At 59.5% G+C, this 57671-nt stretch carries 32 protein-coding genes and 19 pseudogenes (1 of these 51 only partly in view); 19 read left to right on the forward strand and 32 right to left on the reverse strand.

Annotated features, from left to right (window positions below; genetic code table 11):
* Together istA (AC1RZR_RS35505) and istB are read left to right on the forward strand one after the other, a co-directional pair.
* Positions 1-14, forward strand: partial view of an IS21 family transposase gene (gene istA, locus AC1RZR_RS35505; RefSeq protein WP_481829304.1) — the final stretch only. The gene continues 1522 nt to the left of window position 1, outside the view; 14 of the gene's 1536 nt are visible here — the last part of the coding sequence; the start codon falls outside the window, past its left edge; the stop codon is at positions 12-14.
* 15 nt (positions 15-29) lie between these two features.
* A complete protein-coding gene (gene istB / locus AC1RZR_RS35510) occupies positions 30-785 on the forward strand; it encodes an IS21-like element helper ATPase IstB (RefSeq protein ID WP_481829305.1) in 756 nt (251 codons plus the stop codon).
* A gap of 46 nt (positions 786-831) precedes the next feature.
* Here the strand turns inward: istB and AC1RZR_RS35515 are convergent, their stop codons facing one another.
* The 15 genes and pseudogenes from AC1RZR_RS35515 to AC1RZR_RS35585 form a co-directional block, all read right to left on the reverse strand.
* Positions 832-1407 carry a hydantoinase/oxoprolinase N-terminal domain-containing protein gene (locus AC1RZR_RS35515; protein ID WP_481829306.1) on the reverse strand — a complete coding sequence of 192 codons (576 nt, stop codon included), beginning with the start codon at positions 1405-1407 and terminating at the stop codon, positions 832-834.
* Positions 1408-1644: 237 nt separating this feature from the next.
* A complete protein-coding gene (locus AC1RZR_RS35520; protein ID WP_481829307.1) occupies positions 1645-2661 on the reverse strand; it encodes an ABC transporter ATP-binding protein in 1017 nt (338 codons plus the stop codon).
* Positions 2662-2996: 335 nt separating this feature from the next.
* On the reverse strand, positions 2997-4691 hold the full coding sequence (locus tag AC1RZR_RS35525) for a hydantoinase B/oxoprolinase family protein (RefSeq protein ID WP_481829308.1): 1695 nt from the start codon (positions 4689-4691) through the stop codon (positions 2997-2999).
* A complete protein-coding gene (locus AC1RZR_RS35530) occupies positions 4688-6778 on the reverse strand; it encodes a hydantoinase/oxoprolinase family protein (protein WP_481829309.1) in 2091 nt (696 codons plus the stop codon). Before AC1RZR_RS35530 ends, AC1RZR_RS35525 begins: the two co-directional genes overlap by 4 nt.
* A gap of 318 nt (positions 6779-7096) precedes the next feature.
* Complete coding sequence (locus tag AC1RZR_RS35535; protein ID WP_481829310.1) at positions 7097-8125, reverse strand: ABC transporter ATP-binding protein; 1029 nt, start codon at positions 8123-8125, stop codon at positions 7097-7099.
* Complete coding sequence (locus AC1RZR_RS35540; protein WP_481829311.1) at positions 8122-9144, reverse strand: ABC transporter ATP-binding protein; 1023 nt, start codon at positions 9142-9144, stop codon at positions 8122-8124. Before AC1RZR_RS35540 ends, AC1RZR_RS35535 begins: the two co-directional genes overlap by 4 nt.
* Position 9145: 1 nt before the next feature.
* Complete coding sequence (locus AC1RZR_RS35545; RefSeq protein ID WP_481829312.1) at positions 9146-10027, reverse strand: ABC transporter permease; 882 nt, start codon at positions 10025-10027, stop codon at positions 9146-9148.
* Between the two features lies 1 nt (position 10028).
* The gene (locus tag AC1RZR_RS35550) at positions 10029-10970 is read right to left on the reverse strand and encodes an ABC transporter permease (protein ID WP_481829313.1); all 942 of its coding nucleotides are present in this window, start codon (positions 10968-10970) and stop codon (positions 10029-10031) included.
* Positions 10970-12583 (reverse strand): ABC transporter substrate-binding protein, encoded by a 1614-nt coding sequence (locus tag AC1RZR_RS35555; protein WP_481829604.1) that lies wholly within the window; start codon positions 12581-12583, stop codon positions 10970-10972. The genes AC1RZR_RS35550 and AC1RZR_RS35555 overlap by 1 nt, the downstream gene beginning before the upstream one ends.
* Before the next feature lie 71 nt (positions 12584-12654).
* Positions 12655-14037 carry an amidohydrolase family protein gene (locus AC1RZR_RS35560; protein ID WP_481829314.1) on the reverse strand — a complete coding sequence of 461 codons (1383 nt, stop codon included), beginning with the start codon at positions 14035-14037 and terminating at the stop codon, positions 12655-12657.
* A complete protein-coding gene (locus AC1RZR_RS35565; RefSeq protein ID WP_481829315.1) occupies positions 14034-15557 on the reverse strand; it encodes a M81 family metallopeptidase in 1524 nt (507 codons plus the stop codon). Before AC1RZR_RS35565 ends, AC1RZR_RS35560 begins: the two co-directional genes overlap by 4 nt.
* Before the next feature lie 410 nt (positions 15558-15967).
* A pseudogene (locus AC1RZR_RS35570) lies at positions 15968-16698 on the reverse strand (IS6 family transposase).
* Between the two features lie 88 nt (positions 16699-16786).
* Positions 16787-18528: pseudogene (locus AC1RZR_RS35575) on the reverse strand (acetolactate synthase catalytic subunit).
* Positions 18528-19898, reverse strand: a complete 1371-nt coding sequence (locus tag AC1RZR_RS35580; RefSeq protein ID WP_481829316.1) for an aspartate aminotransferase family protein — start codon at positions 19896-19898, stop codon at positions 18528-18530. The pseudogene AC1RZR_RS35575 and the gene AC1RZR_RS35580 overlap by 1 nt, the downstream one beginning before the upstream one ends.
* A 339-nt stretch (positions 19899-20237) precedes the next feature.
* Positions 20238-21461, reverse strand: coding sequence for an ATP-grasp domain-containing protein (locus AC1RZR_RS35585; RefSeq protein ID WP_481829317.1), 1224 nt, complete (start codon positions 21459-21461; stop codon positions 20238-20240).
* Positions 21462-21712: 251 nt separating this feature from the next.
* Here AC1RZR_RS35585 and AC1RZR_RS35590 point away from each other — a divergent pair.
* Positions 21713-22449 (forward strand): annotated as a pseudogene (locus AC1RZR_RS35590) (IS6 family transposase).
* Between the two features lie 311 nt (positions 22450-22760).
* Here AC1RZR_RS35590 and AC1RZR_RS35595 read toward each other — a convergent pair.
* Together AC1RZR_RS35595 and AC1RZR_RS35600 are read right to left on the reverse strand one after the other, a co-directional pair.
* A pseudogene (locus tag AC1RZR_RS35595) lies at positions 22761-23788 on the reverse strand (IS110 family RNA-guided transposase).
* A 129-nt stretch (positions 23789-23917) separates the two neighbouring features.
* Positions 23918-25397: pseudogene (locus AC1RZR_RS35600) on the reverse strand (transposase).
* Positions 25398-25563: 166 nt separating this feature from the next.
* Between AC1RZR_RS35600 and AC1RZR_RS35605 the strand changes: the two are divergent.
* Together AC1RZR_RS35605 and AC1RZR_RS35610 are read left to right on the forward strand one after the other, a co-directional pair.
* Positions 25564-26591 (forward strand): annotated as a pseudogene (locus tag AC1RZR_RS35605) (IS110 family RNA-guided transposase).
* 292 nt (positions 26592-26883) lie between these two features.
* A pseudogene (locus AC1RZR_RS35610) lies at positions 26884-27495 on the forward strand (IS630 family transposase); the annotation flags it as partial.
* Positions 27496-27778: 283 nt separating this feature from the next.
* On the opposite strand, the gene AC1RZR_RS35615 reads toward AC1RZR_RS35610, so the two are convergent.
* Positions 27779-28822: an IS110 family RNA-guided transposase gene (locus AC1RZR_RS35615; protein ID WP_481829318.1), complete on the reverse strand. Its 1044-nt coding sequence runs from the start codon at positions 28820-28822 to the stop codon at positions 27779-27781.
* 77 nt (positions 28823-28899) lie between these two features.
* Between AC1RZR_RS35615 and AC1RZR_RS35620 the strand changes: the two are divergent.
* From AC1RZR_RS35620 to AC1RZR_RS35630, 3 genes and pseudogenes are all read left to right on the forward strand, one after another.
* Positions 28900-29363 (forward strand): annotated as a pseudogene (locus AC1RZR_RS35620) (IS630 family transposase); the annotation flags it as partial.
* Positions 29364-29481: 118 nt separating this feature from the next.
* On the forward strand, positions 29482-30828 hold the full coding sequence (locus AC1RZR_RS35625) for an aminotransferase family protein (RefSeq protein WP_481829605.1): 1347 nt from the start codon (positions 29482-29484) through the stop codon (positions 30826-30828).
* A 913-nt stretch (positions 30829-31741) separates the two neighbouring features.
* Positions 31742-33860 (forward strand): annotated as a pseudogene (locus AC1RZR_RS35630) (recombinase family protein).
* Between the two features lie 26 nt (positions 33861-33886).
* Here the strand turns inward: AC1RZR_RS35630 and AC1RZR_RS35635 are convergent.
* Positions 33887-34096, reverse strand: a pseudogene (locus tag AC1RZR_RS35635) (integrase core domain-containing protein); the annotation flags it as partial.
* Between the two features lie 37 nt (positions 34097-34133).
* On the opposite strand from AC1RZR_RS35635, the pseudogene AC1RZR_RS35640 reads away from it, so the two are divergent.
* A pseudogene (locus tag AC1RZR_RS35640) lies at positions 34134-34289 on the forward strand (IS30 family transposase); the annotation flags it as partial.
* Between the two features lie 48 nt (positions 34290-34337).
* Here AC1RZR_RS35640 and AC1RZR_RS35645 read toward each other — a convergent pair.
* The 4 genes and pseudogenes from AC1RZR_RS35645 to AC1RZR_RS35660 all read right to left on the reverse strand — a co-directional run.
* Positions 34338-35039, reverse strand: a pseudogene (locus AC1RZR_RS35645) (ATP-binding protein); the annotation flags it as partial.
* Positions 35039-36211: pseudogene (gene istA / locus AC1RZR_RS35650) on the reverse strand (IS21 family transposase); the annotation flags it as partial. The pseudogenes istA (AC1RZR_RS35650) and AC1RZR_RS35645, both read right to left, overlap by 1 nt.
* Positions 36212-36218: 7 nt before the next feature.
* Positions 36219-36326 (reverse strand): annotated as a pseudogene (locus AC1RZR_RS35655) (IS6 family transposase); the annotation flags it as partial.
* A gap of 350 nt (positions 36327-36676) precedes the next feature.
* Complete coding sequence (locus tag AC1RZR_RS35660; protein WP_481829606.1) at positions 36677-37303, reverse strand: GntR family transcriptional regulator; 627 nt, start codon at positions 37301-37303, stop codon at positions 36677-36679.
* Positions 37304-37630: 327 nt separating this feature from the next.
* Here AC1RZR_RS35660 and AC1RZR_RS35665 point away from each other — a divergent pair.
* The 5 genes and pseudogenes from AC1RZR_RS35665 to AC1RZR_RS35685 all read left to right on the forward strand — a co-directional run.
* Positions 37631-37788, forward strand: a pseudogene (locus tag AC1RZR_RS35665) (transposase); the annotation flags it as partial.
* A gap of 18 nt (positions 37789-37806) precedes the next feature.
* Entirely contained in the window at positions 37807-38160 is a 354-nt protein-coding gene (locus tag AC1RZR_RS35670) for a transposase (protein WP_481829607.1), read from the forward strand.
* Positions 38161-38164: 4 nt separating this feature from the next.
* A complete protein-coding gene (tnpB, locus tag AC1RZR_RS35675; protein ID WP_481829319.1) occupies positions 38165-38515 on the forward strand; it encodes an IS66 family insertion sequence element accessory protein TnpB in 351 nt (116 codons plus the stop codon).
* Between the two features lie 72 nt (positions 38516-38587).
* Positions 38588-40171 carry an IS66 family transposase gene (tnpC, locus tag AC1RZR_RS35680; RefSeq protein ID WP_481829320.1) on the forward strand — a complete coding sequence of 528 codons (1584 nt, stop codon included), beginning with the start codon at positions 38588-38590 and terminating at the stop codon, positions 40169-40171.
* Positions 40168-40923, forward strand: coding sequence for a UPF0149 family protein (locus AC1RZR_RS35685; protein ID WP_481829321.1), 756 nt, complete (start codon positions 40168-40170; stop codon positions 40921-40923). The genes tnpC and AC1RZR_RS35685 overlap by 4 nt, the downstream gene beginning before the upstream one ends.
* 167 nt (positions 40924-41090) lie before the next feature.
* Here AC1RZR_RS35685 and AC1RZR_RS35690 read toward each other — a convergent pair whose 3' ends face one another.
* Both AC1RZR_RS35690 and AC1RZR_RS35695 read right to left on the reverse strand, forming a co-directional pair.
* Complete coding sequence (locus AC1RZR_RS35690; RefSeq protein ID WP_481829608.1) at positions 41091-41729, reverse strand: GntR family transcriptional regulator; 639 nt, start codon at positions 41727-41729, stop codon at positions 41091-41093.
* 996 nt (positions 41730-42725) lie between these two features.
* On the reverse strand, positions 42726-43520 hold the full coding sequence (locus tag AC1RZR_RS35695) for a hypothetical protein (protein WP_481829322.1): 795 nt from the start codon (positions 43518-43520) through the stop codon (positions 42726-42728).
* 283 nt (positions 43521-43803) lie between these two features.
* Here AC1RZR_RS35695 and AC1RZR_RS35700 point away from each other — a divergent pair.
* The 4 genes and pseudogenes from AC1RZR_RS35700 to AC1RZR_RS35715 all read left to right on the forward strand — a co-directional run bounded on the left by AC1RZR_RS35700 (position 43804) and on the right by AC1RZR_RS35715 (position 48241).
* Positions 43804-44510: pseudogene (locus AC1RZR_RS35700) on the forward strand (IS6 family transposase).
* A gap of 283 nt (positions 44511-44793) precedes the next feature.
* Positions 44794-45477 carry a PLP-dependent aminotransferase family protein gene (locus AC1RZR_RS35705; RefSeq protein WP_481829323.1) on the forward strand — a complete coding sequence of 228 codons (684 nt, stop codon included), beginning with the start codon at positions 44794-44796 and terminating at the stop codon, positions 45475-45477.
* Positions 45477-46496, forward strand: a complete 1020-nt coding sequence (locus AC1RZR_RS35710) for a phosphotriesterase family protein (RefSeq protein WP_481829324.1) — start codon at positions 45477-45479, stop codon at positions 46494-46496. Before AC1RZR_RS35705 ends, AC1RZR_RS35710 begins: the two co-directional genes overlap by 1 nt.
* 464 nt (positions 46497-46960) lie before the next feature.
* Positions 46961-48241 (forward strand): aminotransferase class I/II-fold pyridoxal phosphate-dependent enzyme, encoded by a 1281-nt coding sequence (locus AC1RZR_RS35715; RefSeq protein WP_481829325.1) that lies wholly within the window; start codon positions 46961-46963, stop codon positions 48239-48241.
* Between the two features lie 178 nt (positions 48242-48419).
* Here the strand turns inward: AC1RZR_RS35715 and AC1RZR_RS35720 are convergent, their stop codons facing one another.
* Positions 48420-48575, reverse strand: coding sequence for a hypothetical protein (locus AC1RZR_RS35720; protein WP_481829625.1), 156 nt, complete (start codon positions 48573-48575; stop codon positions 48420-48422).
* Between the two features lie 59 nt (positions 48576-48634).
* On the opposite strand from AC1RZR_RS35720, the pseudogene AC1RZR_RS35725 reads away from it, so the two are divergent.
* Positions 48635-49309, forward strand: a pseudogene (locus AC1RZR_RS35725) (IS6 family transposase).
* 346 nt (positions 49310-49655) lie between these two features.
* Here AC1RZR_RS35725 and AC1RZR_RS35730 read toward each other — a convergent pair.
* The 6 genes and pseudogenes from AC1RZR_RS35730 to AC1RZR_RS35755 form a co-directional block, all read right to left on the reverse strand.
* Positions 49656-51011 (reverse strand): annotated as a pseudogene (locus tag AC1RZR_RS35730) (Glu/Leu/Phe/Val family dehydrogenase).
* Positions 51012-51147: 136 nt separating this feature from the next.
* Positions 51148-52629 (reverse strand): NAD-dependent succinate-semialdehyde dehydrogenase, encoded by a 1482-nt coding sequence (locus tag AC1RZR_RS35735; protein WP_481829326.1) that lies wholly within the window; start codon positions 52627-52629, stop codon positions 51148-51150.
* Between the two features lie 238 nt (positions 52630-52867).
* Entirely contained in the window at positions 52868-53644 is a 777-nt protein-coding gene (locus AC1RZR_RS35740; protein ID WP_481829327.1) for an SDR family oxidoreductase, read from the reverse strand.
* Entirely contained in the window at positions 53641-55353 is a 1713-nt protein-coding gene (locus AC1RZR_RS35745) for an acetolactate synthase catalytic subunit (protein WP_481829328.1), read from the reverse strand. Before AC1RZR_RS35745 ends, AC1RZR_RS35740 begins: the two co-directional genes overlap by 4 nt.
* 29 nt (positions 55354-55382) lie before the next feature.
* Positions 55383-56735, reverse strand: coding sequence for an aspartate aminotransferase family protein (locus tag AC1RZR_RS35750; protein ID WP_481829329.1), 1353 nt, complete (start codon positions 56733-56735; stop codon positions 55383-55385).
* A 105-nt stretch (positions 56736-56840) separates the two neighbouring features.
* A pseudogene (locus AC1RZR_RS35755) lies at positions 56841-57549 on the reverse strand (GntR family transcriptional regulator).
* Positions 57550-57671: the final 122 nt, after the last annotated feature.

Raw genomic sequence — 57671 nt, forward strand, 5'->3', positions numbered from 1 at the left:
GCTACTTTCATTAAGGAGATAACCAAAAAATGCTGACCAACCCCACCATCGACATGCTGCGCGAACTCGGCCTTTCCGGCATGGCAAACGCGTTCCAGGAACTGGAGACGCAGCCGGAGGCAAGAGCCCTCCAGCATGGCGAATGGCTTGCCCTCCTACTCGAACGGGAGGCGACAACGCGCCGTCAGAAGCGCTTCGAGGCCAGAGCCCGTGCCGCCAGATTACGTCATGACGCCCAGATCGAGAACGCCGACTTCCGCGCAACTCGCGGTCTCGATCGCAATCTCTTCATGAGGTTGGCGACATGCGACGGGATCAGACAGCGCCATAGCTTGCTCCTAATCGGACCGGCCGGCGTCGGAAAGAGCTGGCTGGCCTGCGCGCTCGGCCACAAGGCATGCCGCGAGGATCTTTCGGTCGCATACCACCGTGTACCGCGCCTCTTCGCGACGCTCGCCCTTGCCCGCGGTGACGGCCGCTACGCGAAGCTGCTCAAGAGCCTGGCCAAAACGGACTTGCTTATTTTAGACGATTGGGGGCCGGAGAAGCTCAACGACGAACAACGCCGCGATCTCCTGGAAATCGTCGAGGATCGCTACGAGAAGCGTTCCACCATCCTCACAAGTCAAATTCCCGTGGATCACTGGTATGACATGATCGGCAATCCGACCATCGCCGATGCCGTCCTCGACCGCCTTGTTCATAACGCCTATCGCATCGAACTTTCCGGCGAAAGCATGCGCAAACACAAGGTCCTGCCAATCCCAGACGCAACTCCCGCTTGACCGAAAACGAGTTCGTCGACAAATATCGAAAAGACCCAGAGGCGCTCTAAGCCGTCCGGCTTCGCCTCGGAATCGCGTCCGGTATTCTATCGGAATAGGTGTCCGGTTTCGTCTCGGAATCACTGTCCGGAATCATTGGAATACGCAGATCGGACTGATGATTCATCCAGCCCGAGGACCACTTCGCCGGAAGAGGACATGCGTTCGATAACCGGGTACCGCAACTTGCGACGTACAAGTACATCTCCCCAGGCGTCCGGTGATCCCACATCATTTGGCGATACCCAAGCCTAATCTCCAGCGTGTCGCGGAAACCGCGCGTAGTCAGTAACCCAACCTTGGCACCTTTGCGTTCAAGCAGGATGTTAGTCGCTACCGTCGTTCCGTGAATAAAGTGAGAGCACTCACTGAGCAGGCGGGACACCGGCAGGTTGAGAAAACCTGCAGCACCTTCGATCGCGCAAATAACGCCAACCGCAGGATTGCTTGGCTCCGAAGGTGACTTGTACGGAATAACCGTGTCGTTCGCGTCGATGAGAACGAAATCCGTAAACGTTCCACCGACATCAATTCCGATCCTCCATGGCGCTAGAAGGCTGGGACGGGAAGTTTCTATATTCATAGTACCCCTTTAGCGTGGCGGCCCTTCGCAATGAGACTCCAAACCAGCGTTTAACTGCCTGCAACATTTGTGGCTATTGATCCGTCTACGTCATCTACGTCGTGGCCAACCCATTATTTGATCCGGCTTTTCAACGTCCTCGTTGGCGCGGATATCTATCTTTCTCTCATTCACCTCTCGACGCCCAAATCGGTATCGTCGCTGAGATGCGTTGCGGACCCTAAGTCGGATTGGCCTCTACCTTATGGCCGCTGAAGGATTGAGTAACTCACCCGACAGCGGCTGGGTATCTGCCGCCGGCGCCCGCACGTGACAGGCGACGACGCGCCCATCGGGCATCGGCACTAATGGCGGCACGTCGATGCGGCAACGTTCGACCGCGAGCGGGCAGCGCGGGTGGAAGGCGCAGCCTTTCGGCGGATTGATCGGACTCGGCACCTCTCCTTCGACGGGCGCCTCCAGCCGGGCCTGGGTGGGATCGGGTACCGGCGCGGCGGCAATCAGCGCCTCGGTGTAGGGATGGACCGGCCTGGCGAAGAGCGCCTCGCAGGTCGCGAGCTCCACGATCCGGCCGAGATACATGACGGCCACGCGATGGCCGATATGCTCCACGACCCCAAGGTCGTGCGAGATGAAGACGAAAGAAATCCCCAACTCCTCCTGGAGGTCCTTGAGCAGGTTGAGGATCTGCGCCTGCACCGAGACATCAAGGGCCGAGACCGCCTCGTCGGCGATCATGATCGCGGGATTTAGCGAGAGCGCCCGTGCGATCCCGAGCCGCTGGCGCTGGCCGCCGGACAGTTCGGACGGAAGCCGCTGCATCATCTCGGGCGCCATCCCGACCTTTTGCAGAAGCTCGGCGGCCAGCGCCTCGCGCTTCCTGCGGGTCAGGCGCTCGAAGTTCTCGACCGGTTCGGTGATGATCTGTCCGGCGGTGAGCCGCGGGTTGAGCGACGAATAGGGATCCTGGAACACCATCTGCATGCGACGACGCCCGTCCCGTAACGCGTGCTTCTTCAGGCTCGCGATATCGGTGCCCTCGAGCAGCACGCGGCCCTGCGTCGGCTCTGTGAGCCGCATGAGAAGCCGCGCGATGGTCGACTTGCCGCAGCCGGATTCGCCGACGATGCAGAGCGTCTCGCCCGCCTCGACGGGGAAGGAGACATCCTGAACCGCCCGTACGACCGGGACGTCCGTGGCCTCGTCTCTCCGACCATCAGCGCGGCTGTCAGCCGGATGGTCCCCGGGCGTCAAAGCGTGGCGCAGTGATGGGCGTGGCCGAGGGCGAACCAGAGACTTGAGTGTTGCGCGCCGGGCGACCGGCCTCGTGTCGGGGCGCGCCAAGCAATCCGCCCATCCACTGCGACAGGTCGAACCGCTCGCCGAACCTGATCCGCGACCGCGCGACCGGCTCCTTATCGCGCGTGTGTCCCCTCACCGTTGCCCACCGATCAAAGGGACCATGTACAAGTTGCTCAGCAAGCAGGCAGGCACCAGCGCGACAGCCGCCCGGCGAAGTCGCCCCATCCATCTAAGTCCTGAGGGGCAGTCCGATCTAGAGGACGAACTGCCCCTGGTTCCGATTCAGGTTAAATTGCGACGGACAAGGCTGGTTCCTCGGCGTATCCATAGACAGTCCGAGCATGGTCGAGCGTGATCACGCCGTCGTCTAGGTCTCTCTGCACCGCCGCACGTTCTCGCAGTCGAGGATCGCCCCAACCGCCGCCAGAGGATGACTCGATCGTCACGCGAACTGGCGGGAACTTTCGCACACCGTATTGCGGGGTATCGAGGACTTCACCGGAGGCCAGCTCAATTGTTAGCTCGCCTCGACTTCCATCACCGCCGCCGATTACTCCCAAGCCGCTTGGTGTTCGGACACCTTCTCCCATGAATTTGTAGGTTCCCGCCGCTTCAACGTCCGCGACGTACCTGACGCCCGTCCCACCTCGGAATTGTCCGGGTCCACCGCTGTCCGTTCGAAACTCATGAGTATAGACGTGGAGAGGATAGAGCTGCTCATAGTTTTCGACGTTGGGCAGCGCAAGGCCACCCATCGAAACAACCTGGCTGATGACGTTGAACCCGTCCCGTCCGAACACTGCGCCCGCCCCCGAAGATGCGTTCCAGTGAGCGAAAGAGAATGCCCCAAAAGCGGGGGCATTGATTGAAGTCGAACAGTAAGAGGCTTTGCCCCACGTACCGCTCGCTCTCTGGGGGTCCGCTTGTGCGAGTGCCTTCCAACACGCGTTGATTATGTCGGCTCCCGGGAACATCGTGTTCATCGTCATTGGTGCCGGTGGCAGGGCGTTGACTACAGTCCCCTCCGGAGCAATGATCTTGATGGCTCGCAAGGCGCCCTCGTTGCGCGGCAACGCTGCACTCCCTAGAAAGCTCATGACACCGACGAACACTGCTGACGTCGTGTTGGCAATAGAGCTATTCTTAAAGCCCTTGATTTGGGGATGGCTGCCAGTGAAATCCACAGTAATGCTATCGCCCTTGACTGTGAGTTTGACTTTGACCGGAACTCGACATTGTTCGAAACAGTCGGTATCGCTGACGTCCTCTGCTTCGTAGATACCATCCGGTAGCCGAGCAATTTCCTCGCGCATCATACGCTCAGCGTGCGCCAAAACCGCGTTCAAAGCCATCCTGCTTTGATCGAAGCCCAGTTCATCAAGGAGTTTCTGCAGCCGTTGGGCGCCGATACCTGTCGCGCCCAGCATTGCTCGCAGATCGCCTTCCATCATCTCCGGATAGCGGGAGTTTAGCAAAAGAAGCTCCCAAAGATCTCTCCGCGTTTTGCCACCTTCAACCAACTTCATAACTGGAAGTCGAATTCCCTCGTGAAAGATTTCGGTGGCGGACGGATTATATGTTCCAGCAGCGCCGCCACCGATGTCACACTGATGTGCGCGGTTGCATACGAAGGCCACAGGCGATCCGTCGCAAAATACGGGCTTGATGACGGTCCAGTCAGGTAGGTGATTTCCACCGGCGACATATGGATCGCTTAGGATGAACACGTCCCCAGGACCCATGTCATCGCCGAATTTACGAACTACAGCGCGCAATGCGAAACCCGCCCCTCCGGTGTGGATCGGCAATCCATCTGCTTGCGCGACAACTTCACCGTCTGCGCTGCCCACGAAACAAGAAAAGTCGTGCGACTGACTGAACCCAGGACTGCGCGCCGTTCTCGCCATGACGAAGCCCGTCTGTCGAGAGACGTGGTCGAGTTGCTTTTGAATCAGCGCTAGTTGAACGGCATCGAAACTCATGCTGCCACTCCCGATTGATGGTTGTTGAGGTGGATTATGAAATTGGATGCTCCGTCGACCTCCAGTCGGCACCCCTCTGGCACTACAACAGTTGTGGTCGAACCTTCCAACAGCGCCGGCCCCTCAACAGTGTCTCCATACTGGAGAGCATCGCTCTCAAAGATGGGCGTCTCCTTGAAATCATCAACGTCGTTCCAGTAGACACGGCGGATCTCTACCGCCCGGATTTCCCTTTTGACGCGCTCGCCCTTCTTTTGTTCGGAGAACCCCAAACGGACCGATCCCGTAGCACGTCCACCAGTGATAAAGATGTCGTCTTCCCCTTGATCATGCCCGTAGAGCCTTCGGAACTGCTCCATGAAAGCCGCACGGATCGCGTTCGACTCTGGCTGATCAATCCGCACGTCTACTGACGATTGCTGGCCCCGGTATTGTAGCTGTAGAGCTCGTTCGATAACAATGTCGTCCGCCGCAAAGCCCTCGTCCAGGAACCTGTTCCGGCATTCTCGCGCGAGCGTATCGAGGAATTCCACGATCCCATGTTCAGATGTCGCCCCCAACGGCTTTAGCCATGACCTGACGACGTCTTGCCGGGCATCCGCCGTGCACATACCGAATGCACAGAAGACACCCGCGACGCGGGGCACAAATACGGCGCGGCACCCCAAGGCGCGGGCGACGGAAGCGCCGTGCATCGGGCCGGCGCCACCTACGGCTACAAGGACAAAGCGAGAAGGATCGAAGCCTCTCTCTACGCTGACCTTTTCAACCGCATGCACCACCTCCTGCTCCATGAGGCGGACAATGCCAGCAGCGGCGCGAACTGTTGTAATCCCTGAAGGCGCAGCAATTCGACTGTCGATTGCCTGTTCGGCAAGCTTCTTATCAAGCGTTATTAAGCCACCACCGTAACGGCCGCTCTCTAGGCGACCTAAAACAAGCTGTGCATCGGTAACGGTAGGGTCTACACCACCTCGGCCGTAACAGACTGGCCCCGGAAACGCGCCAGCACCGTCCGGCCCAGTTCGAAGCATGCCCCCTTGATCACGGCGAGCGATTGTTCCCCCGCCGGCACTGACCGTATGAATGTCGACCGCCGGCAAAGCCAGGTGATAGCCGTTCACGTCAGTGCTGTTTGTCATTGCGACGCCAGCCTCATCGGTGAGGATTACATCGCAACTGGTGCCGCCGATTTCGATTGAAATGAGGTTCGGGGAGCCAAGGGCAGTGGCACAAACTACAAGGGCGCTCGCTGCAGCAGAAGGCCCAGACAGCAGAAGAGACGCAGGCCGGTGTTCGACCTGAGGCACTGAAACGACCCCTCCGTTGCTTTGCATCAGAAGAAGGGGGCGCTTCAGGCCGAATTCTTTGAGGCGCAACTCCAGACGTCGGAGATACGGAACAACACGCGGCGCTACATAGGCGTTGAGGACCACAGTTGATGTGCGTTCATACTCCCCTACCATTCGCACGATGTCGGAGGAGGCATATACCAAGACCTCCGGCCATAGCTCGCGGATGAGTGCCTTGCATTCGTGCTCGTGTTGACTGTTCAGGAAGCTGTTAATGAAGGCAATTGCAATTGCCTCCACCCCTTCCCTTTGCATCTCACCGACGGCTCGTTTGACGTCGTCGTGATCGAGAGGAATGGAGGGCTGTCCGACCTTATCAACCCGCTCCCGAACCGGCAGTCGGCGACTCCGAGGCACGAGCACAGGCGGGAACGGCGTACGATGGTCCCAAATATCCGGACGAATTCCACGACGGATCTCTAGAGAGTCGCGAAAGCCCTCCGTTACCAGCAGGCCGACTTTTGCCCCCTTGCCCTCAAGAAGGGTATTTGTCGCAATCGTTGATCCATGTACGAAATGAGAGCACCCACCCAGTATGGCTTCGATTGATACACCGGTAGCTTCGGTCGTCAGCCGGAGCACATCGATCACGCCTTCCGACGGATCAGCTGGCGTTGTGAAGGCCTTGTGTTGCCGGAGAAGGCCATCGGAGTCGATCAGCACCAAGTCCGTAAACGTCCCCCCTATGTCGATGCCAATGCGCCAGGGCGCAGTCAAATTCCTATGGTCGTGCATTTTTTCTTCCTGTTTGGGGCCATGCTGGTCGCTGCTTGATACCGCTCTGGCATTCTCGCTAGACGGGACCGCCGGCCCCTGCCGAATGATTAGGGCAGTGCATTTCTAGCCCGCGCTCGTTTCACATTTGTTGCAACAAGCACCACTATCGGCTCGGTGTCAAGGACGCCGCCGCTTCCCTTTGGGTATTTTGGCGCCCGACACCCGCGGAAATTGGTCCTCGTTGGCGCGGATATCCATCTTTCTCTCGTTCACCTCTCGACGCCCAAATCGGTATCATCGCTGAGATGCGTTGCGGACCCTAAGTCGGATTGGCCTCTACCTTATGGCCGCTGAAGGATTGAGTAACTCACCCGACAGCGGCTGGGTATCTGCCGCCGGCGCCCGCACGTGACAGGCGACGACGCGCCCATCGGGCATCGGCACTAATGGCGGCACGTCGATGCGGCAACGTTCGACCGCGAGCGGGCAGCGCGGGTGGAAGGCGCAGCCTTTCGGCGGATTGATCGGACTCGGCACCTCTCCTTCGACGGGCGCCTCCAGCCGGGCCTGGGTGGGATCGGGTACCGGCGCGGCGGCAATCAGCGCCTCGGTGTAGGGATGGACCGGCCTGGCGAAGAGCGCCTCGCAGGTCGCGAGCTCCACGATCCGGCCGAGATACATGACGGCCACGCGATGGCCGATATGCTCCACGACCCCAAGGTCGTGCGAGATGAAGACGAAAGAAATCCCCAACTCCTCCTGGAGGTCCTTGAGCAGGTTGAGGATCTGCGCCTGCACCGAGACATCAAGGGCCGAGACCGCCTCGTCGGCGATCATGATCGCGGGATTTAGCGAGAGCGCCCGTGCGATCCCGAGCCGCTGGCGCTGGCCGCCGGACAGTTCGGACGGAAGCCGCTGCATCATCTCGGGCGCCATCCCGACCTTTTGCAGAAGCTCGGCGGCCAGCGCCTCGCGCTTCCTGCGGGTCAGGCGCTCGAAGTTCTCGACCGGTTCGGTGATGATCTGTCCGGCGGTGAGCCGCGGGTTGAGCGACGAATAGGGATCCTGGAACACCATCTGCATGCGACGACGCCCGTCCCGTAACGCGTGCTTCTTCAGGCTCGCGATATCGGTGCCCTCGAGCAGCACGCGGCCCTGCGTCGGCTCTGTGAGCCGCATGAGAAGCCGCGCGATGGTCGACTTGCCGCAGCCGGATTCGCCGACGATGCAGAGCGTCTCGCCCGCCTCGACGGAGAAGGAGACATCCTGAACCGCCCGCACGACCGGGACGTCCTTCCGGAAGATCCCCGCACCAAGTGGATAGTGCTTGACCAGGTTCTCGACTTTCAACAGGGGACCCTTCATGCGCGCGCTACCTCCTCAGAATGCCAGCAGGCGGCGGCGTGATCGGTGCAGACATATTCCAGAACGGGCGTCTTCTCGCGGCAGATGTCGGTTGCGAAGGGGCAGCGCGCCGCAAAGCTGCATCCGACCATCGGCTCGCGCAGGCTCGGCACGATGCCGGGGATCTCCGGCAAGCGGCGCTCCTTGCCGCGCCGTCGATCCGGAACCGAACGCATGAGCGCCTTGGTGTAGGGATGCGAGGGCCGCGCGAAGAGATCGGTCACACTCGCCTGTTCGACGATCCGGCCGGCATACATCACGATCACCCGTTGGCAGGTCTCGGCGACGACGCCGAGGTCATGGGTGATGAACATCACTGCGGTTCCCGTGCGCTCCTTCAGATCTACGATCAGCCGCAGGATCTGCGCCTGGATGGTGACATCGAGCGCGGTGGTCGGCTCGTCGGCGATCAGGAGCTCCGGCGAGCAGGCCAGCGCCATGGCGATCATGGCGCGCTGGCGCATGCCGCCCGACATCTCGTGGGGGTAGTTATGCACCCGCCGCTCGGGATCGGCGATGCGGACGAGGCGCAGCATCTCCTCGGCCTTTGCCATCGCCTCGGAGCGCGAGGCGCCGGTATGGATCCGCACCGCCTCCGCGATCTGGCAGCCGACGGTGTAGACCGGGTTGAGGCTCGTCATCGGGTCTTGGAAGATCATCGCGATCTTGTCGCCGCGGATCTTGCGCATCTCGCGCTCTGACAGATCCAACAGGTTGCGGCCGTGAAAGCGGACCTCGCCGCCGACGGTTCTTGCGGTCAGCTTCGGCAACAGGCGCAGGATCGAAAGCGCCGTCACGCTCTTGCCGCATCCGGATTCGCCGACCACGCCGAGCGTCTCGCCTTTCTTCAGCCGGAAGCTGACCCCGCCCAAGGCGCGGGTGACGCTCTCTTCGCCGAAGAAATGGGTCTCGAGGTCCCGGACATCCAGAAGCACGTCAGTGTCGATGGACTTATCCTCCATGAGGTTTTGCATCAGCATCTCACCGCCTCCGCTTCGCGCGGGGATCGAAGAGATCGCGCAGACCGTCGCCGAGGAGATTGACCGCCAGGACCGTGAGCGCGAGAAAAATGCCGGGGGCGAAAAGGGTCAGTGGGGCGATGTTGAGATAGAGGCGCGCGTTCGAGATCATGTTGCCCCAGCTCGGAATCTCCGGGGGCACGCCGACGCCGAGGAAGCTCAGCCCGGCCTCGACCATAATTGCATCGGCGCAGACGATGGCGCTCTGGACCATGAGCGGTGGGATGGTGCTCGGAATAACATGGCGCCACAGGATCTTCGGCAGTCGGGCGCCCCCGCAGATCGCGGCCTCCACGTAGGGACGCTCACGCACGCTCAGCACGACCGAGCGCACAAGCCGGGTCACACTCGGCACCTGCGGCAGCGCCACGGCGACGATGAGGATGCCGATCCCGGGCCCGGTCAGGGCGATAAGCGCGATGGCCAGCAGGATCGTCGGGATCGACATCAGCGCATCCATCACCCGCATGATGACATTGTCGAAGTTGCGGACGTAGCCGGCGACGACACCGATCAGAAGCCCAACTGAGGTGGCCAGCAGCGCCGAAATCAGCCCGACCATGAGTGAGACCCGCGCGCCGTATATGGTGCGGGCAAAGACGTCCCGGCCGAGGTTGTCGGTGCCGAACCAGTGTTCGGTAGAGGGCGGCTGCAGGCGGATGAAGGGATCAATGTTTGACGGATCGCCGGCATAGAAGGGGGCCAGGAGCGCCAGCAGGATCATGAGCACAAGAAGGCCGCCGCCGATCAACACCAGCGGATGCCGCCGGGCATGCCGGACGAGGCCCGAGAAGCGTAACGGGCCCGCCGTTGCGACGGCGGCTGAAGTGGAAAGAAGCGTCATGTCAGTACCGGATGCGGGGATCGATCAGGGTATAGGCGAGATCGACCGCGAGATTGATGAGGACGTAGAGCCCCGAGGTGAGGATCAGCACGCTCTGGATGATCGGGTAGTCGCGGTTGTTGATCGCATCGACCACCAACCGCCCAATACCGGGAATGTTGAAGACGGTCTCAGTCAGCACCACTCCGCCGATCAGATAGGCGAAGCTGAGGCCGATCACGGTAAGGATCGGAACCCCGGCATTCTTCAGCGCATGGTGGAACAGCATCGCATAGGGTGAGGCACCCTTGGCGGCTGCGGTGCGCATGTAGTCTTCCGTCAGCACCTCGAGCATGCTGGCGCGTGCGATCCGCGCGATGAACGCGATATAGGGCACGCTCAAGGTCACGGTCGGCAGGATCAGATGTGTGAACCAGCGGCCGAGCCCCTCGCCGATCGGCACGTATCCCTGGACCGGCAGCCATCCAGCGCCAATAGCCAGCAGGTATACGAGGAAGTAGCCGATCACGAAGACCGGGACCGAATAGCCGACGGCCGAAAACACCAGGAGCAGCCGGTCGACAAGACCGCCGGAGCGCCAGGCCGAAAGGATGCCGAACGACACCCCCACCGTCACCGAGAGCGCCAGGGTCAGGAGCGACAAGGAGATCGTCGGCTCCAGCCGCTGCGCGAGGAGTTCGAGCACCGGCCGGCCGGAAAAGATCGAGATGCCGAAATCGCCGTGCAGCATGCCCGAAAGCCACTGGAGAAACTGGACCGGCAGCGGCTCGTTCAATCCCAGTTGTTCGCGGATGCCCGCGATGATCTCTCCCGTCGCGTTCCGCCCGGCCAAGACTGCCGCCGGATCCCCCGGCGCCAGCCGGATCAGAAGGAAGATAAAGATCCCGACCATCGCCATCACGGCGATGGCCGAACCCATCCGGCGAAGGATGTAGGAACCCATCAGGCAGAAGCCTTCCGCATGTTCCACATCGGGTACACGACCGTCGGGACTCTGACCAAATCGACCAAAGATTTACGGCGGGCAACGGGTTGGGTAATATTACCCAACATGACAATACCAACGAAATCCCAGTAAATGCTTTGCATCTCTCGGGCGAGCTTCTGCCGCTCCTCGTGGGTCTCGACTTTGTCCCATCTGGCGCGGAGCAACTCGTACTCGTCGTTCCTCGCCCAGCCCCACCACCCCTGCTCGCCATTTGCGGCCATGACCGGCATTCCGATCGGATCGCCCCACTTGGTGTCGCTCCAGTCTGAAATAAAGATGCTCCAGCCGCCTTCTTCAACTGGCCCCTTATTTTTTCGGCGCTCGGTGAATCCACCCCAATCACTCGTCGCAAGCTCAACGTTTAGGCCGATATTTCGCAATGTGACCGCCAGATATTGCGCGGCATTGCTGGCTTCCGGCCAATCCGTCGTCTGCAGAATGACAATCTTCTCGCCTGCATATCCGGCTTCTTGAAAAAGCTGTTTGGCCTTCGCAGGGTCGCCGCCCTTCTTATCCCACCCGGTGTTTTCGTCGTTGGTGTAAGGCGTGTTTACACCGAAAATCGATGTTACGGGTCGAATGTAATCCGGATCGTATCCCGCAGCCCGCATGATCGCCTCTTGATCGATCAGATGAAGCATCGCTTGACACGCCTTGACGTTGTTGAACGGCGGCTGGAGGAAATTCATACGCAAGAACATGTCAACGCCCGACGTATTTATGACTTCCAGCGCAAGATTGTCATCATTACGGATTGCCGAAAAAATGTCAGGCGCCGGACTTTGTACGAAATCAATCTCGCCCGCTTGCAACGCCGCGAAAGCTGTTTGCTGATCACTAATGATGTCCCAAATTACCCGATCGACATTGACGAGCTTCCCGCCAGCAAATCCGTCGGCCGCCTCCCGGCGTGGAACGTAGCTCTCGTTGCGATCATAGACAAAGCTGGCGCCGGGCTTGGCAAGGCCGTGGTTGAATTTGAACGGCCCCGAGCCAATGTTCGCGGTTACCTGTTCAGTTGGAGAAGTTTCTGCATCCTTTTGTCGCATGATCGCCAAGAAAAATCCCGTTCCGGAAGCGAGCGACGGTATTAGAAGTGGATAAGGTTCAGTAAGCTCAATGACAAATGCATTGTCATCAACCTCCGAGATGTCTTTCACTCTTTCGAAGATCAACTTCCCGCCCGCATCCGCCTGTCCCCAGCGACGGATTGACGCAATGCAGTCTGCCGCGGTGACAGAGCTGCCGTCATGGAAAGCAAGGCCATCGCGAAGCGTGAACGTGTAGGTTTTCTTGTCGTCAGAAAGGCTCCATTTATCCACCATCTGCGGGTGTGGGATGCCTTTCGAGTCGATCGCGAAGAGCGTGTCATAAATCGCAAATGCGTGCATGGACGTGGTGTCATCATTAGACAGGAGCGGATCGAACACACGAAGGTCGAGTTGCATTGCCCAGCGCACTGTTAGTTCGAGGGCCGAAGGCGTCTGAGCATACAGGGCCGAAGGAATAGTAAGCATCGTGCTGGCTGCTATCCCCTGCTTTAGCAGGTTACGTCTGGAAATGGTCATCATTTGTTTTTCCCTTGTTGATGCGCGAATTTCTGCTTATTTTGGCCAGCCTGACGCTGGTCGAATTCGTCTCAACCGGCGAGGCCTGACCTCTTCAACAGACCTTTCACAGATGCACGGGCCACCAGCGCCGCCGCCTCAGTATCAATCCCCACCGGCTGCCCGTGCCGCAGCACAATTTTGCCGTTAACTACCGTAAGGGCCGGCGGTCGCGTCAAACCAACCACGGCCGTTTCTGCGCACGGGTCAAGGCCGAGCGCCTCGGATGATGCAGTCTCGCGCACAACAATGTCCGCGCGCTTGCCAACTTCCAGAGTGCCTACCTCGTCACCGGCACCAACGCTTCGTGCTGCTCCAATCGTGCGCATGCGCAGCAATTCACCTGACTTCACCGGCACACCGAGCACTGCCGCATTGCAGACCGCAACACTTCCAAGAGCGTCGAAATTCAGGTTACGGGGTATGTCCGTTGCGATCGCTACCGACGCACCTGCTCTGAACAGTTCGACCATCCGCGGCTCTGCGCGGCCGTATCCCATCGCACGCATCTGCTGAAACGGGCACCAGACGATCCCAGTGCCAGTGTCTCCGAGCAGCGCTACATCATCGCGATGTATGACATTCATATGAATGAACGTGGACCCCGGACCGAGGGCGCCAGCATCGTGCAACCGGGCAATCCCCGAGCGTCCTGCCCTCTCTTCCTCATCGAGGTAGTCCGCTGGATCGTAACCCCGATGCTCCTGAAACTGGACGCCATTTTCACGCGCAGTTGAAAGAGCTGCCTGCCATAGAGGCTCGGTCGTCGTCTCGGGGCCATAGATACCAATGAACGCGCGGACGAGACCTTCAGCTTCACGGTTGCGGTAGAGCTGAGAACCCAAACGCTTCATCGCCTCTTCTGTGGATTGCGGCCAACGTGACAGGAAGTCTAGACTCGAAAGCTCTGGCGACTTGTCCATCATCGGTTGCGTGAGATCGGCGACGTACGGATCCGTCAGCCAGATCCGAATGCCTACTTCATCGGCAACCGCTGCTACCGCATCGGGTTCGAATATGGTGCCTGGATCGACGAACCCAGTATAGCCCGCACGAAGGTAGTCGACCGCGGCAAGGGCGGCACTCGCATGTTCGTCTTCGGGCCTCAGCACCGCTTTCCAGTGGCCCATGGTAATGGCCGTGGCCGCCATGAGCGGCTCGACCGAGCGTGACGAGTACTGCGAGACGTGGATATGCGCATCGATGAATCCGGGATGCACCATCCCGCCATTCGCGTCGAACATTTGCCTGGCAGTGAAGCGGTCTCTCACGGCCTTGGTCGGACCGACTGCTCTGATCCGGCCGCCAGAGACGGCTATGGCGCCATCATGCAGAATTGTGTTCTGGTCATCAACCGTGAGCACCATCGCACCATGGATGAGCAAGTCACATCGTTCGGATTTTTCGAAGCTCATGCTAAAGCCTTTTCCGCTGTCGTGTGGAGCGCGCCGACAGAATGCTGGCGCGCGATGATTGTAGGGGCTTGAATATCGTGCTCCGGCCAGAAGCGAGACTTCTCGTACTTGAACTGGCCCCTCCTGTAGTAGCCGACGCCCGGAGTGTTCACGAGAACCGGCGTGGCGCGGTCGCCGAAGTTCAGGGCAAAGTGATAGCCTGATTTCACGACCACGAAATCGAGAGCTTCGATTACCACGCTCTGGCTGGTAAAGGCGGCGGGATCGAGAAAGCAGGCAGGCTTAGTGGTGACGATTACCTGGATGCCGTCATTCACCCGTAGAACCGCCGTCGGCCCCATGGAAGCACGGTCACCCCGCCCGAGCGCCCCCTCCACAACGAACTCACCGTCGCTCACATGTTCGACCTGCGCAGTGATCGATCGCGACTCGAAGCCCGGCGTGAACCCCGCGCCAACGGGCAGCGTCACAGTTGCGCCGACACCGGCGCCAATCGCTTTGGCGGCGGCGACGGGATCGGTCACAGGCACTGCCCCGCGCAGTCCCGGATGACGGTCGAGCGCCGCAGATAGTAGAATCGTACTGTCGCCCGGCGCGCCCGCAGCGACCCTGTCGCCCATGTCGCCGATCGCGAATGGTCGTTTCCCCGGCGAATTCCGCACGAGATCGAAAGCCTGGTCAAACGTGAGGAGATCGTCCTTGAAGCGTTCGCGTTCGGACCAGAAACGCGCGGCAAGGTCCAACGCGTGAGAGGTCGCGTCCGAATCTGGGCCATCGCTCAGAACGGTGACCACTTGGCCTATCTCGTCGTCATCGACAAAGCGGAACACATTGTAGATCGATACGTCCCGTATGGATGGGTGCAAAGCGGTGTACTCACGTGCTTTTGCGTGAATTTCGGCCAGCGGCCCGAAAGCGGTTTCCTGAGCACCCGGCAAGACCATGGGCGTCAGCGCCGAGACGGTAATGGGCTTCAGCCGCCCACCCAGCTGTTCAATCAGAAGCTTAGCGACTTTCTCGCCGCACTCGACCGTGTCAGAATGGGGATTTTCCTTGTAGCCAATGCAGATATCGGTGTTGTCGAGCATGCGGGATGTAATGTGAGCGTGCAGATCGAGGCCGATGCCGATAGGTACATCGGGGCCGACTAGACGCCGAAGAGCCTCGAGCAGGTCACCTTCGGCATCCGGCATCTCCGTGGTGCCCATGGCGCCATGAAGATCCAGGCCAATGGCATCGGGCTTGATGCGCCGAACCGCATCAAGAAGCTCCTCGCGTCGCATCACATAGAAGTCGTGGTCGACCAGACCGCTCGGCGGAGCGTCGATCGAGAATACCGGTTCGATCGCGACGCTCGCTTCTGTAAGCTTCTCGATCAGCCCTTTCAGCACCCCTGACGGCGACCGGAGTATGTCTTCGCCCCGCTCCACCAGAAAGTATCTCTCGTCGGTGGGGTCCGGGTTCAGCCGATTGGATTCATGACAGAAGCGAGCGACGACAACGCGATGGATCTTTGACATTCTTCTTCTCGATCTTCTCTTCTTCTCGATCTTCCAGTTTTGTGTACGCAAATTGGATATTCAGGCTCGTGGGGTCCTAAACAGAGCTCTAGGGAAGCGAAGCTTTGGCGCTGTTCTCGCGCCGGTTTCTCAGGCCGTCGCCCCACTTAGAAGATCATGGCCAGAGCCGAAGCTTCGGCAACTCGGTGGCAGGTTTCAGGCAACGCCAAAAGCCCGCCCTATCAATTTTTCCTTTGGCCTAAGATCGTTCCTCTGTAGAGGGGCACTGTTGACATATGATGCAACAAAACGAGGTGTTGTCAATGCAGAAGTAACAAAGAACGGAGTGGCACGGAAATGGCGTGCCAAAAAGAGGTTCCGTCGCAAACTCTAGCTGAGGTCGCAAAGGCAGGTTGAACGTCACGCGGCGCTCATGCGGCGAGGATTTCGAACTGCCTGGCAATGGAGGGCGTCGGATCGTAGGCAAACCTCGCCTGTCGTTTGCGCATCATATGAACCATCTCGATGCCCGAGAGGATAATTTCGGCAGTTTTCGTTGACTTGAAGCCGAGCATGGACCGGACGCGGCGCTTGATGCGCCGATGATCCTGTTCGATGCGGTTGTTGAAATGTTGAAATACTGGCTCTTGCGGATTCTGATTGGCTTCAGTGCTCGTCGCGATCGATCTCGCAGGCGGTTTTCAAGATCGCAAGATCGGATGGCCTCGTGATTGGTCTGGCTGCCGTCGATGACGATCCGGTCCGGCCTGCCATGGCGCTGCAAGGCCTTCCGCAAGAAGCGTTTCGCCGCCGGCAGGTCACGGTTTTCGCTGAAGAAGAATTCGACCGTATCGCCAAGGCTGTCGATGGCGCGATAGAGATACATCCATTGGCCGCGAACCTTGATGTAGGTCTCGTCCATGTGCCACTTTCCAGTGACGCTCCTCTTGCGCCGGTTGAATCGGTCCAGCAGCTCAAGCGAGAAGCGCACGACCCAACGATGCACAGTTGAATGGTCGACGCTCAGGCCGCGTTCGGCCATCATCTCTTCCAGATCGCGCAGGCTGAGATTGTAGGCCAGATACCAGCGAACGCACAGCAAGATCACGGATCGATCAAAATGGCGGCCCTTAACATGACAAACTCCCGGAAAAAGGAGCAAGCGTTATGCAGCAAATGACCTTTCCAAAAAGTTTGCGACAGAACCAAACCGATTCCCGACGAGCCGCCTGGGACTACGGCAACCTTTCCTACAGCGGCGTCGTCATACCGGCTCCGATGAGTTCGAGGGTCCCGGGGCCAAGTGTACCCGTATACAATGAGATCGGCGGGTGCGCATCGGGATCGCTTATGACATCGATGAGCCTTGGCCTCTTCGAAGACAGAGCGCAGTCTAGGGCAGGCCCAATGTCGCCCGGATTTTTGACTGTGACCGCTTCGCAACCGCAGGCCTTGGCGAGAGCAGCGTGGTCGACGGAGGCGAAATGGCAGGCTGTCGTGTAGCGGCCGAATTTCACGGTCTCGGCGTCTTTTTGGTAGCCGAGCACACCGTTATTGAGAACGATGACGGTGAGGTTGATCTCGGACCGCACGAGCGTTTCCAGTTCCGCCCAGCTATGGGCGAACCCACCGTCTCCGACGAGTACGACAACAGGGCTGTCGGGCTTCGCCAACTTGGCGCCTATTCCGAGTGGCAAGCCCCATCCCAAACCGGCCAAGCCGCGCGGGGTGATGAACCGCTGACCCGCGCGAAGTGAACGGAGCTGGCCGACGATCCACATTGAAGAGTAACTGGCGTCTGCTACGACGATGGTTTCCGGCGTCATACGCGATTGCAGATCGCGCATAACGCGTTCCGGCCTCAAGGGGGTCTGGTTGCTTCGGGTGAAAATGCTGCGATCCTGCTCGAATTGCTCCCAGGCGTCGGCGATACGACGAACAAGCGACGCCTTCTTGGCTGAGCGGCTGGAGAGATTCTCCGACCGAAGGGCGGCAGTCAGGGCTTGAGTTGTCGTGGCAATGTCTCCGACAAGGCGGACAACTCGTAGTTTCTGCCGATCTCACAAGGATCGATGTCGAGGTGAACGACCGTCGCCGTGGAAGGAATGGAACGCCAGCTATCGGTTCCGTTCTGGTTAGTCCTCGTGCCAACGAGAAAGACGAGATCTGCCTCATCCATGATGGCGCGTGCGCGGTAGCCGAGAGACCGCGGGCCGTTCAGGGCCCCAAGTACGCCGCAAGTCAGGGGCGCGCGCTCATCGACAGCGCCTTTGCCCATGTTCGTGGTGAAGACGGGCAAGTAGGCCGTGCTCTGCATCTCCGCGAGCGCCTTGCTCGCAGCCGGCGAAACGGCGCCGCCTCCGGCTAAAACGACGGGCGACTCGGCGCGAGCGATCAACTTGGCTACCGCTGCGAGCGCCTCGTCGCTCGGGCGGACGGGATCAAGGGGCCACGTGCCGCATTTCCCTGCCCGGCCGCGGTGGCCAGCCGGAAAATTCTCGCGGAGCAGGTCGGCCGGAAGCATGAGCACGGCTGGCCCAGGCCGGCCACTGGCGGCCGCGATGAACGCGGAGTCCACATAGTCCTCGATGCGGTCGGCCTTTATCACCCGTCGCGTCCATTTGGAGCAGGCTGAAAAGAGCGCGATGTGATCCAGTTCTTGGAATGCGTTGCGGTCAACCTGATGGCGCTCGACCTCCTGCACCAGCGCAACCACCGGAATGCTCGCCTTCAACGCTTCGAACAGCGGTGGGACGAGCAGCGTTGCGGCCGGCCCATTTTGTGCACACACGACCCCGACCCTGCCAGATATGCGAGAGTAACCATCGGCCATAGCTCCGCCCATATTTTCCTGACGGTACGCGATCTGCCGGATTCCGATCCTTTCGCATGCCAGAACCACCGCCGAGGGAAGGCTCTGGGCAAAAATCAGCTCGACGCCGTTGCGTCGCAGTGCTGCGGCAATCCGATCTGCTACAGTTTCCGGGGACATTACTTCGCTGCCTCCATATTCTTGATGTCTGCTGCGTATTCTTTGAGGAAGAGACGAAACAGGTCGGATATCGTGTCGACCTCAGTCTCTCCCATCGGTGTTGACAGGCACGCGGTAGCCCCATTCGGCAAAATAGCACCGTGTCGGGAAAAAAAGCGGACGAGCGCTCTACGGACGCCGTTTTGGCGTGCATTGGTTGCCATGTCTCTGAAATCGCGCGGTGTCCGTTGCGTCGGATGTATTCGAAACAGGGAGCCGGCCCCGGTTACTGCCATCGGAGCATACTGTTGCGCAATGATGTCGGTGAGGTTGGCGCGCAGGCGGTCGCCCAGACTGTCGAGGCGAGCGAACGCTGCTTCGTCCAAGGCACGCATCGCTGCGATGCCGGCGACAATCGACAGTGGATTGGCAGAGAACGTCCCTGCCTGCGGCAGCAAAGGGCGGCCCGACTTCGCGCTGAAGACCTCCATGACCTCCTCACGCCCGCCGATCGCGCCGATCGGCAGTCCGCCGCCGATTATCTTACCCATAGTGAGCAAATCGGGTTTCAGCCCGTATCGTGCCGACGCGCCGCGGTAGCCTTGGCGCAAATTCAGCACTTCATCAGCGATTATGAGAACGCCGTAATGGCTGCAGAGCCGGTGCAGCGCGTCCAGGAAGTCCGGTTTCGGCACTATCAGTCCAGCCTGGCTCGGCATTGGATCGATCAAGACCGCGGCGATCCGACGCGCATGGATGGTGAGCTTCTTCTCAAGCAGGTCTGTATCATTGAAGCGTAGCACAAGCGTCCCTTGCAGGACGCTTTCAGGCATGCCTCTGTAAAAAGGTACAGAGACCGGATCGTTGGCAGGGCCCCAGTTCTCTGACGTTGCCGACTGGCTGACTTCGGCCCAGTCGTAGGCGCCGTGGTAGGCACCCTCGAACTTAGCGATGTCTGGCTTACCGGTGAACGCTCGCGCCGCCTTGATGGCAAACATGACAGCCTCAGTTCCAGTGTTCACAAATCGGACGCGATCAACGTTCGGAATCCGCTCGCAAAGGATGCTCGCCAGCTCGATTTCCACCTCCGTCGGATTGGCGAAACAACTGCCGCTCGCCAACTGCCGATGGACTGCCTCGATGACAGGTTTGAAAGCATGGCCGTGGATGAGGGTCGTGAAATTGCCATTCAAATCAAGATAGCGCTTTCCGTCGACATCGAAGAGATAAGCGCCCTCGCCTCGCTCCATGTACGTCGGAATTGGATCACGTTCGATCGATGCCCGGCTTGTCCCGTCGGGAAATACCGACAACGCGCTTGCGAACGCTTGCTCCGACCGGCTCAAGGCCGGAGTGTCGTGCCGTACTTCAGGATTTGATTGAGTCGCCATACGCATTCCTTTCAGATACTATCGCCACAGCTGCAGGGCGGCTGGCGCAAGCTCTGCCTTCGTTTTCTCCCCTCACTCCCAGGGAGTTGTCATATTTCAATCCACGGCATCCACGAGGCGGCGGCCAAATCATGACATCAGTCTCGCTCATCCTGTCGAGTGAGCGCGGGAGCAATTCGGCGTCATCAGGAAGCCCCTTCCAGCATCCTAAGGCGCACCTTTGCCAGCGCAGTTTTTGTCGCGCAGGATCAACCCGAGCCGAAGGTGGCCGGTGATTGATCGGAATCCATGGCCAGCTTCGTCCGAATCCGCACCAATAGCACCAATAGTAAGTATGATCTATGTCACGATATCCGGTGTGATCGACCAACTGATGAACCCCACCGCACGCGCAAGCATAGCCTCGGCCTCAGCTCGGCTAGGTGAAGCGGCAATGACATATCCGATCCAATCTCCAGCATCGCCTTTCCTGATGATCGGGGTTGTGGGTTCAACATACAATTTGACCTCGGAGACGCCAGGTACAGCAGCCGCTTGACTGTCGCCATTGATCCAATCGAGCGTGCCATCGCGATCAGCAACTAGGATCCGTGCGGCCGCGACGTGTGAGTGCCTTCTGCGCAGATCGCATTTGCTGCCGATGACAAGCTTAATGTGCTCGGTGATGAGATCGATGCCGTAAGCCAACTGAACCAGCTGAGGGTCGGGCGCGCCAGAAAGACGCGGATTGACTTCAATGACGACTGGACCATGCTTCGTCCACAAGAGATCAATGTTTGTCGGTCCCCACCCAAGGCCGAGAGCTTGCAAACAGCTCAGCGAAACATCGGCGATGCGATGACGCTCATCATCAGTCAGCAAGGCCGGAAGGGTGATCTCACGAAAGACGAAATGCGGTGGGCGGCCGAGGTCGGCGGCGACAATCGCAATGATCTGATTTCCCATTATCTCGGCGCAATAATGGGGGCCTTGTGCGAATTCTTCGACCAGTATCCTCGACGGCGGTCGCCATACGTGCTTCCCGCCGAACAAATAGGTCGTATGGTCGGCCAACTCATCGGGGTTGCGGCACAATCGGACACCCCTGCTGCCGCTGCCTACGGCTGGCTTAACAACCACCGGTAGGCCGATCTCCGCCGCAGCTCGTTGTACGTCCGTCGCGTTTGTTGCCAAGCGATAAGCAGGTTGTGGAACGCCTTTCTGCGCGAGGAGTTCACGTTGAGTGAATTTATCGCAGCATCGTTCAATCGAGAAGGGATCCGGCCCCGGTAGCTTAAAATAACGGCAGAGCTTGCCGACTGTCGCGTAGAACGAATCCCCAGCGCATGTAATACCAGCAATGTCATAGCTGGCCTGTAGCCGAGAGCATTCGCGGATCAGCGCATCGAGGTTGCTTGTATCGACACGGATTGCCCCGATTCCTTCCGCCGCAAGATAGTTGTACTGAGCCGGATCAGCCGACAGGGTGATTGGATAGAGGCCAAGACGCTGGGCGGCTTGGACGTATAGCGGACTATTAAGCCTTGTACCTTCAACCAGGATAAGTGCTCTTGCCTTTGCCATGGCTGTTAACTCCTACGTCGCGGTCCGATTGGGGCTTCGACTTCATCCTCCGCATCATTCATGCCAATCAACTCTGGATCGCGCATCCATGTGAATTGCGATAGTTTGCTTCTGACAGCGCCGTCGTGAGGGGCGGAGTTGTCGGCTTCTCGACGTCGCGTGTCGCAGACGTGTCGCGCCCTTTCCTTTCCGAACAACTTCTGGACAGAATCGGGTTCTGTCGCAAACTTTTTGGAAAGGTCATTTGCTGCATGACGCTTGCTCCTTTTCCGGGAGTTTGTCATGTTAAGGGCCGCCATTTTGATCGATCCGTGATCTTGCTGTGCGTTCGCTGGTATCTGGCCTACAATCTCAGCCTGCGCGATCTGGAAGAGATGATGGCCGAACGCGGCCTGAGCGTCGACCATTCAACTGTGCATCGTTGGGTCGTGCGCTTCTCGCTTGAGCTGCTGGACCGATTCAACCGGCGCAAGAGGAGCGTCACTGGAAAGTGGCACATGGACGAGACCTACATCAAGGTTCGCGGCCAATGGATGTATCTCTATCCCGCCATCGACAGCCTTGGCGATACGGTCGAATTCTTCTTCAGCGAAAACCGTGACCTGCCGGCGGCGAAACGCTTCTTGCGGAAGGCCTTGCAGCGCCATGGCAGGCCGGACCGGATCGTCATCGACGGCAGCCAGACCAATCACGAGGCCATCCGATCTTGCGATCCTGAAAACCGCCTGCGAGATCGATCGCGACGAGCACTGAAGCCAATCAGAATCCGCAAGAGCCAGTATTTCAACATTTCAACAACCGCATCGAACAGGATCATCGGCGCATCAAGCGCCGCGTCCGGTCCATGCTCGGCTTCAAGTCAACGAAAACTGCCGAAATTATCCTCTCGGGCATCGAGATGGTTCATATGATGCGCAAACGACAGGCGAGGTTTGCCTACGATCCGACGCCCTCCATTGCCAGGCAGTTCGAAATCCTCGCCGCATGAGCGCCGCGTGACGTTCAACCTGCCTTTGCGACCTCAGCTAGTGGATTGATCGGATCAAAAGAGTCCGATTGTGAATCGGCCCTTTAATTGCGGATGGTTGTCAATCCCAGTTTCGCTCTGTCATCGCCGGGGTCATGGTCCTTTCCGAGGTCGAATGCCTCATGATGATGTTCGGGTCGGGCGCCTCAACGTGTGCAACGAAGTTCGAAGTCGACGTCAGCCGATTCAACGAGGTCACCACAACCACCGTCCCGGCGGGGACATCACGGGTTCCGGAAACGGGCCCGCGATTGGGATCGAGTGCGGATCTGTCACGCCATCTTTTCGCCGCCCCACTCAAAGCTGGTGCCGTCAACCCAGAGGCAGTGGAGCAGAACCGCGATCTTGCGAGCAACCGCCACTTTCGCCTTTTTCATACCTATCCGCTTTGACAGACGAAGGCCCCACGCCTTCAACGAAGACCATTTCTTCGTTCGATGCATGAGTACGCTTGCCGCCTCGTAGAGATAGGTTCGCAAGAGGCGATCTCCCCAATGAGATACGCGGCCGTTCATATCTGTTTCCCCAGATTGTTTCGCCGCGGTGTCAGACCAAGGTAGGCTCCGACGTCACTGGCCGAGGAAAAGCGCGAAGGATCATCGATCGTGTGGCGGTAGGTCAACGCCGTCACGACGCCGACGCCAGGAACCGTCGTGAGCCGGCGCGTGGTGTCATCCTCACGAGCAAGGCGTCGGACCTGCCGGTCCAGCTTTTCCTGTTCCGTGCAGGCCTGTTCATGGACGGTCAGAAGCGGCTCGATCACGGATCGAAGCTGATGCCCGTCGACAACCAACGCCACGACCTTTCGCCGAAACTGCGCACCGATTGAGCGACTGAACTGCAGCCCGTACTCTTTCAGCATTGACCGGACTTGGTTCTCGAGATCGCGGCGGATAGCGACGAGACGCGATCGCGCCACCAGGAGGGATCGGGTTGCCTGGCTCTCTGTGCTTTTGACCTTGACCTCCCGATACCAGCCGACGCGAACCAGCTCGGCCAGGCCGCGGGCATCGTTCTCATCACTTTTGTTCATTCGAACTGAAAGTGCCGCCTTCGCATGTCGCGCATCAATGCAGACGACCGGCAATCCGACCCGTTTAAGCTCATGCCAGAGCCAGCTGGACATGGCGCCCGTCTCGAATCCGATGCGCTCGGCGTGAGGTGCGCGTTTGCGGAGCAACTCGGTCAGTGCTCCCGGATCGGACTTCACTTTTCCTTGGAAGACAGACCTTCCAGCATCATCGACGACGCAAACACTGGTCTCTCGCTGCGACACATCCAATCCGACATATTGCTTCACTGCGGCCTCCTCGATCTCAATGGTCAGCGGATTTTGCCGTCAGCCAAACCTTCGTTCAAAGGAGCGACGGCAGCAATTACGTCATCGTGTGCAAAATTGGCTCTGACGCACTCTCGCTGCGGCCACAGCCTAAGTTGCACCAACGAGGCGCGCCTGGAGCAGATCAATCTTGGCGCGGCCGTACATTTGCCGCTTGATGAGTTTGAGCTTGGTGATCTGGCCTTCGGTCTGGCCATTCGACCACGGAGAGATAGTGGCGTTGCGGACTGCGGCGATGTCCTTTTGGACCCCGTTTGCAAAGGAGCCGACAAGGCTTGCCTTCGCGGCCTCGAGCCAAGCGTCCAGTTTTGCGACCGCCTTTGATCGGATCATCTGCTGAAAGTCGTCGATCAGCGTTCGCGCGGTGACGAGGTCAGGAACATTGCTCTCGATTGCCGCGATCAGTATAGCGTCCGATTTGGACAGGTCGTCACGCGCCAGCGTCATGAGCCTGGCGATGCTTCGTGCCGAAGGCGTGCGGGCAAGTGCGCTTTGATCGGCCCTTTCAGCAAGGCGTCTGCGCCGCGCCCATTCAGAGACGACGCCGATCTGGCCACGAGAACCTTTCTTACGCATTTCGCGCCAGAGCGCCGAAGCATTGCGCGCGCCTTGGTCCCAGCGGCCGTCAAGCCAGGGAAGCCATTCCTCGAGCGAACTCTGCCGGACGCGGAACATGTCGGAGCGCTAACCGCGCAGGACGCAGCGGACGAGCTTGCGGCTATGTCCGGTACGCTTGACGATCTGCTTGATCGGCACACCCTGCTTCGACAATTCCAGAATGGCCTCATTTGTCTCCTGGCGACGCAGATATCCTTCATATTGCAGCCGTTCGGCATAGGTGAGAAGCTTTGGATCGATGATGGTGCTGCCGACGGTCTTTCGGATATGCCGCATGGACTTGCTGACTGCATCAAGGAAAGCGCGGCTGGCGTTTTCCATCAGATGCCAGCGGTCGGCCACCTGATCGGCATGAGGCAAGGCCTTGGCGATCGCCTCGCCATATCCGCCACCGCAATGTCACTGGCCTGCGGCGCTCAAGATCGCAGACAATCGTCCCGTATCGTTGGCCGCGCCGGAACGCGAAGTCGTCGATGCCGATGATGGCGAGCTTATTGCGCGGCTGTTCAGTCCGCCGGCGCACGACACGCAACAGGGTATCGTTGCTCACCGGCATCATCAGGCGGTCGGCAAAGGCTGCGGCAGGCCTGCCGCCCAGCGCCAGTCCCAAGTGATGAACGATGGTCTCAAGGCGTCCGGTTCTCCGCGATAACGGGGCTAAAACAGCGGCGCCAAACCGCTCGGCAAAAATGCGGCGGCGGCAAAGAATGGCGTCGCACCAGAAACGGCGAACCGTCACCCGCAAGACCACCCGCCGGCCAGCGATGGGCAGATCGGCGGCTTGCCGCATATATCGGCTCTGGGTCCGGCGTGAACTCGTCCCGCAGCACGGGCACGTTGCCGAAAGCGCCGTAGCGCGCACGTCAAGAAATACACAATCCGTGTTGATTTCGGCATGCTCGACGAGCAACCCCGCAGGCGCCAGTCTCGTCGACCCAAATCTCTGTTCCATCGCGCTGATTCCCTCTCAAAAATTGCGCGACATCACCCTGCACATGCAGCGAGATTGAGTCTGACCCAGTTTTGGAAACGATGACGTAATTGCTGCCGTCGCTCCTTTGAACGAAGACTCGGCCGACGGCAAAAAGCCGCCGACCATTGAGATCAAGGAGGCCGCAGTGAAGCAATATGTCGGACTGGATGTGTCGCAGAGGGAGACGAGCGTCTGCGTGGTCGATGATGCTGGAAAGACGGTGTTCCAGGGAAAGGCGAAGTCCGATCCGGGAGCCTTGACGGAGTTGCTGCGTAAACGTGCGCCTCAAGCCGAGCGCATCGGATTTGAGACTGGTGCCATGTCCAGCTGGCTCTGGCACGAGCTGAAACGGGTCGGGTTGCCGGTCGTCTGCCTTGATGCTCGGCATGCAAAGGCGGCGCTTTCAGTCCGAATGAACAAGAGCGATGAGAACGATGCCCGCGGCCTGGCCGAACTGGTTCGCGTCGGCTGGTATCGGGAAGTGAAGGTCAAGAGCGCAGAGAGCCAGGCCACCCGATCCATGCTCGTCGCGCGGTCAAGACTTGTCGAGATCCGGCGCGATCTCGAAAACCAGGCACGGTCCGTGCTGAAGGAATACGGGCTGCAGTTCAGTCGCTCGATTGGGTCACAGTTCCGGCGAAAGGTTTGGGAACTGATTGCTGACGGGCATCCGCTTCGCCCTTTGGTTCAGGCGCTTCTGTCTGTCCATGAGCAGGTCTGCTGTGAACAAGAGAAGCTTGATCGGCAGGTCCGGCATCTTGCTCGTGAAGACGAAACCACACGCCGGCTGATGACAGTCCCCGGCGTCGGGGTGGTGACCGCGCTCACCTTCCGGCACACGATCGACGACCCTTCGCGCTTTCATTCGGCCAGCAACGTCGGTGCCTATCTTGGCCTGACACCGCGACGAAAGCAGTCCGGCGAAACAGATGTGAACGGCCGTGTCTCACGCTGGGGAGATCGGCTGTTGCGGACCTATTTATACGAAGCGGCCAGCGTCCTCATGCACCGGACAAAGAAATGGTCGACGCTGAAGGCGTGGGGCTTTCGCCTGTCGAAGCGGATCGGCATGAAGAAAGCGAAAGTAGCGGTTGCGCGCAAGATCGCGGTTCTGCTTACTGCCTCTGGGTCGACGGCACAAGCTTTGAGTGGGGTAGCGAAAAGATGGCATAGCAGATCCGAACTCGACCTAATTCGCGGGCCCGTTTCCGGAACCCGTGATGTCCCCGCCGGGACGGTGGTTGCGGCGACCTCGGTCAAACGGCTGACAGCAGTTCATCTGCATCTCGTTGGAAACGTTGAGGCGCCCGACCCGAACATCATCATGAGGCACTCGACCTCGGAAAGGACCATGACCCCGGCGATGGCAGTGCGAGATCCGGATTGACAACTACCCGCAATTAAAGGGCCGTTTGACATCCGATTTTGGGATTCCGTTTTGCGGTGTGGCGTGCGAGTTTGATGCATGCGCAATGGCATCTCCTTCACCGTTTCGGCCAGCGATCGTCAGCGCTTGCAAGCGATCGTCGCGGCCCCTGGAAGCCCGCAGAAGCTTGTTGTCTGGCGGGCGCGTATTGTCCTTCTGAGCGGCGATGGTCTGGGCACCTCGGCCATCATGGCCGAGACTGACAAGTCCAAGACCTGTGTCTGGCGCTGGCAGGAGCGGTTCATGCACGAAGGCGTCGATGGACTGCTGCGCGACCGGTCCCGTCCGCCTGGAAAGGCGCCGGTCCCGCCGAAGCATGTCGCCGAGATCGTCCGCCTGACGCAGGCTCCGCCGCCGCATGAGGCGACCCATTGGACGCTGCGCGCGATGGCCAAGGTCGCCGGCATTGCAGCGTCGACGGTGCAGGGTATCTGGAAGGCCCACGGTCTCAGCCCGCATCGCTGGCGGCACTTCAAGCTCTCCAACGACCCGGCCTTCGCCGAGAAGCTGACGACCATCGTTGGCTTGTATGTCGATCCGCCGGCCCATGCCGTGGTGCTGTCGGTCGACGAGAAGTCGCAGATCCAGGCCCTCGACCGAACCCAGCCCGGCCTGCCAATGAAGAAGGGCCGCGCCGGCACGATGACACATATGTGGACGGGCCCCTCCTCGCAAGGTGTTGAGCAGGGTTTTGATCGGATCGCTTGCGATTATATGTCCGGCCTCTGTTTTGTGCGGTCGCACATGACCGCGGGCCAAGATGGTTTCCGCAACGCGAGTTCCTAACACGACTGCGACCTACAACGGCCAGTGAGTCATCCGGAGTATCTTGCGTCATGGATCGATCGATCACACCACCTGCTCATTCTCTTGCAAGTTCCGACATCAACAAACACGGTCGCATTTCGTCTGCTCCCCGTGTTTGGCTGATCTTCTAAGCCGCGCACGCCATACCAGGCGGCACAGCATTGGTTCGGTACGCTTCGCCGGTCACCATCATCTTCCAGGCGATGCGCGCGATTTTGTTCGTCAACGCCACGGCGACGAGCTTCGGCGGCTTGCGCTTGAGGAGGTCAAGGAGCCAGGGCGAGGAATTCCTGCCCCGTCCGTCGCGGACTCGTCGCAGGAGGGCGGTGGCGCCGACCACCAGAGTACTTCTCAAGGCTTCGTCGCCGGCGCGTGTAATCACGCCGAGCCGGACCTTGCCGGCTGTGGAGTGATCTTTCGGGGTCAGGCCGATCCAGGCGGCAAAGTGCCGGCCTGATCGGAAGCCCTCGGGCGTTGGCGTCTTCATCATCAGAAGCGATGCGCCGATCGGACCGACGCCGGGGATTTGCGCCAGACGGCGGCTGCATTCATCGGCCCGATGCCAGGCCATCAGCTTGGTGTCGACCTCTCCCAGCCGGACTTGCAACTGCGCATATTCCGCGCCGTGCAGCGCGAACAGCTCCCGCGCCAGCTCCGGCAGCCTCTCATCGGCCGCGATGCGCTCGAGCAGCGGCTCGATCTTGCATATTCCCTTGGCGGCAGTCAGCCCGAACTCGGCCGCATAACCGCGGATCGAGTTGGCGAGTTGCGTGCTATTGTGGATCAGTCGGTCGCGCATGCCGGTCAGCATCAGCGCCGTCTGGTGGTCGGCTGTCTTCACCGGCACGAAGCGCATCGTTGGCCGGCTCATCGCCTCGCACAGCGCTTCGGCATCAGCCGCATCGTTTTTGCCTCGCTTCACGTATGGCTTGACGAACTGCGGCGGAATCAGCTTCACCTCGTGGCCGAACGACCGCAGTAGTCGCGCCCAATGGTGCGATCCGCCGCACGCCTCGATCGCAATCACCGTCGGCGGCGCTTTCTCGAAGAACGCCACCATCTCCTTGCGCCGAAGCTTTTTACGCAGAACCGGGTCTTCAGCCGCGTTCACACCATGGAGCTGGAACACGTGCTTTGACGTATCCATGCCAATTCGAATAATCTGTTCCACGGACGGTCTCCTTTGCTTGAGATCTTCAACGACCTCATTCTGGCACATCGATGCCGTGCGGGGGCCGTCCACACCAACACGACTACAAGCGGCACGCCACAACGACGCTCTTCGCTGCCCTCAACGTGCTGGACGGCACGGTCATGGCGCAGAACATGCAGCGCCACCGCCATCAGGAGTTCATCCGCTTCCTCAACCGCATCGAGCGCGAGCTGCCGGCGGACAAGGCAATCCATGTGATCCTCGACAATTACGCCGCGCACAAAAAAGACAAGGTCCGCGCCTGGCTCGACCGCCACCCGCGCTGGACCTTCCATTTCACCCCAACATCCTGCTCCTGGCAACGCCGTCGAGGGCTTCTTCGCCAAACTCACCCGGCGCAGGCTCAAGCACGGCGTCTTCCATTCCGTTGTGGATCTTCAGGCCGCCATCAACCGCTTCATCCGCGAATACAATGCCGAGAACCCGCTGGAAAGCCAACCCCGATGATATCATCGCCGCCCGAAACCGCGGGTTCCAAACCTTGGAATCAATCCACTAGAGTTTGCGACGGAACCCGAAATCTGCTTGCAGCGCGCGTCATTTCGGTGTTTGTTGCAGCAAAATCATGTTTGGAGGTACCTTGAATGACCACGAGCAAATCTACCCCTGCGCCCACTATGTCGGAACCCTCCCCCAAACCCACTAATCTCGTGACGCGGAGACGCCGGCCAGTGGTCGACCGTGCGGAGGGTATCTACATATGGGCCCAGGACGGACGCCGGTTCATCGACGGGTCCAGCGGACCTATTGCCGCCAACATCGGCTACGGAAACGCCAATGTACTTTCTGCGATGAGACGGCAGCTTGAGAAGACCACTTACGCTTGCCGCCTGCATTTCGAGAACGAGCCGACGGAGCAGTTGGCAACCGAACTGGCTCATCGTATGCCCGGTTTGGACCAGGTCTTTTTCGGCTCGGGGGGATCCGAGGCGGTCGAAACAAGTCTCAAGCTCGCTCGACAATGGGCGGTGGCAACGGGCCAATCCTCGCGCTGGAAGGTGATAAGTCTGATGCCATCGGGCCACGGGATCGCCTATGGATCGCTCGCCATTGCTGGGGATGGTGTTCTGACCGACGACTTTGCCGACCAGATCAAAGTCATGCCGAAGATACCCGCCCCTATGGCACATCGTGATCTCGACGATCTCTCGATGGAAGAACGTGGCATCAAGTATGCCAGCCTGCTGGAACACAAAATCCTGACGGAGGGCCCGGAGACCGTTCTGGCCTTCATAATTGAGCCCATAGGCGGGGCGGCAGCGGGCGTTCTGATAGCGCCGGACAGCTACTATTCCCGCATCAGGGAAATCTGCGACAAGCATGGCATCTTGCTCATCTTTAACGAGGTGATGACCGGCGTCGGTCGCACCGGCAAATTCCTAGGCGGGGATCATTGGTCGTGTAAGCCTGACATCATCGCCCTGGGGAAGGGGCTCGGGTCGGGATATGCCCCGATTAGCGCAATGGCCACTTCGCGAAAACTGGTTCAGCCGGTGCAAGACATGGGCGGGTTCAAGCATGGCTATACGTACGGCAGCAACCCACTCTCGAGCGCGGCCGCCCTTGCCGTCCTAGGGGAGGTGGACCGACTGGGTCTCAGTGAAAACGCGGCAACGATGGGCGAGATCCTGTTGGATGGACTGCAGGGACTTGCTCAGCGGTTTCCTTTTATCGGCCACGTGCGGGGAAAGGGTCTGCTTACGGCAATCGAATTCATGGAGGATGCCACGAGCATGAAGAGCTTCCCCCCAGAGTTGGGGATCTCCGACCGCGTGATCGACCTAGCCTACGAACGTGGCCTAATCGTCTATTTTCGGCGCGTAAGCGGCGGAGTGCCAGGTGACTGCGTGATGGTCTGCCCACCGCTGATCATCAATCAGAGCGAGGTCAACGAGATCGTCTCTATCCTAGGGGAGGCGATTTTGGTTGCAGCACGAGAGCTCGATCTTCCTGTGAATGGATGATGGCGCGGTGAACTCGTGCATCCATCGCATCGCGCGATTGACGCTCGTATACCTAAGACAAGTTCCGCGGGGGGAGACCGCTCCCAGCGGCACCGAGGGACTCAGAATGTACTGCGGCAATGCAGGCCAGGCTTGCGCCACAACCAGTTGCGTCGATCGTGATGATGAGTTCCTTCAATACGCCAGACGTGAAGGAACGCACGTCGGCGCAGCGGACGGGCTTCTGCATATGGGACACATGGCAGAAGCCGGGCAACAAGAGTGCGATAGTCTTCTCGACAACTCAGGGCCGCCTGAGCTGCTGCCGGTTTTTCGGACACGCAGTTAAGCTTGCATAGCTTGTTCCTCGAAGTCGACGGGGCTGAGATAGCCCAGCGTCGAATGTCGGCGCCGCGGGTTGTACAACCGAACGACAGAACACCCACGTTACCGAAGCAATTGACGAGCGGACGGTTTCGTATGCATGGCATCCCTGGGCTGGCAAGACAGTCTGCGCTCACAACATTTTCGAGAAAGCGAACGGCGCAGTTGTTGGATGCGGCAAGGCGGGTCAACAGGGCGGCCGCCTTCTGGAGATTCCGGTATGGATGCTCGATGCCGCCGCCTGTTTGACGATGCGTTTCGCGCCGGGTCCTGTAACGGACCTTCGCGGTATCGCCGCACTCCGGCTTCTCCTTTCGGATGTCAGCGCCCGTGCCACACTGTATGAGGATATCCGGAGCCTGACGATAACATCTCCCGACGAGAATCGTGGAGATCGCCATGGGACGCCGCCGCCACCACTTTCAGACCAATCCCGGATCGTCAGTTCGAGTTGTTCGAGATGGAGCCGCTAACCAAGCTTGCCCTGACACCGGACTGGAGCGCGCTGCCGACGGAGACGCGGCACAAACTGACCAGCCTGACGGCTCGCCTGTTCGCCAATCACACCGGCGGTCAACCCGACGATCCTCGGGAGAACACCGATGAAGAGAAGATCGGCGCCCAGCATCTGGCGCGCAAGGAGGTTCTCTATGTCCGGCAATCCTCCGCGCACCAGGTTTTGCACAATCGCGAGAGCCGGGCGCTGCAGTACGCGATGCGCGGCCGCCTCACTCAACTTGGCTGGTCAGAGATTGACATCGTCGACGAGGATCTCGGCCGCTCGGCGGCCGGCGGCGTCACCCGATCCGGTTTCGAGCGGATGGTGGCCGAGGTCTGTCTCGGCAAGGTCGGCGCGGTGGCCGCGCGGGAGGTCTCTCGCTTCGCCCGCAACAGCCGCGATTGGCAACAGCTTGTCGAGATGTGCCGTGTGGTCGACACGCTCCTGATCGACCAGGAGACCGTTTACGCGCCGCGACAGGGCAACGACCGTCTGCTTCTGGGTCTGAAGGGCAGCCTCAATGAGTACGAACTTGATCTCCTGCGCCAGCGTTCGCTCGCGGCTCGTCATGCGAAAGCTCTGCGTGGGGAACTTGTCGTCGCGGCCCCGGTCGGGTTCGTCAAGGTAGGCGACCGATTGGAAAAGGACCCCGATCGCCGCGTGCAGGAGGCGATCCGGCTCGTCTTCGACAAGGTGGCCGAGATCGGCAGCGTCCGTCAGGCGCTGCTCTGGTTCCTCGAATATGGGCTCGACCTTCCCGCCAGATGCGCCGACGGAAGCATCGTCTGGCGCCGCCCGCGCTATTCGACTCTCCATCAGATCATCGACAATCCCGCCTATGGCGGCGCCTATGCTTATGGCAAGACGGGCGCGGCCGTGCGTTACGGCGTGGGTGCAAAGGCCGGCGTCCGGCGCAAGGCGCGCGAAGACTGGTTGGCGTTGCAGCCCGGTGCCCATGAAGGGTATGTCGAATGGGAACGCGCAGAGTCTATCCGCAAGATGGTGAGTGATAACGTCCCGACCAGCCGATGCCACGGTGCGCCCAGACACGGTGCGGCGCTGCTCGCGGGAATGCTGCGCTGCCGGCGCTGCGGCCGGAAGCTGACCGTTCAGTACACCGGCCTGAAGAGCAATATTCCGCGCTACGCTTGTATCCGCGGGCGGATGGACTACGGAGAGCCGAGTTGCATCGCCTTCGGCGGCCTGCGGGTCGACGACGCCATTGAAGACGCTTTACTCGCAGTGGTGCGGCCCGGCGCGGTGAAGGCGGCGCTCGAGGCGGAGACGCAAGCCGCTCATCGACGCGATCAAGCGCGCGACGGCATGCTTCGGGATCTGGAGGCGGCGCGCTACGCAGCGGATCGGGCCTTCCGTCAATACGACGCCGCCGATCCCGAGAACCGTCTGGTTGCAGGAGAACTGGAGACGCGCTGGAACCAAGCGGTTGCACGCGTGGCAGAGATCGAGACGCGCATCGCTGATCATGACGCGGCGACGGCGCAGTCCCTCGATCCGGAGCCCTTGTCCTTCGCCACTCTCGCGCAGGACCTCAAGGCCGTCTGGTGCGCGCCCGAGACCGATGCCCGCCTGAAGAAGCGCATCGTGCGAACCGTCATCCGCGAGGCGCTGGCCGATCTCGATGACGAGACCGCCGAGATCGTCCTGACGATCCACTGGATGGGCGGCACTCATACCGAGTTGCGGCTTCCCCGCCGGCGGCGTGGGCAACGCAACAGCACGTCCTCGGATATCGTCACTGCGGTCAGACAACTGTCCCTCATCATCACGGACGACGTCATTGCGGGCGTTCTCAATCGCAACGGTCTCAAGACCGGGAACGGCAATCGCTGGACACGGGAGCGGGTGACGTCGCTCCGATCGAGCTATAAAATCCCGGTCTATCGACCTGCCGAGGACAGTTGCGAGCCGTGGCTCAATCTTCGCAACGCCGCCACCCTTGTCGGTGTCGCGCCACGAACGCTTCGTATGGCGGTGGAAACGGGAGAGATCGAAGCTATGCGACCCCTGGCCGAAGGACCCTGGATCTTCCAGCGGGAAGTCCTGATAGGCGAGACCGCAAAGACCATCGCCCTGCGCGCACGTCACAACCCGAAACACCCCCGCGGTATCAGACCCGGCACAGCAAAACCTCTTCCTTTCAACAACATAGCGAGATGTGCGTTGTGATGCGAGCTTGTAGAAGCGCTCGATGTAGTCGAACACGTCCGCCCTGGCATCATCCCTGGTCCTGTAGACCTTTCGGCCCGTGCGCTCGGTCTTGAGCGAGGAGAAGAAGCTCTCCATGGCCGCGTTGTCCCAGACGTTGCCGGATCGGCTCATCGAGCAGGTGATGCCGTGGTCGGCCATCAGCCGCTGGAACTGCGCGGACGTGTATTGGGCGGATTCAAGCGGTCGTCGCAACACCTGAACGAAGGAGGTTGCGATGGGCATTCGAAAGCGACGATCCCACCGTTCTGGACGAGCACCGTTGGCGTCACCGGGACGGCCGCCAGTAGCGGGGCGATCTGAACTCCAGCGATTCTGGTTGGGGATCGCGCAGGGGATGACCAGCAAGGATTGTCAAGCGACACGAGGAATTGACCCCTTTGGCGACATCAGGAACTGACCCCCTTTCACTGGGTTGCTGTTTCGTTGGTTTCGGGCGCGCTCCGGTCTTCTGCAGAAGACCGGACCGGCGTTTTTCGCGGAGACGGTAGCTGTCGCCGCGGATAGTAATCACCGCCGAATGGTGAAGCAGGCGATCCAGGATCGCGGTGGCCACCACGGGATCTCCAAATAGGTGAGCGGCATTGGCCTCGAAGGGAAGATAGCCGAGCTCGTCGATGATCAGCAATTTTGGACGCGATAAGATCGTCAACTGCTTGTCGAGCGAGCCGTCGCCATGGGCTTTTGCCAACATCGCTACCAGCGTGGCCGCAGTGACGAATTGGACATTGTAATTCTGCCGGATCGCCTCGCGACCAAGGCTCACAGCAAGATGGGTTTTGCCCGTTCCCGGAGGCCCCAGCAACAAGAGCGTGTCGCCATGGGCAATCCAGCGGCAGGTCGCCAGCTCCCTGATCTGTCCTGGGTCCACCGATGGCTGCGCGTCGAAGTCGAAGCCGTCGAGTTCGCGCACGAACGGGAACTGCGCGATCTTGCTCGACATGGAGATGCGCCGCTCGTCGCGCCGTGCGATCTCGCGCGACACCAGGAAAGCCAAGGCCTCGCGCAAGGTCATCTTCGAACGGGCCGCTTCGTCCAGCAGCGTGTCGAGCTGGTCGCGGATCGCCGTCAACTTCAGCCGATCCAGGGTTGCGATCAGCACGTCATGATCTAGGGTCGTCATCACCAGCCCCCTCCGACCACCGCTTCGTACTCGGCGAGTGGCCGCAGCAAGGTGGCCGGGGCGATCTCGATGCGCTCGGCGCGCACCGGCCCTTCGAAGCCGGCAACGCCGACAAAATGCATTCGGTCCACGATGCGCTGTCGTCGCCCTCGGCACAGGGCATGGTCGGCCACTACCTGGCCGGCATGACGGATGATCACGCGGCCGGCCAGCACCACGACCTGGACGCTTTCGCCGATCAGGCGCCAAGGGACCGAGTAGCTGTTCGTATCCAGGTCGATTGCGCAGTCGGCCTGGACCTTGCGGACCAGATCCCGCAGCTGTCCGAACGGCGCGCGTCCGGCCAGCGGGCGAAGCGCACGAGCTTCAGCAGCAAAGCGTTCCACTGGCGCGACACCGGTCGTGCCGTGTTCGCGCTGGTCGGCGACCTCGCGCGTCCACCGATCCAGATGCGCCTCGAACGCCGCCCAGCTCTCGAACCGGCGGCCGGCGATCGCGTTCTTCTTGACGTAGCCGACTCCGCGTTCGTCTTTCCCCTTCGTCCTGGCCCGATAAGGGGCACAGGCCCGCGGTGTGAAGCCCCAATATCGGGCAAAAGCGTGCAGCCGGGCGTTGAACCTCACCTCGCGCGTCACCGCGTCGTGATGCTCAACCAGCGCCTTTGCATTATCGATCAGAACTTCCGCCGGCACGCCCCCAAACCGCAGGAAAGCGCCTTCCATCCCTTCGAACCAGTCGGTCTGGCGCTGCCTCGGCGAGGCCCGGATGTGCATCCGGCGCGAATAGCCAAGCGTCCCGACAAACACATGGATCCGCACCCGCTCGCCGCCGATCCATACCCGCGTGTCGCCGAAGTCGATCTGCATCTGATGACCGGGCGCCGTCTCGAAGCGGACTGTCGCCCGCTTCTGCGCCTTTAGCTCCCGGCGCCAATGCTGTACCCCACGCTCCACCGAACGCAGGCTGATAACGATCCCGTGTTCGTCCGCCAACTCTTGGCGAATAACGTCCGCGTTGCCGTCGTGACGGAAAAATCGCTCCCGCAACCAATCATCAAGCCCGTCGAGCGCCGACACGCGCGGGCGACCCTGATAAGCGATGACACCGCCTTCACGAAGGTAGCGGCGAGCCGTATTGCGCGCGCAACCGAATTCCTTCGCGATCCGTTTTGCTCAGGACGCGTTCGGCCATCATCTCTTCCAGATCGCGCAGGCTGAGATTGTAGGCCAGATACCAGCGAACGCACAGCAAGATCACGGATCGATCAAAATGGCGGCCCTTGAACATGACAAACTCCCGGAAAAAGGAGCAAGCGTCATGCAGCAAATGACCTTTCCAAAAAGTTTGCGACAGAACCCTTTCCACTGCCATCGCTGCTGGGCTCGCCAAGGGCTTGATGCTGCCCCAAGCGTGCCGATCGGCCAAGGATCGTGTCCTTACTCTGATGCTGGAAAAGTTCCGGGCGAGCAACCTCGAGGTGCTCACGGCGGCACCGGGGGGAGAGCGCCTTCCGACCGCCTTGCTAAGATGCGATCCCGATTGATCGAACTCAATTCCTACCTTGTCGCCGACCTTGAGGTCAAGTCGAAGGCATCGTCTGCAACTAGGCCGAACTCTATCCTAGCCCATTCGCCAATCTAAGGCGAGCGCGCACGAATGGCCTGCTTCAGACGTCGATAGCTGTCGCGGATATCGTTTTCAAACGCGGACCGAACGCCTTGCGCATCGCCCTCGCGAAGGCTGTCCATAACGACCTGGTGATTGTGAACGCCGTATTTCTGAATCGCGAACTCAGGATAGAGGTCGTGAAACGAGGGGCCGATCCGCAGCCACAGGGTCTCGATGGTCAAGAGAAGATGCGGCATGCCGCAGTTCTTGTAGACCGCGAAATGGAACTCCTTATTCGTCCAGAGAACGTCGGCATACCGCCGACTTTCGAGCGCGTTGCCAATTGTCACCTGCATACGCTCCAGAGCGTCCGCAAGAGCTGGCGGAGAGTTCGCCGTGCCGCGCTCAGCCGCCACACCTTCGAGAGCAAGGCGCATCGCCGTGATTTCCTCCAGCTTTTCGATCGTCAAATACGGGACAATGACGGTCTTAGGGCCGGAATAGACGAGCGAACCTTCGGTGGCGAGGCGGTTCAAGGCGTCGCGAGCCGGTGTGGAACTCACGCCGAGCGCTTCGGCCACAGCGCGCACAGTCAGTTTCCGTCCTGGCTCGAAGGAGCCGCGGATCAAACGGTCCTTCATTGCCTCATAGGCCAGATCGCCGAGGCGAGCGTTTTTCTCAAGGGGTGCAAGGTCTAGCCGCGCCCCGTATTCAGGGCGCTGATCGGGCGCTGCCAAGATTATCCCGCCTGAATTCTCGTTGCCAACATCATTGCTCGTTGACCCCTCGTAATATTTGTTGCACCAAATTACAAATAAGTAGTGTACAGGAAAATTCGCGTCCTCGTAGCAAAAAAGCAAGGAGGCGCGGAGACGGTATGTGCTTTTCGTAGCAAGTCTGACCGCATCAAGCACCCAAGGGCCGAGCTGCTGCCGTCTTCGTGGACACCGAGATAGGGTGTTTCAGGGCCCTGGAGAGGTTTGATGCAGAGACGGAAGTTCAGCCGCGAGTTCAAGCTCGAGGCTGTGAAGCTGGTCCGGGATCGAGGCGTGTCTGTGGCCCAGGCGGCTCGCGATCTGGAATGCACGAGAACGTGCTGCGCAAGTGGGTGCGTGAGCTGGGTGCCGATCCCCAGGCGGCGGCCGAAGATTGTGCAGCGATGCCCGGGCGCGTGCGGCAACGAAGGCTGTGGAGTTGCACTGAGAAGCGCGCGTTGGTCGACCTGGCGAGCGCGGCGGGGTCGTCGGTAACCGAGGTCGCGGAAGCGTTCGGTGTAGCTCCGTCACAGCTCTATGCCTGGCGCAAGCAGATGGCCGGCGGCGAGCTTGATGCCGATCAGGTGATGGCGACCTTCGCGCGCATCGACGTGAGCGATCTGCCCTGTGTGGAACGCCCCGTCGCCGATTGCCGGACCCGGCCGGCAGGATCGTCGTGGCCTTTGCGAGTGGCACGCGATTGCGGATCGACGGGACGATCGATCCGACGGCGCTGCGTATCGTACTGGCGGAGTTGACCAGGTGATCACGGAGGTGCCGACCGACCGGATTTACTTGTGCTGCGGTGAGACCGATATGCGCCGCGGGATCAACAGCCTGGCGCGGATGGTGCAGCAGGTGCTCGCGCTCGACCCGCATTCCGGCGCGATCTTCTGCTTCCGTGGACGCAAGGGTCATATCATCAAGATTTTGGCGCATGACGACCAGGGGTTTTGTCTGTTCACCAAGCGGCTGACCGATGGTTGTTTTGCCTGGCCAACCACCAAGGATCAGGTCGCCGTGTCGCTCACCAAGGCACAGCTTTCGCTGCTTTTGGACGGGATCGATTGGCGCCGGCCGAACAAGATTTATCGACCGCGTCTGGCCGGCTAAATTAGGCCGTTTCTCATTGATTTTGTGTCGATTTTGCTTCCGTAACGGAGGTCTTTCGGGTATGTAATTTGAGTGTCGGAACAAGCTCCCTCAACCGCTGATTTCTTCGCTCGGATCGCCCTTCTGGAGGCGGTCGTTTCTGCCCGTGACATCACCATCGCCGAACGCGATGAACAGCTTCGAAGAGAGCGCGCCGAGGCCGCGCTTCGCATCCAGCGCCTGCAGCTGCAGATCGATCGCTTCAACCGCAAGACCTTCGGCCGCTCGTCCGAGAAGCTGGGCCAGATGCTGCTCGAACTCGAAGATATCGAGACCGATTTTGCCGCCAGCGTGCCCGATTTCGAGCTGCCTATCGTCGCAGACAGCGACAAGGTACGGGTGTTGCCGCTGCGTAAGCTCAACCCCAACCTGCCGCGCAAGCGGGTCGTTCGCGAGCCGTCTTGCGCATGCTGCCCGGGCTGCGGCGGCGATCTGCGCGCCATGGGCGAAGATCGCGAGGAGATGCTCGATCTGGTCGCCCAGGCCTGGCAGGTGATCGAGACCGTTCGACCCAAGTACAGCTGCCGGACCTGCGATAAAATCATCCAGGCTCCGGCACCAGCCAAGGCCATTGCACGCGGCAAGCTCAGCTATGCCGCGCTCGCCCATATCATGATGGCCAAGTGGGGTTATTATCTGCCCTTCTACCGTCAGGCACAGATGATGGCCGCCAAGGGCGTCGATATCGAGCGATCCACGCTTGCGCGCAGCGCCGGCTACGCCGCCGCCTTGCTCGATCCCATCTACAACCGCATCCGTGAGATCGGCCGTACCCGCAGCAAGATTCACACCGACGACACGCGGCTTCCGATCCTGGCGCCCAGCACCGGAACGACGCACAAGGGCGCGCTCTGGGTTTACGTCGCCGACGACCGCAACTCGGGTTCGCAGGAGCCGCCGATCGCCTGGTATCGCGCCACCATGGGCCGCGCCGGCGAGAGCGTGATGACCGAGCTCGCCGGATTTGCTGGCACGCTCCAGGCCGACGGCTTCAGCGGCTACAATCAGCTCTACAAGGGCGGCGCCATTCGCGAAGCCGCCTGCCTGGCCCATCTGCGTCGCAAGATATTCGACGTTCACGACAGTCAGCCGACCGAGCTCAGCACGACGGCCATGGCCGGTATCCAGGCGATCTACCGGATCGAGGAAGAGATACGGGGGCTGCCGCCCGCCGAGCGATTGGCCGCACGACGAAGGCGAACCCGACCACTGGTACGCGCGCTGCGACGACAGCTCATGCGCCAGGGCAAGGATTTGTCGCGCCATGCCGATATCGCCAAGGCCTTCGCCTATGGCACCAAGCGATGGCGCGCGTTCAATCGCTTCCTCTACGATGGCCAGCTCGAGCCCGACAACCTGATCGCGGAGCGCGCCATTCGTGGATTTACGGTCGGAAGGCGCAACTGGCTTTTCTCGGGCAACTTCGCCGCGGCAGAGCGGTCAGCGGTCGTGCTCAGCATCATAGAAACTTGCAAGCTCTGCGGCGTCGATGCCGAAGCCTACATGGCCGACGTCACCGAGCGCATCCAGAATGATTGGCCCGCCTCGCGCTGGGACGAACTGATGCCGTGGAATTGGGTGCGCCGCGAAGAGATGCAGCTCTCCTTGGCGGCATGAGCGCGCTCGATGACATGGCGCTGTCGGACGAGGCGCTCGAGGCCTGGATGGCTGCCAAGACCAACCGCCCGCTGGTGCGGACCATGTCGGCGCTGGATGGCTTCGTAACGGCGGCGGTCACCGGGCCGCGCTACCCGGACCCGCAAGACTGGATGTGCCCGCTCATGGGGTTGCGGCGCGACGTCGTGGCCAAAGGCTCTGCAGCCGATCACGCCGTGTTTGCCAGCGTCGCCAGGATCCACAACCGGATCAACGAGACGCTCTTCGACAGACCGCAGGATTATGCGCCCCGATTCGCCACCAAGCCCACCGGCGGCATCGACCCTCGGCCGTGGTGCCAGGGATTTTACGCGGCCACGAATCTCAACATCAAAAAATGGAAACGACTACTCGACCTCGACAACCCCAACCACGGCCTGCTGCTGCCGATGCTGATCTACTGCGTCGACAAAAAGGGGAGGCCCGTCCTCGGCAAGCCCAGGCCTGGGCCCGAGACCGCGTACTTCATCGAGCACGAGGCGTACAAAGACATCGCCCTCGTCATCCCCGCCCTGCGCGAACTCCATTACGCACCCGTTATGAGTGATCGCCGCCGGCGCGCCGACCAACGGCTGACCTACCATAGACGCATCACAAGACGATATTGGGAGGTGCCTTGGCGCACCGCTTACCAATCAGCGCAGCCGGATCGAAACTCAGATGGGCAGATGGAAGGCCGTGATCGGGCAAAAACTCAGAGCAAAACACTTTGAAAACCAGAAGACCGAAGCCAGGATTGGCGTATCGGTTCTCAACAGGATGACGGAACTCGGACGTCCCCTGTTCGCACGCACGGCATGAAATCTGTCCGGTTAAGGGGTAGCTCGCCCGTCGTTTGGTCCATGCAACACGTTCGTACAAATGCAAGTTTGTTGAGAGCTTATTCTCCAACCCGCTCCGCCTTCGCGCGGATTGCCAGCTTCAGGTGCCGATAACCGTCGTGGATATCGTTCTCGAACGCCGCCTTAACGGCAACCGCATCGCCCTCACGAAGGCTCTCGACAACCACCTGATGATTGTGCACGCCGTATCTCTGGATCGCGAACTCGGGATACAGGTCGTGAAAGGAGGGGCCGATCCGCAGCCACAGAGTTTCGATGGTCGACAGAAGATAAGGCATGCCGCAGTTTCTGTAGACTGCGAAGTGGAACTGCTTTTTCGTCCAGAGCACGTCAGCATAACGCCTGTTTTCGAGGCCCTCCTTAATCTTCGCCTGCATGCTCTCGAGCGAATCCGCAAGACCCGCCGGAGCCTTCGCCGCGCCACGCTCCGCCGCCAATCCTTCAAGAGCAAGCCGCATGGCGGTGACTTCCTCCAGTGCTTCCATCGTCAAATGAGGCACAATGACCGACTTTGGGCCAGAATAGACGAGCGCACCTTCAGCGGCGAGGCGATTCAGGGCGTCGCGCGCCGGCGTGGAGCTCACGCCGAGCGCGTCCGCCACAGCGCGCACTGTCAGCTTGCGTCCTGGCTCGAAGGCGCCGCGTACCAGCCGATCCTTCATCGCTTCATACGCCATGTCGCCGAGGCGAGCATGCTTCGTCAGCGGTTCGAAATCCGCTCTTTCCGCCGCTTGGCCGGGCCAGGATCTCAGTAAGATTCCCATTGACAGCTTTAACCTTTTATTGCACCAAATTACATGGGCGAAGAGGCGCAGAGGGAAGTTTGGGACGAAGTACTTACGATCAATCTATCGAAAAGCGGCTTTCTTGCTCACTATCGATCATTCCTGGTATGCGCGCATCGGGTTTTGGTAAAAGCAGGCCTGTGGACTTACTCAACCCTTGCGACCACCAATAACTCCTTGCCATAAGTCGGCGGAGAATGCCGATAATCGCTGTACTCTGCCTCAACCGAAAAGGGACAGCGCGCCAGCAAGTGGCGCAGTTCCCACCGGTACGTCCAGCGCAGCACCAAATCCCGCGTTTCCTCGCGCAATGTTTCGCCGGTTTCTGCAACTTCCGAGAAGCGCCAGACATCGTGCTGTGTCTGAGCAAAGTCTATAGAAGGCGTCGTAGGACTGAACAAAAATTGAATTGGCGTCGTCGTCGTAAAACCGATTCAAGATATTCTCCATTGAACGCCGGCTCAAGTGGATTGATGAAACCGGACTTACCGCTCATCTCGGACAATATCGGGATAGAGGCATCTCCCGCGCGGGCAGCCAATGGTGAAAAACACGCCTCGTGGCCACTTCATGAATTGTGCCTCTTCAAGCTCGGGATCGCGCTGGTGGAGCTCTGGTATCTTTCGGAATGCGCCAGGTGGATGAGGCAACGACAGCGACGATATTTCCTCCTGACCGCAGCGCCGCTGTGCCTTCCTGGCGCTGTTGGCTCGCCCGTTACGCGTCCATCCAGCTCGGCGCAGCGGGCAGGATTTACCGCCGTCAGCGACCGTTTGACGATTATGCTGAACCAGAAAATCTCAGAGGCCAACCGGCCAGTTCGCTACGGATCATTCAGAGCCCAATCTGTCAGATCGGCAGAGCTTGCCAGCAGATGAAACGACAAGGTCACCAAAACCCGAGTAAAAGCACACTAAATCGCGGCTCGACTTCAATACGATCGGCTTCGAGTATTCGCACGATATCGTCATAATCAACGACACGTCGGCCGCGGCCAAGATGGTGACATAGATCAATCATCACGCCGCGCCCCTGCAGGCCAACTCGCGCCATTGTGTCTGCACCAAGACGACTCGTGCGTGCGCTCCCCGTCGCAGGATCTGGCGCAATCACATCGGTGCCGGCGCGCCAACCGTTGTAGTAGACAGGCTCAGCGACACCATCCCCATCGGCATCGAAACTCTGCCCCACATGGGCAAAAGTGTCCCAATGCGTCGAGTATTGTGTCGCTAATGTTACCGCATCGTCACTGATGATGTCAGTGGCCCCTACCTTTTCCTTAGCCAGAGGATAGTTGTAGTTGAGCGCACCTTCCTGGTCGCGCGGTAGAGCGACTAGCCGTGGCGGAGGTCTCCGATGATCTACAATAGTGCCGCCAGGTAAATTCAACGGAAGGCTCAGGCAAAATGTCAGTCCCTCTTCCACATAACCGGCCCCTTGCTTGCGGGCGTCGGGCGTAAGAAAATTGAGCCGCCCCAACTCGTCATCGTCACCAAAGTCGCCGTCACCAAAGTCGCCCCAGTTGGAACCGTCGGGTCTTCGTTTCCAGCGTCCCTGGACGGCCATGAGGCCGGCCGCGTGGGCCGCATCGAAATATCGCCTGCTCTCCTTGATTACGTAGGCGGTGTTCCGAAAGTTTCCTGTCGGGCGATTACCGTCCGAGATACCTATTCGCTGCGGCATATCATTTCCTCCTGATCTGCCAACCTGTTGATCTCCACATCTAGTCATTAGCATTATTCATGCCACCAGCTCTCGATCGCTCACCCTTTTGAAATTGCTGTAGTTTTTGCTTCTGACAGCGCCGTCGTGAGGGGCGGAGTTGTCGGCTTCTCGACGTCGCGTGTCGCAGACGTGTCGCGCCCTTTCCTTTCCGAACAACTTCTGGACAGAATCGGGTTCTGTCGCAAACTTTTTGGAAAGGTCATTTGCTGCATGACGCTTGCTCCTTTTCCGGGAGTTTGTCATGTTCAAGGGCCGCCATTTTGATCGATCCGTGATCTTGCTGTGCGTTCGCTGGTATCTGGCCTACAATCTCAGCCTGCGCGATCTGGAAGAGATGATGGCCGAACGCGGCCTGAGCGTCGACCATTCAACTGTGCATCGTTGGGTCGTGCGCTTCTCGCTTGAGCTGCTGGACCGATTCAACCGGCGCAAGAGGAGCGTCACTGGAAAGTGGCACATGGACGAGACCTACATCAAGGTTCGCGGCCAATGGATGTATCTCTATCGCGCCATCGACAGCCTTGGCGATACGGTCGAATTCTTCTTCAGCGAAAACCGTGACCTGCCGGCGGCGAAACGCTTCTTGCGGAAGGCCTTGCAGCGCCATGGCAGGCCGGACCGGATCGTCATCGACGGCAGCCAGACCAATCACGAGGCCATCCGATCTTGCGATCCTGAAAACCGCCTGCGAGATCGATCGCGACGAGCACTGAAGCCAATCAGAATCCGCAAGAGCCAGTATTTCAACATTTCAACAACCGCATCGAACAGGATCATCGGCGCATCAAGCGCCGCGTCCGGTCCATGCTCGGCTTCAAGTCAACGAAAACTGCCGAAATTATCCTCTCGGGCATCGAGATGGTTCATATGATGCGCAAACGACAGGCGAGGTTTGCCTACGATCCGACGCCCTCCATTGCCAGGCAGTTCGAAATCCTCGCCGCATGAGCGCCGCGTGACGCTCAACCTGCCTTTGCGACCTCAGCTAGAGTTTGCGACGGAACCAGCGAAACACCGGAAAGCCATGCCACAACCCTCGTAACTGAAAAGTTTGCAACAGAGCCCTGCGACACGCGACGTCGAGAAGCCGACAACTCCGCCCCTCACGACACGCCGCAGAAGCAAAAACTACAGCAATTTCAAAAGGGTGAGCGATCGAGAGCTGGTGGCATGAATAATGCTAATGACTAGATGTGGAGATCAACAGGTTGGCAGATCAGGAGGAAATGATATGCCGCAGCGAATAGGTATCTCGGACGGTAATCGCCCGACAGGAAACTTTCGGAACACCGCCTACGTAATCAAGGAGAGCAGGCGATATTTCGATGCGGCCCACGCGGCCGGCCTCATGGCCGTCCAGGGACGTTCCACGACCGGACGCACATTTGCGTTGGGCACCGGTCCGCTTGACAGTCGACCGCAAGTAATTGATTTCGTGCGATGCTCGTACCTGGGTCTCGACAACCATCCAGTGATCGTCGCTGGCGCGATCGAGGCGATTGAGGCGCATCGGTCATTGCACTGGTCCTGCGCACGAACGCGACTCAATTTCGATCTTCTGGCAGAGCTTGAAGCAACCCTGTCGGAGATGTTCTGCGCACGCGTGCTCGCCTTTTCCTCTGTTATGCTCGCCAATCTGGGCGCGCTGCCCATCCTTGCTTCGGGCCAATTGACAGGCGGAAGCGGCCTCGACGACATGCTTCTGAGGCGAACTCCGTGCTGTGACGATCCCTTCAAGCCGAATTCTGTCCGAAGCCGTGATGTCGATGCTGATACCAGCGCGCATCCCGTAAGGTCGCACGCCGAAGTGATCCGCGGAATTCAAAAAGAACTCTTCTGTTCCGACCAATCCACTAGCGATTGCATGGTTCTCTCCGAGGCAGCACTTAGTAAAACGGGGAGTGCCGTGGCATGATGGTGCAGACTGTGACGGGGCCGATCCCGGTTGAGCGCCTGGACCGCACACTGATGCATGAGCATCTGTTCATTGCCTTTCCCGGCGCCTGGTTCGATCCGTTCGCGAAATTCGATCGAGCGGATTTCACCGAGGAGGCAGTCCGCAGGCTGGTGCAACTGCGCACTGAGCATGACGTGCGCACCTTCGTCGACCCCTGTCCGATCGAACTCGGCCGCGACGTCACAATGATGAAGGAAATCTCCGAAAAATCCGGCGTGCACATCGTCTGCACCACTGGATTTTATTATGACGAACTGGGGCTGCCGGTCTACTGGCGTGCCCGCACCGTCGATGAGATCGCCGAGCTTTACGTCCGAGAGATCACCCACGGCATCGGCGACACCGGTGTAAAGGCCGGTGCCATCAAGGTCTCGACGGGCGCGCCAGTTGTCACCGCAGAGGAGAAAAAATTCCTCGCCGCCGCCTGCATCGCGCAGAAGGCGACCGGGGTGCCGATCATCACCCACACCACGGATGGCTGTGCAGGGCTTGAACAGCAGCAGCTATTCGCGGCTGGCGGCGTTGCCGCACATCGCTGCCTGATCGGGCATAGCTGCTGCAACCCCGACCCTACTTACCATCGCCGCATCGTAGATGCAGGCTCTTACATCGGATTCGATCAGATAGGGACATTGTTTTTCCAGCCGGACGACGTTCGCGCCGACAATTTGGCGAAGCTCGTGCGCGACGGCTTTCGTGCGCAGGTCATGATGAGCATGGATCTCCACTGCCGTAGACTCGGCAAGATGACTCCCCAGTTTCCCGCGGATGATGTCGGCAAGATAGAATACCTGAAGTCGCAGGGACTCTGCCACGCCCACACCTACATGTTCACCGAATTCATCCCGATGCTGCACGCCCGCGGTATCAGTCAGGCGGACATCGTCTCGATCATGGAGGATAACCCGCGACGGTTCTTTGCCGGTGACATTCTGCCGGATAGGGCGACGAACGGCGATGTCACGTTGTCTGGATAAGAACGCGATAAGATCTTAAGATCTGCGGTGCTGATTTCAGCTGCCTCCAGCCACGGGCTCAGCGGAAACCGAAAGTAGAGCCAAACCGCCTGAGCGACGATCTGCAGTGAGAAACGATGGTGTAGCTGATCGGCAAGAGGTTCATCCACCTGCGTCTCTCGCAAAGGCTCCTCACAGCCCGTTACCATTACATAACCCTTCCCGGTGCTCAAAGACCATGATCCGGACCGTCCCGCCACGCCGGACCGCACCTTCGTCCCGTTCGATTCTGTCCAGAAGTTGTTCAGAACGGAATGGGCGCGACACGCGACGTCGAGAAGCCGACAACTCCGCCCCTCACGACACGCCGCAGAAGCAAAAACTACAGCAATTTCAAAAGGGTGAGCGATCGAGAGCTGGTGGCATGAATAATGCTAATGACTAGATGTGGAGATCAACAGGTTGGCAGATCAGGAGGAAATGATATGCCGCAGCGAATAGGTATCTCGGACGGTAATCGCCCGACAGGAAACTTTCGGAACACCGCCTACGTAATCAAGGAGAGCAGGCGATATTTCGATGCGGCCCACGCGGCCGGCCTCATGGCCGTCCAGGGACGTTCCACGACCGGACGCACATTTGCGTTGGGCACCGGTCCGCTTGACAGTCGACCGCAAGTAATTGATTTCGTGCGATGCTCGTACCTGGGTCTCGACAACCATCCAGTGATCGTCGCTGGCGCGATCGAGGCGATTGAGGCGCATCGGTCATTGCACTGGTCCTGCGCACGAACGCGACTCAATTTCGATCTTCTGGCAGAGCTTGAAGCAACCCTGTCGGAGATGTTCTGCGCACGCGTGCTCGCCTTTTCCTCTGTTATGCTCGCCAATCTGGGCGCGCTGCCCATCCTTGCTTCGGGCCAATTGACAGGCGGAAGAAAGCCGGTCGTCGTGTTCGATCGCATTGCGCATATCTCGCTCGCCTATCATAAGCCGGTGGTTGCTGATGAAACACGGGTGGAAACGATTGCGCACAACGACATTGACGCTCTCGAACGCTTGTGCCGCGACAATCCCGTGGTCGCGCATGTATGCGATGGTGTTTACTCCATGGGAGGCAATGCGCCGATTAAGGAACTGCGCCGGCTCCAAGAACGCTATGGGCTCTTTCTCTATATTGACGATGCTCACGGCATATCGCTTTTCGGACGTCAGGGCCAAGGATTTGCACGCTCTCAGTTTCCGCAAGTGCTGGGGGACCGCACGATCATAGCAGCCTCGCTGGGCAAGGGATTCGGCGCATCGGGCGGCATCTTGATGCTCGGAACTGCGGACCAGGAGGACCTGTTTCGGCGCTACGCCATTCCCCATGCGTTTTCGGCTGCGCCCAATCTGGCGTCAGTTGGCGCGGCGCTTGGCTCGTGCAAAATTCATCGCTCGGCAGAACTCCGCGAGCGCCAGAGGCGGTTGGCGCAACGGATCGATCTCTTTGACCGTCGTGTCACAACCGCCGAGCAAAACAATTCACTTCCGATCAGAATGATCGCCATCGGATCGGAGGCCAAGGCGATAGCAATCGCAAGAGAGCTTCTCGATGCCGGCTTCTATACCTCAGTGACGTTCTTTCCGACAGTGGCCCAAGGAAAAGCGGCGATTCGAGTGTGCATTACGGCTGATCATGGGGTCCGCGACATAGAGCGGTTGTGCGATCGCATCTTGGACAGCCTAGCCGATACAACCGATAAGCCCCATGTGGAGGCCTCCTGAGGTGATGATGAAGATTCAGCAGAGGAATTCATGGAACTGCCCGGTATGACCAACATGCGATCAGTTGAGGCGAACAACAGTTTTGACCCGACTTGAACACCGCCTGTAAGAATATGTCATTAAGTCAGCATGTTAGGCGCGCGCCGGCGCGTGTTACCACTACATTGTGGGGGTGATGTCAGGCGAGTTGTTCGTCGAGGTTGTGTGGCAGAGCGATGCCCGCTGCCTTGAAGACGTTGCCCACTTGGCCGGTGACGTGAGTTCTGGTTGTGACGATGCGACCATCCTTTTCGAGGTTCTGTCGCAAACTTTTTGGAAAGGTCATTTGCTGCATGACGCTTGCTCCTTTTTCCGGGAGTTTGTCATGTTAAGGGCCGCCATTTTGATCGATCCGTGATCTTGCTGTGCGTTCGCTGGTATCTGGCCTACAATCTCAGCCTGCGCGATCTGGAAGAGATGATGGCCGAACGCGGCCTGAGCGTCGACCATTCAACTGTGCATCGTTGGGTCGTGCGCTTCTCGCTTGAGCTGCTCGACCGATTCAAGCGGCGCAAGAGGAGCGTCACTGGAAAGTGGCACATGGACGAGACCTACATCAAGGTTCGCGGCCAATGGATGTATCTCTATCGCGCCATCGACAGCCTTAGCGATACGGTCGAATTCTTCTTCAGCGAAAAACGTGACCTGCCGGCGGCCAAACGCTTCTTGCGGAAGGCCTTGCAGCGCCATGGCAGGCCGGACTATCGTCATCGACGGCAGCCAGACCAATCACGAGGCCATCCGATCTTGCGATCTTGAAAACCGCCTGCGAGATCGATCGCGACGAGCACTGAAGCCAATCAGAATCCGCAGGAGCCAGTATTTCAACATTTCAACAACCGCATCGAACAGGATCATCGGCGCATCAAGCGCCGCGTCCGGTCCATGCTCGGCTTCAAGTCAACGAAAACTGCCGAAATTATCCTCTCGGGCATCGAGATGGTTCATATGATGCGCAAACGACAGGCGAGGTTTGCCTACGATCCGACGCCCTCCATTGCCAGGCAGTTCGAAATCCTCGCCGCATGAGCGCCGCGTGACGCTCAACCTGCCTTTGCGACCTCAGCTAGAGTTTGCGACGGAACCAATATGACAGCGTAGCGGTCGGCCAATCGCAGCGTCCCTCAGAAATCTTTGTTACACGTGTTACGGTCATGAACAACTCCGTGTGGTGCTCGACCTGGATTGTGGGTTCATCACCATTACCGTCTTTCGAGCCGTACCTGGCCGCCACCTATCCTGCCGTCGGTGTTCGGCGGCATGAGCGCGATATGTTCGACCAATGCCGGGCCGGTGAAGTAAGTCGACGGCCTGGCATGAAGCTCCGCATTAAAGTCCGACTGCATCTGTTTGGATTGGCCATTCGATGCCAGTTTCAGATCCCGATCGCCTCATATGTTGCAGCAATCTCGCGAATGGACTCGACATAAGCTGCGGTCCTGTAGTCACCAAGTTCAGGCTGCTGCTCAAGGCGAGCAGAAATCCGAGTCCAAGTGGTACGCATCACATCCTCAAGTCCGGACCGTACGAGATCGATCTCCGCGCCCCCTTCCAGCAACTCGTCTCGCATGTCTGCCGGAAACGGGTTGCCGGTCATCCGCTCGAGCGCCTCAGCGATCGTCCGGTTGCGACGTTCCCGCCGCCGGCGCTCCATAAGCCCGAACGGAATGTGCGTGAGATTCTTCACCCATTCGAAGTAGCTCACCACCACGCCACCGGCGTTGACGTAGAGGTCGGGAAGAATGATTACGCCCCGAGAGCGCAGAATCTTGTCAGCCTCGTAGGTGACTGGGCCATTGGCGGCCTCAACGACGAGTTGCGCCAGAACGCGGCTCGCATTGCCAGCGTGGATCGCATTTTCCATGGCGGCAGGAATAAGAATATCGCATGGCCGCTCCAGGCCCGTCATATCCCCTCAAAGGACTCTGCACAGGGAAATCCTAGGATAGTCCCTGTCCGCAGATGATGCTGCTTGAGCGCTTCAACCGGAAGTCCTTCCGGGTTGGTGACATACCCATCGCGTTCGGCAACGATCGTGATCAACGCCCCGTCGTCCTCCGAGAGAAACTTTGCGGCATGATAACCAACATTTCCGAAGCCCTGCACGGCTATGGACAATCTCTTCAGGTCCCGTCCCTGCTTGAGGCCGGGTGTGCGCTTATCGTTGAGATAGCTCTGAATGGCGAATTGCACGCCTCTGCCTGTTGCTTCTGTGCGTCCGGCGATACCGCCCTTAGATAGGGGTTTCCCGGTAACACAGGCACGCGCATTGATCACGTCCGTTGGATTGGCTCGACGAAACTCGTCCGCCATCCAGGCCATTTCTCGTTCGCTCGTTCCGATGTCAGGTGCCGGCACGTTGGCTCCAGGCCCAATTAGCCCGCGCTTGGTCAGCTCTTGCGTGAAGCGGCGGGTTATCCGTTCCAGCTCAACTTGAGTCCATTCGCTGGGGTCAATCTTGAGGGCCCCTTTTGAGCCGCCGAACGGCACGTCGACAAGCGCACATTTGAGCGTCATCAGGGCAGCGAGAGCTTCGACCTCTTCGGCGTCCGCCTGCGGTGCATAACGAATGCCCCCCTTGACCGGCTCACAATGCTCGCTGTGTACCGAGCGCCACCCGGTGAAACTATACACCCGACCGCGAAGCCGGACGCCGAACCGCACGGTGTAGGTGGAGTTGCACTGCACGATCCGTTCCCGCCAAGCCCTCCGGAAGGTCAAGGAAAGACATTGCGTGCTGGAAATTGTGGTCGACGCTTTCAAGAAAGCCGGAGCTCTCTATGGTTTTTGCAGAATCGGTGGCGACGTCCATCACACACCTTCAAAGTTCGAGCGGAATCGACCGCATGGATGTAAAGAACGCGTCATCAGATGTTTCCCATGCAAAGATATTTCATTTCGAGGTAGTCTTCGGCTCCATGACGGGAGCCTTCCCTACCAAGGCCTGACTGCTTAATGCCGCCGAACGGCGCGGTTTCTGTCGACATTAGACCTGTGTTGATGCCCACCATTCCGTATTCAAGTGCCTCAGCCACACGCCATACTTTCTTCGTGTCGCCAGAGAAGAAGTAAGCGGCAAGTCCGAATTCGGTATCGTTTGCCTGGGCAATCACATCCTCAACAGTGTCGAAGTGGAACAGCGGCGCAATGGGCCCAAATGTTTCCTCGCGGGCGACCTTCATCTCCCGATTGACGCCCACAAGCACCGTGGGGGTAAAAAAGGTCCCGTGTCCCTCGACACGCCGACCGCCTGTGAGGACAGTCGCCCCTTTCGAAACCGCATCTGTAATGTGGTCTTCGACCTTGGACAGTCCGTTTTCATCAATGAGAGGGCCAATCGCCACGCCGGCTTGGAAGCCGTCACCGACAGCCATGTTCTCGACCTTGGCCTTGAGTTTGGCGGCGAAGGCCTCGTAAATCCCGGATTGAACGTAGATGCGATTGGCACAAACGCAGGTCTGGCCCGCATTGCGGTACTTTGACGCGAGGGCACCCTCGACGGCCGCATCGATGTCGGCATCGTCAAACACTATGAACGGCGCGTTGCCGCCAAGCTCCAAACTAAGCTTTTTAATTTGATCGGCGCTTTGGCGCATGAGAATTCGACCGACCTCGGTGGAGCCGGTGAAGCTGATCTTGCGCACCTTTTCATTGCCGCAGAGCTCCTTCCCGATAGCTTGGCCGCTGGTACCAACGACGACATTGAGTACACCGGCAGGCACACCCGCCTGTTCCGCCAGAGCGGCCAGCGCCAGCGCCGTCAGCGGCGTTTGCGCCGCAGGTTTTGACACAACGGTGCAACCGACAGCCAGTGCCGGAGCGACCTTGCGCGTAACCATAGCTGCCGGGAAATTCCACGGTGTAATTGTCCCGACCACCCCAACAGGCTGCTTGATGACTAGCAGCCTCTTGTCCCCCGCAGGCGCGGGAATGATTTCGCCGTAAATGCGCTTTGCTTCCTCGGCGAACCACTCAACATACGCGGCCGCGTAAAGTATCTCGCCGCGTGCCTCGCCGAGGGGCTTGCCCATTTCTGCGGTGAGGATGGAGGCCAGGTCATCCGCATTGACGATCATGAGATCACACCATCGGCGCAGGATTGCCGCGCGTTCTCTTGCGGGCTTGGCCGCCCACTCAGGCTGAGCGGCGTGAGCTGCGTCTATTGCGGCTTTCGTTTCGGCAGCGCCCATATTGGGCAGCGATGCCAGGATCTGGCCTGTGGCGGGATTGAGCACGTCGAATGTTCCGACAGCGCCTCCCGTCGTCCACGCGCCATTGATATATCCGAATTCGCGCAAACAGGGCGAGGAAACGGAAACGTGCCTTGTAAGTGCATCAGTAAATGTCATCTGTGTTTCTCCAGGCGGCATCATTCGCGGGGCCGCATGACCCGCCGATCGACGCCAAAGGATAGGGAACTCTTGCGGTTGACACCGGATGGCAGCCGAGAAGTGCTAAAGGTCGCTGTAACGACCGAGCCGTCGGGTCTCGGACCTAGTCGGTCAAGTTCTGGCTCCGGATCTTTCGATCGAGGGCGATGTTGACCCACTGACGACCTGCGCGACGCGCCGATTGCTCGATCTATGATCAGCTCGGCAGATACTCGCCTCCATTAACGTCGATAATCGCGCCATTGATGAACTCGGCTTGATCGGAAGCAAGGAAGGACACGACGGCAGCAATGTCCTCTGGGCGCCCGAGGCGACCCGATGGAACCCGAGCTGCGGCGGCTTGGTTGGCCGGACTATCTGGTGCGCCCAGCATCTCTGTCAGTACATTTCCCGGCGCCACCGTGTTGATCGTGACGCCGCAAGCGGAGTATTCGCTGACCAGAGACTTTGCGATTCCACCCAAGGCAGCCTTGGACGCCACATAGCTTGCACCGGCGATCCGCGGCATTGTGCGGCTGGCCATTGATCCAATCAGAATAATGCGCCCGAACCCATTGGCAGCCATGAGAGGTGCCGCCACTTGGCAGCATACCATGGCGCCGGTCAAATTGATGGCCATGACCTCGTGCCACTCGCTAAGGGGAATGGCATCGAAAGCAAGGCGCTGACCGTTTGGCTTTGGAGAAACCCCTGCATTGCAGACCAAAATGTCTGGGGGTCCCCATACCCTCTCGACGGATTTGAAGAAGGCCTCAATTGCATCGGGGTCTCGCAAATCAACAACTTCGGCAAGGACGTTCTCCGGGCCGAACTTGCGCGAAAGTTCTTCCCGAGCGTTCTCAACGCGAGCAGGATTCGTACTGAAGACTGCTACCCGATGTCCGCTGGCAAGAAGGTGTTCCGCGCATGCAAGCCCGATGCCTGCTGTGCCGCCGGTAATCACCGCTACTCGAGTCGGTGTTTCCCTTGTCACGCTCCTTCCTCCAGATTTGCAAAGAGCGATATCGGCGGAAACGCCCGGGGATCGGTGATCATATCGATGAGAAGGGGACCGTTTCCGGCAAGTCCGCGATCAAGGGCAGCCCCCAGCTCCTGTGCCCGATCAACGCGCACAGCTGGGCATCCGCATGCTTCAGCGACCTTTGTGTGGTCGACCGCGCTGAAATGGCAAGCGCTAGTGTAACCGCTAAACTTTACTGTCTCAGCGTGTTTTTGAAACCCGAGAATACCGTTGTTTAGGACGATCACGGTCAGATTGATCTGGGAACGAACGAGCGTCTCCAGCTCAGCCCAACTGTGCGCAAATCCTCCATCACCTACGATAGCAAATACCGGGTGATCTGGGCGGGCAATTTTTGCACCGATTGCGAGAGGAAGCCCCCAGCCAAGTCCCGCCAACCCGCGCGGTGTTATGAAGCGGGAACCGGCCCGCAAGCTGCGAAGCTGCCCTGTGACCCAAAACGAGGAATAGCTGGCATCGGTGACAATGACCGTTTCAGGTGTTAGCCGCTTCTGAAGCTCCTTCATCAGGGATTCTGGTCTGATCGGGCTATCAGTCGAGTTTGCGACGGCATACCGGTCGTTCTCGTAGGCGGCCCAAGCAGCAGAGATCTTGTTCTGAACGCTCGCTCTCGCCTTCTGTCGAGCGTCGAGCGGTTGTGATGACAAGGCATTCCGAAGCGCCCTTAGGGTCTCTTCGGCGGTACCGACCAGGCGAAGTCCCTCGTAGGTACGCCCGATTTCCCCAGGATCGACATCAATGTGAATGACTTTCGCGTCAGACGGAATTAGACGCCAGTTGTCTGTTCCGTTCTGATTGGTTCGCGTTCCAATCAACAAAACGAGGTCAGCCTCGTCGAGCAGCGCGCGACTGTGGCGACCGAGCGACCTGGGGCCGACGAGCGACCCAAGCACCCCGACGGACAAAGGATGATGCTCGTCAACAGCACCCTTTCCCATGTTGGTCGTGAACACGGGAATTGAGGCCATTTCCTGAAGCTGCGCAAGTTCGGCTGCCCCGTTGCCGGCGTGAACTCCGCCACCTGCGAGAATCACGGGCGAGCGGGCTTCTGCAATGGCGCGCGCAGCTTCCTCGATCAGCGACGCAGCGGGCTGGATACGATCCAACGGCCAACTGCCAAGATTGGCGCGTCTAGGGAACGAAGAAAGTGGCGCTCTTTCCCGTAGAAGATCGGCAGGCAACAGTACAACCGCCGGACCGGGGCGCCCTGAAGCAGCCGCAGTGAAGGCTGCGTCAATGTAGTCTTCTATGCGTTGGCCGACAACGACCCGGCGGATCCATTTCGCACAAGACTGAAACAACGCGATATGATCGAGCTCCTGAAAGGCGTTGCGGTCAGCTTGATCCCGCTCAACCTCCTGAACGAGAGCCACTACGGGCACGCTCGCCTTGAGCGCCTCGGCTAATGGCGGCACGAGCAAAGTCGCCGCGGGGCCATTTTGGGCCGCTACCACGGCGACCTTTCCGGAAAGACGCGCATAGCCGTCAGCCATCGCGCCGCCCATGTTTTCCTGACGATAGGAGACTTGCCTGATTCCAATTCTTTCCGCCGCCAAGATTACGGCTGACGGCAGGCTCTGAGCGAAGATGTTCTCCACCCCGTGACGCTTTAGGGCGACTGCAACGCGTTCTGCCACAGTCATTTCGGAGGTTACATTCATGGGAGCTTCTTGCACTACAATTTTCATTGTCATGCCCCGTCGTGCGAGGTTGGCGTTGCCTGGAGATAGCGGTCAAACACATTGGCAATGTAATCGATGTCGGCGTCTGACATTGCCGTTGAAAGACAGGCCGCAGCGCCGTTTGGCAACACGATACCCTCCTTCACATAGAACCGGGTCATAGCAGTCATTGCGGCCGCTTCGTGGGGTGACGGATACGCTTCCCGGTATTCTCGTGGCAGCGTCCGTTTTGGATGGATGCGAAACAGGGATGCCGCGCCGCTGATCACATAGTGTGCCTTATGGCGGGCGATTGCGGCACTAAGAGAGGCGCGCAATCGATCGCCCATCGCCTCCAGCCGCTCAAACGCCGCCTCGGTCATGGCTTCCATGCTGATCCTGCCGGCGACCATCGACACGGGATTAGCCGAAAACGTACCTCCCTGCGCAACTTTGGCGCGGCCAGCCGATCCATCAAACACGCTCATCACGCGACTGGACCCACCGATGGCGCCCACCGGAAAGCCGCCACCAATGATCTTTCCGGCAGCGATCAAGTCCGGCACGATCCCATAACGTGCCGACGCCCCTCTAAAGCTCTGACGGAGGTTGAGGACTTCGTCACAGATGATCAGGATGCCATGCTGACGCGCGGTTTCGGAAATGGCCCCAATGAAGGCTGGGCCAGGTGGAATAAGGCCGCCACGGCTCGGCATGGGATCAAGCAGGATACAAGCCAGTCGATCGGCGTTAGCGGCGATCCGGCGACGCGCGCCATCAGCATCGTTGAACCGAAGCATGACCACCTCTTCGGTGACCGACGCCGGCATGCCAACATACGAAGGGACCGCGACTGGCGCGTCCGACGATCCCCAGGTAGAGGGCCCTCCCCCTTGCCCTGCTTCCGCCCAATCGTATGAGCCGTGGTAGGCGCCCTCGATCTTTGCAACACAGGAGCGCCCAGTGAAGGCGCGCGCCGCCTTGATCGCAAACATCACGGCCTCTGTGCCGGTGTTGACGAAACGGATTTGCTCAACTGCAGGAATGCGATCAATCAGAAGCTCAGCGAGATCGATCTCGTGTGCGGTTGGATTGGCGAAGCACGTGCCATCGCGGAGCAGTCGGGCCACAGCATCCATTGCCGGCGCAAACCCATGCCCATGGATCAGTGTGGTGAAATTGTTGTTGAGATCGAGGAAGCGCTGCCCGTCAACATCCACCAAATATGCGCCGTCGCCCTTCAGGACATAGCGCGGGATCGGGTCTCGCTCGATTGTGGCACGGGTGGTGCCATCAGGAAATACATGCCGGGCCCGCGCGAATAATTTCGCGGACTGCGCGTCCGATGACGCCTCCAGCGCCCCTTTTGTTTCGTGCAACATAAAAGCTATCTCCTCGCGATAAAGACGGGCAAAGGCCGGATCTAATCAGTTTGTTGCAACAAAATTACCGGTTATTCGTCTTAAAGCAAGGGGGTTTTGAAAATATTAAGTCCCGTGCACCATGCCTCCGGCCGAAATCGCTTTCTTCAGGCGCCGATAACCATCTCGAATGTCGTTCTCGAACGCGGCCCGAACGGCATCCACGTTGCCGTCGCGAAGGCTCCCGATGACGACTTCGTGGTTGTGCACGCCGTATTTCTGGATCGCGAACTCAGGATAAAGATCGTGGAAAGACGGGCCTATTCGCAACCATAGGGTCTCGATCGTGGACAGTAGGTGCGGCATTTCGCACCATCGATAGAGGGCGAAGTGGAATTCCTTGTTCGTCCAGAGCACTTCGGAATAGCTTCGGTTTGCAAGGGCCTTCATTGATCTTCGCCTGCATCTTCTCAAGGGCGTTAGCCAGGTTCGAAGGGGCTCGCGCCGCGCCGCGTTCTGCCGCCAGTCCCTCAAGAGCAAGCCGCATAGCAGTGACTTCCTCCAACGTTTCCATTGTGAGATGAGGCACGATGACGGTCTTGGGACCGGAATAGACAAGCGCACCCTCGGCTGCAAAGCGGTTCAATGCGTCGCGCGCCGGCGTGGAACTCACGCCCAGGGCATCGGCCACCGCCCGTACCGTCAGCTTGCGGCCTGGCTCAAAGGCGCCACGTACAAGGCGATCTTTCATCGCCTCATAGACCATGTCGCCCAAACGCGCATGCTTCGTGAGCGGTTCGAGATCCACGCCTCTGATTTCCCCTGCCGAGCGCATCTTCGGCGCTGCCGTGCCAATATCGGTAGAATTCGCCGGCCTGCTCACATTCCCCACAGTGGCGTACAAAAATTTTCTACATCAAATTACATTCTGCGGAATGTACAAAAAATGTTGCGGGA

The organism is Mesorhizobium bavaricum (assembly GCF_056781655.1).

Coding starts and splice junctions, on each gene's coding strand:
- istB (WP_481829305.1), top strand. CDS start 30: ATGCTGACCAACCCCACCATCGACATGCTGCGCGAACTCGGCCTTTCC.
- AC1RZR_RS35515 (WP_481829306.1), bottom strand. CDS start 1,407: ATGAATATAGAAACTTCCCGTCCCAGCCTTCTAGCGCCATGGAGGATC.
- AC1RZR_RS35525 (WP_481829308.1), bottom strand. CDS start 4,691: ATGAGTTTCGATGCCGTTCAACTAGCGCTGATTCAAAAGCAACTCGAC.
- AC1RZR_RS35530 (WP_481829309.1), bottom strand. CDS start 6,778: ATGCACGACCATAGGAATTTGACTGCGCCCTGGCGCATTGGCATCGAC.
- AC1RZR_RS35535 (WP_481829310.1), bottom strand. CDS start 8,125: ATGAAGGGTCCCCTGTTGAAAGTCGAGAACCTGGTCAAGCACTATCCA.
- AC1RZR_RS35540 (WP_481829311.1), bottom strand. CDS start 9,144: ATGCTGATGCAAAACCTCATGGAGGATAAGTCCATCGACACTGACGTG.
- AC1RZR_RS35545 (WP_481829312.1), bottom strand. CDS start 10,027: ATGACGCTTCTTTCCACTTCAGCCGCCGTCGCAACGGCGGGCCCGTTA.
- AC1RZR_RS35550 (WP_481829313.1), bottom strand. CDS start 10,970: ATGGGTTCCTACATCCTTCGCCGGATGGGTTCGGCCATCGCCGTGATG.
- AC1RZR_RS35555 (WP_481829604.1), bottom strand. CDS start 12,583: ATGACCATTTCCAGACGTAACCTGCTAAAGCAGGGGATAGCAGCCAGC.
- AC1RZR_RS35560 (WP_481829314.1), bottom strand. CDS start 14,037: ATGAGCTTCGAAAAATCCGAACGATGTGACTTGCTCATCCATGGTGCG.
- AC1RZR_RS35565 (WP_481829315.1), bottom strand. CDS start 15,557: ATGTCAAAGATCCATCGCGTTGTCGTCGCTCGCTTCTGTCATGAATCC.
- AC1RZR_RS35580 (WP_481829316.1), bottom strand. CDS start 19,898: ATGGCGACTCAATCAAATCCTGAAGTACGGCACGACACTCCGGCCTTG.
- AC1RZR_RS35585 (WP_481829317.1), bottom strand. CDS start 21,461: ATGGCAAAGGCAAGAGCACTTATCCTGGTTGAAGGTACAAGGCTTAAT.
- AC1RZR_RS35625 (WP_481829605.1), top strand. CDS start 29,482: ATGTCGGAACCCTCCCCCAAACCCACTAATCTCGTGACGCGGAGACGC.
- AC1RZR_RS35670 (WP_481829607.1), top strand. CDS start 37,807: ATGCCCGGGCGCGTGCGGCAACGAAGGCTGTGGAGTTGCACTGAGAAG.
- AC1RZR_RS35685 (WP_481829321.1), top strand. CDS start 40,168: ATGAGCGCGCTCGATGACATGGCGCTGTCGGACGAGGCGCTCGAGGCC.
- AC1RZR_RS35690 (WP_481829608.1), bottom strand. CDS start 41,729: ATGGCGTATGAAGCGATGAAGGATCGGCTGGTACGCGGCGCCTTCGAG.
- AC1RZR_RS35695 (WP_481829322.1), bottom strand. CDS start 43,520: ATGCCGCAGCGAATAGGTATCTCGGACGGTAATCGCCCGACAGGAAAC.
- AC1RZR_RS35705 (WP_481829323.1), top strand. CDS start 44,794: ATGCCGCAGCGAATAGGTATCTCGGACGGTAATCGCCCGACAGGAAAC.
- AC1RZR_RS35710 (WP_481829324.1), top strand. CDS start 45,477: ATGGTGCAGACTGTGACGGGGCCGATCCCGGTTGAGCGCCTGGACCGC.
- AC1RZR_RS35715 (WP_481829325.1), top strand. CDS start 46,961: ATGCCGCAGCGAATAGGTATCTCGGACGGTAATCGCCCGACAGGAAAC.
- AC1RZR_RS35720 (WP_481829625.1), bottom strand. CDS start 48,575: ATGCAGCAAATGACCTTTCCAAAAAGTTTGCGACAGAACCTCGAAAAG.
- AC1RZR_RS35735 (WP_481829326.1), bottom strand. CDS start 52,629: ATGACATTTACTGATGCACTTACAAGGCACGTTTCCGTTTCCTCGCCC.
- AC1RZR_RS35745 (WP_481829328.1), bottom strand. CDS start 55,353: ATGAATGTAACCTCCGAAATGACTGTGGCAGAACGCGTTGCAGTCGCC.
- AC1RZR_RS35750 (WP_481829329.1), bottom strand. CDS start 56,735: ATGTTGCACGAAACAAAAGGGGCGCTGGAGGCGTCATCGGACGCGCAG.